This window comes from Listeria rocourtiae FSL F6-920 (assembly GCF_000525975.1).
Classification (GTDB): domain Bacteria; phylum Bacillota; class Bacilli; order Lactobacillales; family Listeriaceae; genus Listeria_A; species Listeria_A rocourtiae.
In genome coordinates this window covers 1-57,671 of the sequence record NZ_AODK01000004.1, presented here as the reverse complement: position 1 = coordinate 57,671, position 57,671 = coordinate 1, and the positions used below count along the sequence as shown (strand labels likewise).

Here is a 57,671-nt window from a genome sequence, read left to right as displayed (position 1 = left end):
GGGCATTTACGATTGCCACTCGCACCGTTAACAGACACAGAAATTGTAAAAATTGAAGCAGCATACAAAAATTATTTAAAATAAGAGGAAGGAGGAATAACTTTGACAATAAAAAAAAGCACAACATATTAAGATTATCCCACTTGGCGGTGTGGATGAAAGTGGAAAGAATTTATACGTAGCTGAAGTGGATGAATCTATTTATATTCTGGATACAGGCTTGATGTTCCCAGAAGACGAATTGTTGGGAATCGATGTCGTTATTCCAGACATTAAATACTTAGAGGATAATCAAGACCGGATCGAGGCTATTTTTCTAACGCACGGTCACGAAGATGCAATCGGAGCTTTACCATACGTTTTGGCCAAAATTAAGGCGCCAGTTTATGGAACAGAGTTGACGATTGCACTTGCCAAAGCAGCATTAAAAGAACATAAAAAAGTTCGCTTCAACGACTTCCATATTGTTGATGGAAAAACGAAATTATCATTCCCAAATATCGATGTAGAATTCTTCCGTACAACGCATTCCATTCCTGATTCTGTCGGTATTATTTTAAATACAAGTGAAGGCGCGATTGTTTATACAGGCGATTTCAAATTTGATCAATCCGCAAAACCAGGATATGAGACTAGCCTAGGTCGTATCGCTGAAATTGGTGAAAAAGGTGTGCTTGCATTACTTTCTGATAGCTCTGAAGCAGAACATGCCGGTGCTACATCAAGTGATAGCCTCATAGATGAAGAAATTCGCCACGCTTTTCATTCTGCGCCAGGACGCGTTATTGTAGCATGTGTGGCTTCTAATCTCGTTCGTTTACAACAAGTTCTGGATGCATCATTTGCGACAAATCGTAAAGTTGCAATCGTAGGGAAAGAATTAGAACGCGTTTTTGATATTTCGGTAAAATTGAACAAGATTCAGTTGCAGAGCGAAGAACTTGTTGTGCCATTAAAAGAAGCGAAAAAGCTACCAAAAGACAAGCTTGTCATCATTGAAACAGGTAATCTTGGCGAACCAATTCAATCATTACAACTGATGACAAAAGGTAAGCATCCAAAAATAAATGTCGAAAAAGGTGATACAATCTACATTACATCGACGCCATCCCCTTCATCGGAAACTATTTTAGCGAAAACGATTGATATGCTATATAAAGCAGATGCAACTGTATTAACGATGAACCGAGATTTATTTGTATCCGGTCATGGCAGTCAAGACGATTTAAAATTAATGTTAAACTTAATGAAACCAAAATACTTCATCCCAGTTCACGGTGAGTATCGGATGTTGATTGCACACGCTAAACTAGCGTATCAAGTTGGAATCCCGAAATCAAACGTATTCGTAGCTGGAAAAGGTGAAGTTATCGAGTATAAGAATGGCCGCATGAGCGCTGGAAACCGAGTATTTGCAGGGAATACATTGATTGATGGACTCGGTGTGGGGGATGTTGGGAATATTGTATTGCGCGATCGTAAATTATTATCAGAAGATGGTATTTTTATCGTTGTTGTTACGTTGAATCGTAAATCTAAAGCGATTATCTCTGGACCGGAAATCATTTCAAGAGGTTTCATCTACGTTCGTGAATCTGAGCATCTACTGGATAAATCATCCGAAGTCGTGACAAAGATTGTCGAGAAGAACTTACAAGATAAAGAATTTGAGTGGGCGAAACTAAAACAAGACATCCGCGACCAATTAAACCGATATTTGTTCGAACAAACGAAACGTAGGCCAATGATACTTCCGATAATTATGGAAGTTTAAAAGGGGAAACAGCCCATTAGAGCCAAAAAAGGTATAAAATCCAAAATCGGATTTTATACCTTTTTCTTTACTCATTTTCCAAATAATGCTCCATTTAGCTTACCTAGTTTTGCGAAAAATTAAGCTGGAACAGATTAATGAGACTTTTTTAAATTTTCATGATATTAGTGCGGTTAGTGTAGAAGAACGGTTATTTAATTTGTTTAAAAATAATGTGATTAATGCAAGAATGTTTTAGCCTTTTTTGTCTTATTTGAGGGAGATACTTTATAAGAGCTCCTGAAGGATTACATGCTCATAATATTTGCATGCATATTGAATCTCTAATTTAGCAAAAGATGCTTTATAAGAGCTTCAACATATGTTATAGTACAATAATAACAATCAAGCAAGCAAGGAGAGTTAAAACATGGCCATTTGGTTAACATTAATGGGCGTTTCATTTCTAGGGTTTATCGTTGGACTTATCATGCTATTCGCCCAATCACAGCGTAAAATCGGAATTTTTATCGTAACAGGGGCTAGTATTCTCATCATCATCTCTATTGTTGGTGTATTTATTTCATTTGCTAATTACAACAAGCTCCAAGAACAAGTTGCAAGTTATTCCTCTGATAGTAAGACCGGTAAAACGAAATCAGAAGGAATAGAAATATATAATGTGAATTGGCATAATAATGCAGATGGAATGGATAAGAAAATTTCAACGGTTGCTGTCGAGAAGAAGGTTGTACACGCTACAATGGAAGATAAAGATATGCCGGGGACACTCACGATTGCAATCGAAATCAAAAATAACACAAAAGATGAACTACTTACCTACCCGTTACAAGGTGAGCTAACAACAATCAATGGACAACAATTAGCTGCGGATATTATTTTATCAGATATTATCGATGGCAAAATGAAGCCGGGTGCTACAATCAAAGGGCGTATTGTGTTTCCGCTTGACAAACTAGATAAGGTCTCAGATATTCAGTGGTTTCAATTTTCATGGTCGACATACAATAAAGACAAGCTGATTAAAAGCGATACAGGGCGACTTCATTTGAAAAAATGATAAATAGCGCTTTCTTAACTGGGAAACTAGTAGAAAGTGCTATTTTTGATTTAAAAAAGAAGTTTATGTATACAATGCGTGCTCCATGAAGATCGAGCGAGCTGTGTCCGAATTCTAAAAAATACGAAGGACGGCCTATTCGTAATACTTATAGGCGTATTGGAGCTGTAACTATTGCATTTCGAACAGCCCCAACAAATGCAATAGAAAAAGCAGTAGACGTGCCAAATACGGTATTTCTACTGCTTTTTACTTACTCTGTCACATTTAGTGCTTCAGCAAGATACTCATCATATGAAATTTCTTTATTATAGAAGGAATCTTTGGATAGATTGATAATACGAGTTGCGACACTTTGCAAGAACTGGTGGTCATGTGATGCGAAAATCATCGCCCCTTTAAATTGAATCATACCGTTATTTAGCGCAGTAATTGATTCCAAATCTAAATGGTTGGTAGGTTCGTCCATCAATAGCACGTTGGCGCCAGAAAGCATGTTTTTCGATAGCATACAACGAACTTTTTCACCACCGGAAAGAACGCGAACTTTTTTCAATACTTCATCGCCACTAAACAGCATGCGACCTAGGAAACCGCGAAGGAAAGCCTCGCTATCATCTTGTGGTGAATATTGGCGTAACCATTCTACAAGATTTAAATCATTATCCTCGAAGAACTCTGAGTTATCTTTAGGGAAGTAGCTTTGCGTTGTTGTTACACCCCATTTATATTCGCCTTCATCAGGTTCCATTTCACCAGCAAGAATTTGGAAAAATACTGTTTTTGCAACTTCATCGTCACCAACAAGCGCAACTTTGTCATTACGATTGATGATAAAGCTCACGTTATCAAGCACTTTCACCCCATCAATTGTTTTTGAAAGGTTCGTCACAGTAAGGAGATCATTCCCAACTTCGCGGTCAGGATTGAATTGTACGAACGGATAGCGACGACTTGAAGGCTGAATATCCTCAAGTGTAATTTTATCAAGCATTTTCTTACGGCTAGTTGCTTGCTTTGATTTCGAAGCATTGGCCGAGAAACGTGCAATAAAAGCTTCCAATTCTTTAATCTTTTCCTCTTTCTTCTTGTTGCGATCGCCCATCATTGTTTGTGCTAATTGACTAGATTCATACCAGAAATCATAGTTACCGACGTACAGCTTAATTTTGCTGAAATCAAGATCAGCAATATGCGTACATACTTTATTAAGGAAATGACGGTCATGGGAAACCACGATAACCGTATTTTCAAAGTTGATTAAAAATTCTTCTAACCAATGAATCGCTTTAATGTCTAAATGGTTGGTAGGCTCATCCAGAAGTAAAATATCAGGCTTGCCGAATAGTGCTTGTGCTAGCAAAACCTTGACTTTTTCACTACCTGTAAGGTCTTTCATTAATTTATCGTGTAAGTCAGTAGTGATTCCAAGTCCGTTAAGCAAAACAGCAGCGTCAGGTTCTGCATCCCAACCATCAAGCTCCGCGAATTCACCTTCTAGCTCTGCAGCACGAATACCGTCTTCATCGCTGAAATCTTCTTTTGAATAAATCGCATCTTTTTCTGCCATGATTTTGAAAAGTTGCTCATGTCCGCGAATAACAGTTTTCAAAACAACTTCTTCATCATATTGGAAATGATCTTGTTTCAAAACAGTTAAACGTTCACCAGCTGGAATATGCACGTTACCACTTTGTGAATCAAGCTCACCAGAAAGCACCTTTAAGAAAGTAGATTTCCCCGCACCGTTTGCACCGATTAAGCCGTAACAATTTCCAGGTGTGAATTTAATGGAAACATCTTCAAACAATTTTTTATCGCCAAAACGTAAAGATACATTATTTACAGTTAACATTTTCGTCCTCCCAAATTCGCGCGTTCTCAACTGAAATTTTCATATTGAATGCCAAAAACGCAATTACTCCTATTCTATCACGAATACTCATGCAATGAAAGAGCAGGGAACTGGACTTTCTAAAATATACTGCTATAATGAGAACCAGATAGCCAAATAAGGCACCAATTTTACAAATTTTGGTGGATTGTTTGGGCATCCATGATTTGAGACTCAAAAAGAATCCATTTCATGAATAGACGTTACCACAGGGGGGGCCTTGGCTGAGATTGATTTCTGATTTTTAGGAATCTGACCCTTTGAACCTGTTCGTTAATACGAGCGTAGGGATTGTGGCGAATGAAGTTATATCTGATTACATAAGTTTGATGATTTGACTCCTTTCTTCTGCGGTACGTTTTTTTACCAAAAAAAGAAAGGGGTTTTTTTATGCGCAATACGCGATTGTTGGCAATGTTAGAATGTGCTATTTTTGCTTCATTAGCAATGGTTCTCAGCTTTATTCCAGTTGATTTCGGGTCGTCATTTTCGGTATCTTTAGGCATGATTCCGATGTATATCATTGCGATTAGGCGTGGCTTTTGGGCTGCTGGTTTTTCAGGATTATTGTGGGGGTTGCTTCATTTTGTGACTGGAAAAGCTTATATTTTGAGCCCGTTACAAGGATTTATTGAGTATATTGTTGCCTTTGCATTTATTGCTTTTGCTGGCTTGTTTGCGGTGCAAGTTCGTGGCTATTTGAAAGAGGAGAAGTTAGGCAAAGCGATTGGCTGGGCTTGGGGAACGATGGTTATTGGTGGCGTGGCACGGTATTTCTGGCATTATCTTGCGGGTGTCTTGTTTTGGGGAGCTTATGCTTTCAAAGGTTGGTCCGCGCAATTGTTTTCGATTGTGATGAATGGCGCGAGTTGCATTGCAACGATTATAGTCGCAGGAATTATTGTTAGCATCTTGATGAAAATCTCACCGAAGCTTTTTTTGCCTAAATAATTATGGTGCTAAAAAAATGGCTTTATACGGCGATGCTTATGGCAATTTCTTTTGTAGGAAGTAGTTTTATCTCTGTGCCAATTGGCTTTGCAAAAATTGCTCCTGTGCAACATTTGGTAAACTTGGTTAGTGCTGTGATGCTCGGGCCAGGATATGCTGTGGCGCAAGCATTTGGAACTTCTGCTTTACGGAATATCTTTGGAACAGGCACGGTTTTTGCATTTCCTGGGAGTATGATTGGCGCATTGTGCGCAGGGGTGATCTACAACTATACGAAAAAGCTCTGGTTAGCAACTGTCGGCGAAATGGTTGGGACGGGGATTCTCGGTGCTCTAATATGCTATCCTATTGCTCGACTATTTTTTACACAACAAATGACAATGTGGGTGTTTATTCCGTCGTTCTTCTTGAGTTCTCTCATTGGAGCGTTGATTGGCTATATTATCTTGAGAAAAATAGAAACCAGATTAACACTTACGAATCGATTTTTGTAAATAGCTACTATGATTTCTTTACGTACTACAATGTGGATAGAAAGGTTGTTATAGCACACTGAAGCACCTATCTCCTGGCCAGAGATAGGTGCTTCTTTTATTAGATGTTGCAGACGGATTATTTATTATGCTATATATAACAGTCTTTCTGAGTCTATTTATAGAGGATTAAGTGTCACTTTCCAATTTAGTAATTCAAATCTATATCTGCATCCAAATAAAAAGTCCCTCATTTCTCCATGTAAATCTTGTTTTTTATAAGAAATTTCAAAAGTTCCCTAAATGCCTATGAGTAGTGCATTTGGTGGAGCTTTTTTCTATAGTAATAGGCTTATATGAGGCGTGCTCATTCGCTTTTTAATTTTGGTTACGTTATAATGTGGATTAGAAAGGGCTGTGTTATTTGGAATAGAATCAACTTTTTGATTTCTTACTCGCTATAACTGTGTTCTAATTTATACAACCAGTTAAAAGTTGAGAGGCGTTTATTCCCAACTTTTATTTCTTTTTATCGGTAAGTTTTTCCTTTTTTTATGATAACAGAATGGAAATACATATATCGCGAGTCAAGGGGTTATTTGATTCACAGCTTTCACCTAGCATTGTGCTAGTCAATTAAACTCGGAGGTGTCTGGATTGCTAAGATTTGAGCATGTTTCAAAAATTTACAAAGGCGGTAAAACAGCGGTCAATGATCTAAACTTAGATATTGAACGTGGCGAGTTTATTTGTTTTATCGGGCCAAGTGGTTGCGGGAAGACAACAACGATGAAAATGATTAACCGCTTGATTGAACCAACGAATGGCCAAATTTTTATTAACGACAAGGATATTATGAAGGAAGATCCGGTGAAATTGCGTCGTTCGATTGGGTATGTTATTCAGCAGATTGGGCTGATGCCACATATGACAATTCGCGAAAATATTGTACTTGTTCCGAAACTTTTGAAATGGTCGGAAGAGAAGAAAAATGAACGAGCGGTAGAGCTGATTAAACTGGTCGATTTGCCGGAAGAATATTTAGATCGTTACCCATATGAGCTAAGTGGTGGACAGCAACAGCGGATTGGTGTGCTTCGGGCCCTTGCTGCGGAACAAAATTTGATTTTGATGGATGAGCCTTTTGGTGCGCTTGATCCAATTACGCGTGATTCGTTGCAAGAGGAATTTAAGAATTTGCAGAGAGAACTTGGAAAGACGATTATTTTTGTCACGCATGACATGGATGAGGCTATCAAACTTGCGGATCGAATTGTGATTATGCGAGGTGGCGAGATTGTACAATTTGACACGCCGGATGAGATTTTGCGTAATCCTGCTGATAAATTTGTGGAAGATTTCATTGGGAAAGATCGCTTGATTGAGGCACGACCTAACGTGACGAATGTAGAGCAAATCATGAATAAGGCACCTGTTTCGATTACGGCAGATAAATCGCTCCAAACGGCTATCCAATTAATGAAAGAGCGCCGTGTTGATACACTTCTTGTGACGGATGATCAAAATGTGTTGAAAGGGATTATTGATGTCGAGGCAATCGAGCATAACCGCCGGACTGCCACATCAGTCGTTGATATTTTAGATAAAAATGTTTTCTATGTACGAAAGGATGCCTTGCTACGCGATACAATGCAACGGATTTTAAAACGAGGCTTCAAGTATGTGCCAGTTGTCGACGAGAAAAATCGCTTAGTAGGAATTGTAACACGCGCGAGCCTTGTTGATATTGTTTATGATTCGATTTGGGGCGATTTAGAAGAAGCTGCGCAAGCGCTTGAAAAAGAAGAAGTACACGAGTAAAATAGGAGGTTATTTTTAATGGACGCGATAACACAATTTTTTCAAGACAACGGCCATGACCTGCTAGTAAAAACGTGGGAGCATCTCTATATTTCGCTTTCTGCGGTTATATTGGGGATTGTCGTGGCTGTACCGGTGGGCATTCTTTTAACACGTTCGCCAAAAATCGCTAATTTTGTAATCGGTATAGTTAGTGTGTTACAAACAGTACCATCACTTGCCATATTAGCTTTTATTATTCCAATTCTGGGTGTTGGTAAAATACCGGCGATTGTAGCATTGTTTATTTACTCTGTGTTACCAATTATGCGTAACACGTTTATCGGCGTTCGTGGTGTGGATAAAAATCTCATTGAATCGGGACGCGGCATGGGGATGACTTCTTGGCAACTCATCAAAAATGTCGAACTACCTAACTCGATTTCGGTCATTATGGCAGGTATTCGTTTATCTGCCGTTTACATCATCGCATGGGCAACGCTTGCCTCATATATTGGTGCAGGCGGGCTCGGTGACTTTATTTTTAACGGCTTGAATCTTTATCGCCCAGATTTAATTCTTGGAGGGGCGATTCCAGTTACAATTTTGGCGCTTTTAGTTGAATTTTTCCTAGGCAAATTAGAAGTTCGAATTACGCCCAAAGCAATTCGTGCAGCAAAAGAGAATATGTAAGGAGGGACAGTAAAATGATGAAAAAAACCGCTCAAACTTGCCGCTGTCATCCTGCTTGGCGTATCACTCTTATCGGCTTGTGCCCTGCCAGGACTTGGCGGAAGCACAGATGGCACGATTAAAGTTGGGACGATGTCAACGACGGAATCACAGATTGTAGGCAATATTGTGAAGCAATTGATTGAACATGAGACGGACTTAAAAGTAGAAATGGTGAACAATCTTGGTTCGTCTGTTGTGCAACACCAAGCGATGGTGAATGGTGATATTGATATCTCAGCTACGCGTTACACAGGAACCGATTTAGTTGGACCGCTTGGTGAAGAACCTATAAAAGACCCTGAAAAAGCAATGGAAGCCGTGCAAAAAGGCTTTTCGGAGCGTTTTGACCAATATTGGTTTGACTCCTACGGTTTTGCGAACACCTATGCTTTTATGGTACGACAAGATACCGCAAAAAAATACAATTTGAAGACAATTAGTGATATGCGTCCAGTGGAAGATCAACTTGTTGCAGGAGTTGATAATTCATGGATGGAGCGAGCTGGAGATGGATATAAGGCGTTTTCCACAGAATATGATATCACATTCAAGAAAATTTTCCCGATGCAAATCGGCTTAATTTACACGGCGCTTAAGAACAATCAGATGGATGTGGCGCTTGGTTACTCAACAGATGGTCGGATTCCAACGTATAATCTTGTTGTCCTAAAAGACGATAAGCAATTTTTCCCGCCATATGACGCATCCCCAATGGCTACCAATGCTATTTTAAAAGAACATCCAGAACTAAAAACAACGATTAATAAACTAGTTGGCACGATTTCAACGGAAGAAATGCAAAAATTAAACTACCAAGCAGATGGCGAACTGAAAGAACCGTCTATCGTTGCCAAGGAGTTTTTGAAGAAACATAATTACTTTGAAGATAAATAAGGAGGTGTCGACAAAATGGAAACTTTTTCACAACTCATTGACTATTATCAAAACAATGCAACCTATGTCATGGAGGCATTCTGGCGGCATTTCTTAATGAGTGCTTACGGCGTTATTTTTGCGGCAATTGTGGCGATTCCATTAGGTATTTACATTGCACGTAGGAAGAAACTAGCTGGCTGGGTTATTCAAACGGCGAACGTAATTCAAACAATTCCGGCCTTAGCATTGCTCGCCATGTTGATGCTCGTAATGGGACTAGGAACAAATACAGTGGTACTTTCCCTATTCCTTTATTCCATTTTACCAATCCTAAAAAATACGTACACAGGCATTCAAAATGTAGATGGTGCGCTACTAGAGTCAGGAAAAGCGATGGGGATGACGAAATGGCAAGTGCTTCGAATGATTGAAATCCCACTAGCACTTTCCGTTATCATGGCGGGGATTAGAAATGCCTTAGTTATCGCAATCGGTGTTGCAGCAATCGGTACTTTTGTTGGAGCTGGCGGACTTGGTGATATTATTGTCCGTGGAACGAATGCAACAAATGGAACGGCAATTATTCTAGCTGGGGCAATTCCAACGGCGCTGATGGCTGTTATGGCCGATGTGTTACTTGGTTGGGTCGAACGCAAATTAAATCCAGTAAAGAACAAAAAGAAAAAATTTATAGAAGCATTATAAATAAAAACGAACTATTATGACCTAAACGGGTTAATAGTTCGTTTTTTTTTTGTTTGATTAAAAAAGTTGTGTTTACAAAGTTAATTATCATTTGTGGAAACTCTGGAAGTTGTAAGAGCAGCATCTTCATTTTACACTTTTGTTAAAAATAATCCGAAATGTTCACAAAATTGTTGAATTCAAGCATTATTATCGAATTATTCTTTGCAATCTTTTAATACGAAATAGTCTGACTGATGATATGATAATTACTAAGAAGTAGTTTAATCTTACTTTGAGTAACAAGATAGGGATAACAATTTTAGAAAAGAGGAGATGGCAAATGATGAATACTAAGATTAAAGGAGCTTTTGCATTTATTTTGTTACTTACTGTAGTGGTGACTATCACTATGATGCAGCCCAAAGTAAATGCGGCAACATTGGAGAAAAAACTGTACACTTTAGAGGAGCCAACATGGCTAAAAAATCAAGGGTTTAGCAAAGGAATTAATCATGACAAACAAGATTTAGGCATTGTACTCCCTAAGGCTGGGGTTATAGAGATTAGACAAAAAAAATACGAACTTCAAAGGAAACGTCACTCTAGAATTATTAAATGATGATAACAAAACGGAGAGTTCTCAACCTATCGGAAGTTCGTGGGTAACTGTAACAGCTATCAATGACGCTGTACCTTTCGTTAGGACAGTCTACACGGCAGATAGGAATGCTCCTGTAGTGGAATATAAAGTAAGTGATAATATTATGGATTTACCAGTCTTTAAACAGGGAGATAGCGAGGCTAATTTTTTTAAAAAATGGGATACAACGAATGCTAGCTTCGGACTAATCGGTAATAAATACATCCAGATTTTAGTTCCAAAAGGAGATAAAGCTTACCTGAAAAAAATGAATGATTTCTCTTCTATCAATGCTTTACTAGCTTATTACGACAACGTATTTGAAACATACAATGAGCTTGCAGGTCTATCCTTCACACCACAAAAAGCGACAGATAAAAACATCCCAAATCGTTATTTTGCAAAAGCAGATAAAAATGGTGTTGGTGCAGGTTACTATGGAGATACTCATACCGCCGAAACAAGTTCATCTGTCATTGCTTTTTGGCTAAAACCAGGTTGGGGTGGACTTCATGAGATTGGACATGGCTACCAAGGAACGTTCATGGCGGATAATAATTTTTCTACAGGAGAGGTCTGGAATAATATTTACGCCAACTCCATGCAGAAAAAGAGTGGTTACTACAACGGTTGGCTCTATGAGGGAAATGTGGCGACACAAGAAACGGATTTTTATAAAAATGTTTATACGTCAAAAACACCAACAAATGATTGGAATTTTAGAAATAAACTGTATATGTTGACGCTTATGAAGGATAAAGCAGGAGATCAGGCTTTTACACATTTTAACCAATCGCATCGTGCTGAGGTAAATGAAAAGACAATTGGGGAAAACCCGCTAGTTCTAGATTTGTTGAGCAAGTATTTTGGAGAAGTGAGTAACTATAATTTCACCCCGTATCTAGAACTGGTTCAAGGATCTATGTCTAGAAACCAAAAAATGGAAAATCTCTATTCTGGGAATAAGGCTGTGTATCCTTTAGCATCACTTCTCTCCGGGGATAATTTGCAAAAAGCGAGAAAAGATATTGCTTTGGATACTAAATGGGGCTTAGTAAGTAACAATCAGCTTGAAAAATATAAAGTCGCGAATACTATGAATATCCAATTTACAATCAATGATTTCACACAAATCAAAGGTAGGACATTAAAAATTAAGGATGGAGAAGATGTAGTACGAGAAGTTAAGGTGACGGCACCGACAGTGACGATTAAAAATATGCCAATTGGAATCTATACGCTAGATATCCCTACAGGAGTCGATCGTTTTTATGAGCCATCAACAAACTATTTGGCTGTCTCAGACTTTAGCAACAATGTGACTATACAGATGGATGAACTGCGAACGTCAGATATTGCGACACAAGAACTGATTTTTAAAGGAATAAGTGATGCTATTTTTGCAAAAGCATCAGTGGATCCTGAGAAAGGGAATCTAGAGTTTGCTATTACAAAAAGTGACCCACATGTTTATTTTAAAGACGATTATGCCTCTATCCAAGTATTCAATGAGAATGGGCAGTCTGTTTTCAAGAGTGCTATGAATGGAGTTAAGACCGAGAAGGGTAAGTCCCAACTCGCGATTAAACCGGGTTTTACAATTAAAGTAATGCACCGAGAACCAACACGTTTCAGCATTACTGGAACAGCCACTAAACTTACGAACACCTCGGTCAATCAAGTATTCAAAGTAACAAAATACGGCTTAATCAGCGATTTGACAGGAGTAACGGCTCAAGATGCACTGATGAACTATAAACAAAAACTAGCGATATTTGCTTCCATAATCAGTGGTAACAGCAAATTCAAAAACGAAGATAATATTATCCTAAAATCAATGCTTAGAAAGGGGATTACCTATCTACCAGATACTGATCAAGCTAATTATCAAAAAAACTATACCGATCTAATTGCAGTAAAAAAAGAAAGCTCACAAACTATTTTGAGTGGGGAACAATTTCAGTTCCACCTGAAAGGCTATAGTGATTGGGAGTTTGCCAATGTGCGTATTAATTTGAGCACCATGAAAGCAACCATCACCCAAAATTTTGGTGAACCTCATTCTTATTTCACAGATGCATATGCCACAGTTAAGATTAATAACACTAGAGGTAAAGAAACTTTCAAGAAAGACTTCATTGGACGAGGCCGAGCTTTGGCAACGCAAAATAATGTGTCAATCGCTATTGGTGATTTTATTACGGTAGCTCACCAAGAATCTGATATACGCCTCTTTTTAAATAATGAAAAAACGGGAGAAAACTACGAAACATATAAAGCAGCAACATATCTTGTGACCATAGATGGACTTGAAAAGATAGATGCATCAGACATCCCAACACCGCCAGCAGAAGATCCATATATAACAATACCATTTTGATTTACGTTATACCTAGCAAGATAGAATCGGTATCTGCGAATCAAACGAGACATTTGGTAACATGCCGATTATTCTTATAAAAGCTTCTCTATGATTGATTTTCTTCTACGATAAAGGAGCCATAGCCTCCATAAAAATTTGTGTCTTTTTTATACATGTTATGTTTTTCTTTTGGGAAGTTTTCACCTGAATGACATGCTGTTCATGCAATGGTCACAAAATAAAAGAAAATCATGTTCACCTCAAAGTATACTTGTCAAGAAAAATTGACATAAAGATAAGCGAACTCAAGAATATCTTCTTTCAAATTTGACTGGAAAGAAGCTATAAAAGAAGAGTGCACTCGCTTTGTGTTGTAGCAGGTCTCAATATATCTGAATATTTCTAGCTGGGCTTTTTCAGGATTGTCAAAATTGACATCATGGATAAGCTCTTTTTTTAGTATTTTATAGAAAGATTCCATGAACGTATTATCATAGGGGCTTCCTTTTCGACTCACGTTAGAAATAATTTTATGTTTTCTTAATCTAGCTTGGAAATTACCGCTAGTATATTGTGAAAATCCCTAAAAATATAGCTAAATAAAGCCCCCTTTTTTCGTTGATATATGCGTAATATCTCCCAGATTTCAGAAATAATAGAGAGCGCATGGATTTGCCATTCAGAAACTCAAACAATGGTGGTTAGAAGAAGATTCTTCAGGTGTCGAAAACGAAATAACGCTCTTAGAAAAATTATCGAAAAGCGAAATAATAAGTCTAATTCTTAGAAATTGCCAAATAAAAAGTTGACACGTCACCTTTTGGTGTCGTATAATAAACATGACAATAAAAGGTGTCCTATTTTTATGAATGAACATTAGAGAAGAAAAGGTGGTGTGTATGCTTAGTGAAAAAGGCCAAGTAAGGGATGTCTATGACGCTGTTGCCGATCTAACGAGGCGGAAGATACTTCAAATACTGAACGAAGTAGAAGAATTACCCCTATACGAAATAACGGTTCATTTTAATATGGGTCGCACAGCCGTCTCCAAGCATTTGGCTATTTTGAAAGAAGCCAATCTCGTGGTGGCACGAAAAGTGGGACGTGAAACCAGATACCGGTTAAACGCCCAGCCACTACAGGAAATTCAAGACTGGGTATCGTATTACGAAGGATTTTGGAAAGAACGAATGTTAAAATTAAATCAATTATTGGAGGAACAAAATATGAAACCAGATGTATCATTAGATTTTAAGTTCACAAGCTCAGTAGAAAAAGTATGGTACGCACTAACAGACTCAGATATGCTCGCGAAATGGATTTGGAATAACGACTTCAAAGCAGTTGTAGGGCACAAATTCCAATTCCGCGCAGAACCTTCTGAATGGTGGGATGGCATTGTCAATTGCGAAGTCTTGAATATCGATGAGCCAAATTCAATCACATATACGTGGGCAAGTGCTGGTGAAATGACTACAGTCACTTGGACAGTCACTAAAAATGCGGACGGCACCGTACAGTTACGTTTAGACCAAAGTGGCTTCAGTGAGGAAACAAAATCGCGTCCAGGTGCTATCGAGGGTGCGACCTACGCATGGACAGAGATGGGTAACAAGCTTGGGACTGTCTTGTCATAAGTGAATGAATAGAGCGTGATTCTAAAAAATGGAATTACGCTCTTTCTTTGTGAGGAGCTATTCGAAGTTGAACTTACATAACGAGTTATGCGATAATTATGTTTAAGCGTCATAACTAGATTGAAGAATGGAGAAGATACGCTAATGAAAATAAATCAATTAATTGCTAACAATATCGATCACCTGGATACGGAATTACCAACAGAAAAATCGTTGGGAATCGCCGGATTATCTGGGTCAGGAAAAACGACTTTTTGCCAGACAATTGGTGAAGAATCTAAGAAACGTCTTGTATCGCTATTACCGAAAGCAGAATATCAATATCTATTTCCTGAAATTATGGATACGAATTTTAGCGCTATCAAAATGGAAGAGATGCCACTCGTCCTTTTTTTAGGAAAGTCATCTATTTCATCTAATCCGCGTTCTACGATTGGAACGCATACAGGTGTGTTTAAAGAAATTCGTGTCACAATGGCAGAGAAATTTGATTTATCACCAGAGCTTTTTTCGTTTAATAATGTGCTAGGTTGGTGTACTGGTTGTAAAGGGCGCGGAAGTAATAGTAATGTGACTTGTAAAAAGTGTGAAGGAAAACGTTTTAATCCAGAAGTTGAGACGTATAAAATTGAATTATTAGGAAGCGAACATAGTATTTCTGATGTGAATAATTTAAGTATGGAAACGTTACTTTCACTTAAAGAAGAATTAAATCTGAGCGAAGGAAAACAACATATTCTGCAAAATATTATTAACATGAATATTGGTTATTTAACGCTAAACCGCATTATGGGAACACTATCTGGTGGCGAATTAACGCGTCTTTATTTGGCTGAATTTATGGCAACAAGCGAAAATACGGTTATTATTATCGATGAAATCTCGGTTGGTTTAGATCACCAAACTTTGTTGAAAATTCTAGAACAAATTAAACAGTTGGGCTATAAAAATCAAATTTGGCTAATTGATCATTCCGATACAGTACTTGATGCAACGGATGAGCAACTATTTTTCGGACCTGGAAGTGGGAAGTATGGTGGGAAATTAGTAGAAGAGTCGCCGCGACCAGCACCAGTTCATGTCGGGAGAAATCAGGAAACACCTGTGGAATACTATCAATTTAAAGACCTTCATTGCCGTAATATTCAAATGGAAGAGATACAAATTCCGAAAAACAGACTTGTAACGTTTACCGGCGAATCCGGATGTGGGAAATCGACGCTGGTGAACGAATGCATCGCAAAAGATTTCTTAAAACGCTATCCGAAAGATAAATTAGTTATGGTTGGGCAAAATCGCAATCAATCGATTACAAGCCGTTCCACCGTTGCAACATTCCTTGATATTAAGAAAAAACTGACGAAATACACTGATGACATCGACGCAATTTTTGAACGTTCGATTGAGGATATTATTGATGAGTTGCCAAAACAAGATCTTGCGCACAAACGTTTGAGTTTACTGATAAAATTAGGTTTGGGGTATTTGACGCTAGAGAGAAAAACACAGACACTGTCCACGGGAGAATTCCAATGTGTGCACTTAGTTTCAGAACTATTTTCGGGCTCTAAAAATCCACATACACTATTCATTTTTGACGAACCATCTAAGGGGCTGTCGCAAAATATTCTAAACCAGTTTATTGATAGTATTCGAGTGATTTTGCACGATAAATCAGTTTCTATGGTAATGATTGAGCATAATGATTATATGCTAGACGCCTCCGATTTCATTGTGGATTTTGGAAAAAGGCAAATCGAGCCTGTCAAAAAATTGGATATTGTAACACATGAAGAATTTTATCGGCAGAAAGATAGAGAGGCTAATATACAGCCCGCTCCTATTACATCTATGTTAAAAGAACAAACAGGTATTCACTATCTGGAAAAAGATCATATTGCCTACTTCAAAAACGCAGAAAACATTTACAAAGGCGGAATTCTAAAAAGTCTATCATCCATGGCCCGCTTAATTTACGGCGAGTTTGAATCAGAAAAAATCGCGCCTGTAGTCGCAATTGATTTGGAACGGCATTTGTATAGTCAATACAGTTTTCTTTTTGAGATGGGTGGGCTAATTAATCATATTGTGGCAGCGCATCCGACCAATAAGGATACGAGAAGCTTTGATTTTTATTCAGCAGATAACCATTGCCCTTACTGCTCTGGCCGACGTGTCATTGAAAAATTTGATTTTGAGGTCGTGATTCAAGACGGTAATGCACCATTTTGGGAAGGTATGTTGCATCCAGAAGTTATGAAAGTCTTAGAATTTTTCCAATTCCAGAAGATTGAATTTTTGTTTGCAGAAATAAAAAACGAACTTGGTCATGATTTAAGCAAGCCGTATAATCAACTGACAGAAGCAGAAAAACACACATTCTTATACGGTTACTGGGAGAAATCGTTTTATGATAAAGCTGGTAAGGCAACGAGAACGTGGCAAGGATTTAATCAAATTATCGGTCGCTACATCGTGATTTCCAAATCAATTATTAAAGAACAAATGAAGGAAACACGTGAGATGGTAACTTGCCCGATTTGCGAAGGAAGCGTTCTAGGACATCATAAACAATTAATGTTTGGCGAGACAGACATTCGTGAATTAATTCAGCAGCCAGTTGACCAAGTAATCGCAACAGTTGGCGCGCTCCCAGAACTAGAGCGGGTAAAGGAAATCGTTGGTGGAAATATGCCACTAACAGAAGACGTCTCTTTACTTCCACGCGAACAACAAGTGGCTTTAAAGATGCTAGAACTAGAGCAAGCTAGCTTTGTTGGTTATGAAATGGTATTACAAAACGTGATTCCATTTTGGGATAAAATAGAGCGTAATCTTGTAGCTATAAGCAAGAAAAACCAGGTGACTATTTGTGATTTTGCCAATATAAACGAGACACGAGAAATGATTATCGATTCCTATTTCGTCAATGGTAAATACAAAAAATTAACCTATGTTTATGAAGCATTTGGCTATAAAAAAATCGTCACGCAAATAAATAAGGTGAAAAAAGCCCAACCATGCCCGTTCTGCAAAGGAAAGAAAATTATTTCCGAAGATGGACTGCATGACGGCGTTCAAAAGTTATCCATACCGTGCGTGACGTGCTCTGCTACAGGCATTAACGATGAGGGGCTAAAAGAAGTTGTGGAAGGCATCAAAGTCGGAACGTGGCTGACAGGAACAGTGCGTGATGTGGTGGCAGAAGAGTCATTCACAGATGCAGTTGCTGACATTCTAATTTTCAATCGCATCCGTGAGTTAAATAAACAAGAAATGATGGCCGTTTACGAATGTCTAGAACAAAATAATTAAGAAAAGCCCCATGTCACCGACTTTGATCAGTCAGACACGGGGCTATATAACTTTTTTAGAAGAGCGTCAAGAAATAAATAATGATATAGATAACACCAATAATTGCTGGAATAATGGAAGCCATCATCAGGAAAATCTGATACATCGGTTTGCGCTTCATCTGCATTCCCTTAATGCTCAAATAAAATCCAAGGCAGCCACAACTGCCCATTAGAATTGCGACGATAAATAACAGGCTTTCAGGCCATGCCACATTATACATAAAATATAAACAAATATAGCCAAACAAGATAAATAAAATATTAATATCAACAAGCGCTCTCCATTTTTCATTTTTAGGCATATCCGCGACAACTCCTTACACAAGCAAGTATAGCTAAAATAAAGGGCTTATGCAAATCGATATATATAGATGACAATAATTTTATTATGTAAACAAAGGCTTTTGAAAACTTTTCCCTGACATTTTAGTCATTTTCATTTATAATGAAAGGATAGGAACAGAATTGCTGATTGAAGGTGATATCGATGGTAAATAAAAATCCAAAAGTATATAAAAAAAATGTTAGAGAACAATCATACATTGCCGTATAAAGTCCGTGTAGGTGGGCAGTTGTATGAAGTGATTGTCTATTCCATGCTCGGAAAAATTGCGGGCATTATTGTTGCTAATCTAGATGGTTTGACCGTCAATCGGGATACAGCCGAAAGAGTAATTATAGAGGTGCAAAAATATAGTTTTTACTTCGACTACTTAAAAAAGCGCGCGCAAATCATGAAAGAGCGGGATAGCATTACAGCAGAGCGTATTGAAGGCGTGCAACGGATTTTGAATGAAAAAGGGCTCTTTGGTAAGAAATTGCAGTCAGAAATAGATGAATTGAATTTAGCGCTTGAGGTTTACAAGCAACAACAACGCAAATTAGATATTTATCAAGAGGACATTGCCCTTTTGAATGAAAAGGTGGAAGCGCAGCAGGAAATTTTGGAAGAGGATTGGAATCATGCAGAGGACTTGTCGCTCGCTTATGCTATGGCAGCGTATGGTCAAAGCCTTTACTTAGAGAAAACACGTGATACTCGTAAAAAAATGTTGAAGTGGACACAATTGCACGGTAAGATGCTACCCGCTGATCAGCGCCGTGCTTTATCGAAATTAGCATTTGTTCTTAGTGAAGCCCAAGCAGGCCATATTTTTGAGCAAATTATTTCTTTAATACCCATGCTTGAAAATGATTTGAAGTTGAATCGCAATCAGGATATCCCAGCTCGTGTAAAGGATTATGGTAAGGCATATGAAGCTCATTGCCGTGTATACGAACCACCAATGGATAAGATTAGACCTTTAATTCGAAATAAGAAAGCCTAGAAATGGCGTAAGAAAGGTAAGGCTCATGTATATAACTCAAATAGTAGAACAATTAAAACAAGAAATTCCAACACTTATCGTAAAGGTAGAAGAGGATTTGGCACCGTACACGTTTACAAAAACAGGTGGGAAAGCGGATCTTTTTGTGATGCCTACGAGTCATAATCTAGCCGCAAAAACTCTTGCTTTTGCTTATGCCAATCAGATTCCGTTAACGATTCTTGGCAACGGCTCGAACCTGATTATTAAGGACGGAGGTATTCGTGGTATTGTCATGTACTTGGATGCACTCCATGCTATCAAAAGAGAAGGCACGAAAGTAATTGCTGGTTGTGGCGCAAAGATTATTGATGTATCTCGCTTTGCGCTGGCTGAATCACTCAGCGGTTTAGAATTCGCTTGTGGGATTCCGGGTTCCGTTGGTGGCGCGTTGTATATGAATGCAGGTGCGTACGGTGGTGAAATATCGGACGTTCTTATTGAAGCGACTGTCCTTACAGTGAGTGGTGAACTCCTCCATCTAAAAAAAAGATCAACTAGAGGCAAAATATCGTAGAAGCTCTATCGCAGATCAGCATTACATTGTGCTAGAGGCTGTTTTTGAACTAGCATTAGCTGACAAACAAGCCATCCGCCTAAAAATGGACGAACTAACAGAAATGCGTGAATCAAAACAACCATTAGAATATCCTTCATGCGGTAGCGTTTTTAAACGTCCACCAGGTCATTTTGCTGGAAAACTAATTCAAGAAGCTGGTTTGCAAGGCTACCAAATCGGTGGCGCACAAGTCTCAATGAAGCATGCCGGCTTTATTGTAAATATTGACCACGCAACAGCAACGGACTACATGGAATTGATTGCATACGTCCAAAAGATCGTGTTAGAACAATCAGGTATCTTGTTAGAAACAGAAGTTAAGATTATTGGAGAAGATAAGTAAGCTGAAATCTCTTTAGCCATGGGCTAGAGAGATTTTTTTTATTTGTAGGTTGAGGCATGCACGGAGAATCATTTTTTGTTACAATAGAAGGAGTTAAAACAAGAGGAGGATAACATTTTGGACGCTTTAACCAAATTATTTTACAATCGCAGCTTTCGGCGTGTGCTCGTATTTGTCATTATCGCCGTTATCCTGTATCTACTTAGAAGCATGATTGATATTATCTTGCTGACGTTCATTTTTTCTTTCCTCATCAATAGGTTAGAGAATTTTATTCTGAAACGTATTTCTATCTATCGAAAAATTATTGTTATTATCCTGTATGCGTTTATAGCAATGGGTATTGCGTTGCTGATAGTGAAATATATTCCGATGTTAATTGAGCAACTGGATCAACTTATTCGTTCTATCAATCATTTTTACACGAAACCAAGTAATAATGAGACGGTAAACTATATTATGGGACTTGCGAAAGAATTTGAAATAACGAAATATGCGAACGATGGTATTCAGTTCTTATTCACGTACTTAGCGAATATCGGTGTTGTTGCGATGAATACGTTTATTGCACTCATTTTAAGCTTGTTTTTTTCGCTTGGAAAAGAGCAACTGATCTTGTTCACTAGCAAGTTTGGCCAAAGTAAAGTTGCTTTCATCTATGACGAGGTAAAATATTTCGGATCGAAATTCAATGAGACGTTTGGTAAAGTTATCGAAGCGCAGTTCATGATTGCCTTAGTAAACTGTGTTTTAACAACGATTGCGCTTTGGATTATGGGATTCCCACAACTATTTTCACTTGCCATTATGGTTTTCCTATTAGGGCTCATTCCCGTAGCTGGGGTTATTATCTCTATGATACCACTAACGATTATTGCCTACACAATCGGTGGCGTGAACTATATTTTGATTATCTTGGTGTTGGTCGTTGTAATTCATGCATTAGAGTCATATGTATTGAATCCGAAACTTATGTCAGCTAAAACAGACTTACCAGTTTTCTATACATTCATCGTGTTGATTTTCTCTGAGCATTTCTTCGGGATTTGGGGGTTAATCGTTGGTATCCCGGTATTCATGTTCTTTCTAGATGTGCTAGGAGTTATTAGCAAAGATGAAGTGATGGTGCATCCAGATCATAAAATAATAGACAAGTAAGCTAGAACTGGGAATGTTGATCAAGCAATCTTCCCAGTTTTTTTAATGGAGGTAAGAAGAGTATGAGTCGTTATTTAGTAGTAGTTTCGTTAGATGCATTGGGGGCAGAAGACTTAGAGAATGTAACGGATTTACCGACGCTTGCTTTCTTAAAGGATAACGGGGTCCATGTGGCGGAAGTGGAAACGATTTATCCTTCGCTAACATATCCAGCACACACGACGCTTGTGACGGGACATTACCCAAGAAAGCACGGAATTGTAAATAATACCAAAATACAGCCTGGAACAGCATCTCCAGACTGGTTTTGGTATCGAGATGCAATTAAAGTTCCGACATTATACGATGTTGCGAAACAAGCAGGGCTTACAACAGCGGCTTTCTTATGGCCTGTGGCAGCGCGGAGTTCGATTGATTATAATATTGCAGAGATTTTTCCAAACCGGTTTTGGTTGAGTCAAGTGATGGTATCATTGTGGGGAAGTTCGCCAGGATTTTTGATGGACATGAATCGTCGTTTCGGAAAATTACGACGAGGAATTGCTCAGCCGGAATTAGATGATTTTTTGATTGCTGCAGTGGAGGATACGATTTTGCGAAAGAAACCGAATTTGTTGTTAGCACATTTTGTAGATATGGATAGTATGCGGCATGCGCACGGTGTAAAGTCGCAAGAAGCTCGAGATGCACTGAAACGCCATGATACGCGTTTGGCTAGAATAATCGAAGCTAGCAAACGAAATGGTACATATGAAGAGACTGTGTTTATCGTGTTGGGAGATCATTATCAAATAGATGTGCACTCAGTGATTCAACTTAATGTTTTGTTTGCGGAACAAGGCTGGCTCACTTTGCAGCAAGATAAAATTATTGCATGGGAAGTTTATGCTAAAAGTTGTGATGGCTCATGCTATATTTATACAAAGGGAACGGTGGACCTTGCAGAAATTCAGTCACTTCTTGAAAGCCAGGAAGGTATCGAAAAAACTTTTGATCAGGAAGAGGCCGTAGCATTTGGCGCAGATAAAACGTGCACTCTGATGATTGAAGCAAAGGCTGGATATTATTTTAAAGATAATACTGTTGGTGAAGTGATACAGCAAGTAATGTCTGGTGATATCGGAAATATTGACTTTTATCGAGCCGTTCATGGTTATTCCCCGCAGAAGCCGAATTATGCGACGACAATGATTGCATTTGGTAAGGGGATAAAGAATGGAACTGTGATTCCAAGAGCACGGCTCATTGATGAAGCACCAACATTTGCAGCGATTTTGAATCTTGATTTACCTAATACAGAAGGAGCGGTTATAGAAGCTATTTTTGACTAAGCAAAGGGGATACGTCTAGATGAAGTTGACAAAACAGGAGAAAAGCTGGGTTTTTCAGGATTGGGGAAATTCTGTTTATTCGATTATGATTACGACAGCAATTTTACCAATCTATTTTAAAGGAGTTGCGAGTAATGCAGGAATTGCGGATCATGTGTCGACTGCTTATTGGGGTTATGCAAACTCGCTTGGAACACTATTTATTTCGTTATTAGCGCCTATTCTTGGAACAATTGCCGACTATCAATTTTTCAAAAAAACGCTTTTTTAGTCTATTCACGTGGCTAGGTATTGCTTTTACTGTGGCTTTCGTTTTTGTGCCAAGTGATCAATGGATGCTGTTGCTCATTTTTTATATGCTATCGCTCATTGGCTTTTCGGGTGCAAACATATTTTATGACTCATTTCTAGTCGATATCACTAGTAATGATCGAATGGACAAAGTCTCATCGTATGGTTATGCGTTCGGTTATTTAGGAAGTTGTATTCCATTCATCGCGTTTATCGTTTTTCAAGCTACCGGGATTTTGCCTATTAGCCAAACGATGTTACTAAATGGTGCATTCGTGATGACTGCCGTTTGGTGGGCTGTTTTTACAATCCCGTTGTGGCGCAACGTTCACCAAATGTATTTTATTCCACATGATAAAAAACCTGTTCGCAGTAGCTTTGTCAGACTTGGAAATACACTTAAAAATATTAAGCAGTATCGTAATATCGTACTATTTCTTGTTGCGTATTTCTTTTATATCGATGGTGTGGATACGATTTTTCGAATGGCATCTTCTTATGGTATTGATCTGGGGATTTCTGATACAACGCTTATCATCGTTTTACTAGTGACACAAATTATCGCGTTCCCGTGTACCATTATTTACGGGCAACTTGCGAAACGCTTTGGCGGGAAGCCCCTGATATTGACTGCGATATTCATCTATATTCTCATTTGCATTTATGCCATTTTCATGAAGACAGCAACAGACTTTTGGATATTGGCGATGCTAGTTGGTACATCACAAGGCGGAATTCAAGCGCTTAGCCGTTCTTATTTCGGTAAAATCATTCCCAAAGAGCGCTCCAATGAATTTTATGGATTCTACAACATATTTGGCAAATTTTCAGCAATTATGGGTCCAGCATTAATGGGAGTCATTGCTCAAGTCACTGGCCACACACAATATGGTGTAGCGAGCCTTGTTGTTTTGTTTGCAATTGGAGGTGTGTTATTGTTATTGGTGAAAGCCGAATAGTGGAACTAGTCTATGTAGCTTCGTGGTGGGGTTAGATTTAAGAGCATCAAATTGGATGCAATAAAAGGCTTACAAATCATTACTAGGAGGAAAAAAACAATGCAAAAAAAATATCAAAAAATATCGGCAACATCAGGTATTATGACATTTGATTTAGAGCTAAACAGTGAAATTTCTAAAGTATGGGATCTCATCGCCACAACAAAAGGGTTTGCCCAATGGTTTCCAGAGCTAAGCATTGGCGAACCGGGTGTAGACGGATTAATCTTATTTGATTTTGGGAACGGTGAATATGAAGAAATGACAATCACTGTGTATGAGCCCCAGTCTATTTTGGAGTACACATGGGATAAAAATATGGTCCGTTTTGAATTAGTAGGACAAGATAATAAAATAAAGCTCCGTTTTACAGAGGAAATAAACGAAAAAACAACCCATACGCCGCGTGATATTTCTGGTTGGCATATGTGTTTGGAGAAAATTCAAGGTATTTTAGAAGGAAAGGAAGTTTCATTCACAGAAGACGAATTTTTAGCTCTATTTGATGAATACCAAGCATTGATGAACTAACGAGAGGAGTTATTTTCATGCCTATTATTTTTGACGGTACTTGTATTAATCTGTTTTTGGTGTAAGCTATGTATTTATTGACTATTAGATTAGCAAGGAGGAGGAATCCGAATGAATATTAAGTTAGTGAGTGAAGAGACCAATATTTCCGCGGACACAATTAGATATTACGAAAGAATTGGTCTCATTCCTCCAGTGCCTCGTAACGAAAACGGTATCCGTAAATTTGATGAGGAAGATGTAAGGTGGATTCTATTTAGTCGTCAAATGCGAAATGCTGGGCTTTCGATTGAGGCGTTAATTGAATATTTGAACCTTTTTCGAGAAGGAGACACGACAATCCCTGCACGTGTAGCGCTTTTGAAGTCACAGCGCAATGATTTGCAAAAGCGAATCGATACTATGCAAAGCGCGCTGAATCGTTTGGATTTCAAGATTGAAAATTATAGTAGTCATGTTGTACCAAATGAGAGGAAGCTAAAAAGTTTTTGAAAAAGAGGATAAAAAAATAAGCATTCTAGCTTTTTGCTAGAGTGCTTATTTTTGCGGTTCATCATGCTGATAGGCTAAAATATCGCCAGGCTGACAATCTAACGCCAAACAAATTGCTTCCAGAGTGGAGAATCGAATCGCCTTCGCTTTTCCATTTTTCAGTATTGAAATATTAGCCATCGTAATTCCGACTTTTTCCGACAGCTCGGTGACGCTCATTTTCTTTTTGGCAAGTTGCACATCAATATTAATTATAATCGCCATATATCAATCACCTCAGACCGTCAAGTCATTTTCAGATTTAATAGCTACTGCTTCTTGTAAAAGTTTCTGTAAAACCGCTGCAAAAGTAGCCACAACGATGGAGCCAAATGTAAGAACAAGTCCTATAACCACAAGTCCAGGTGCATCGTCATGCTGTGCTAGAAGATAGAAAAAAGGTAAACTAAAGAAATAAAGCGTACTAATAATAAGCGCACAGTACTTTACATGCTTCAAAGCCCTTACAGAAAGCTCAGAAAATGCCGTCTTTTTATCAATATATGCTAAGACTTTCAACCCTTGATACAAGCCGATGAAAAATGGCACAGCTGCAATCCACATCGTAATTAGAATCGGATAAAGCCGCCGAGTAAATTCTGGATTACTTTTATCCATAGCAAGCGAAGGTAATCCTAGGACACATAAAACAAGTATGACAAGTCCGATAAATAGAATAATAAGCCTTAGCAAAAAGGTCGATCCATGTTTCATAAAAAACACCTCATTATTTAATATTATTATATTGATTATAGCTAAAAAATTATCGTTTTGCAATAAAAAATATTGTTAATTCGATATATCTAACTATCAACCAACGTTTCTTATGTGAGTTTATCTATAATACTGGTGTTAACTAATATTGATTTTGTGACTAGAAGTATTGTAGTGTTAGCAAATAATGGAGAGTGGCATTATGTTTTATAGCAAAAGTATGGAATTTTTGCTACTGAATCATTTAGAATTGCGTCAAGAAACGTTGGAAAATAAGAGCTTATATCATTCTTATTTTTTTATTGGATGGAAAACAGGTTTTATGGTTAATAAAAATACTATTTATCGGGAAATTGTAAGCATCGGCAATGAACTTGATTGTAGATTAACTCTAACAATCCTACGACATTCTTTTGCGATTGCACTGGTAGAAAACGGCTGTGATGTAAGGATATTCAAGCGATCTTGGGACATGCATCTGTATTGACAACCCAAATGTAGGAAAAAGTAGCTATTAGGTCCAAGCTACAGGCCGTTCAGAAATGTCATCCACGTGGTGGGTAAAAACTTTAGAAAAGCGTGAAAATAATGGTTTATGAAAATGATGCTGTAAGGAAGCAAAAAATCGTTGGCGACTTGAATATATATTATGTCACATAAAAATGGCTCGATTAATCTATCTACTTGATCATAATAGATCTAGAAAATGGGTGTTATTTTATAGCATTTTTGCAGAACAGAGATATGCATAAATAATTAGACGTAACAATGTTATCTAATTTGTTGCGAAAACTAGAAAAGATGAGGATTAAAAAGTAATAGAGGAGAACAGTTAACTTACTTTTTTATCGTCATTTTTTCTAGTTTACATAATATATATTATAGGAAGTAATGAGTAGATAATAAAAACAATAAAAAGCATCACTTATCTCTTTTTCAAAAGAAAAATGATGCTTTTTATTTATAAATTAGGATCTTTTTTGAAATTTTGATGAAGTGTTTCGTTTTCATGATAAGCTTGGAACACGTAACCTTTATCGCGCAACATCTTAATCACTTTTGGTAAGGCGTCTAATGTATTTTTATGTTCATGGAACAAAATGACTAATGGTTCATTGCTGCCTTCATAAGCATTTACTTGTGATAGAACATTTTGGTATATCCGTTCGGTGTTTCCAGAACCATATCTCCAATCATTGCTATCAATATTCCAATCAACTAAGCGGAAACCATTTTGCTTCGTTTCTTTTATTTGTTTATCAGTAAGATATGTGCTGCCATATGGTGCACGAATTAAGTTGGTACGAATGCCACTAAGTTTTTCGAAATCATCACGTTCGCGACTCATTTCATGAATAAATGTAGGATCTTTTTTGCGATATAACTTTTTTGCATTGTGTGTGTAGCTATGTAAACCAATAACAAAACCACTATTAATCATGCGTTGATACGTTTCTTTATCTGCGTTTTTCAACTCATTCCCAATGAAGAAAAAAGATGCAGGAGCTTTCTCTTTTTCAAGGACTTCTAAAAATTGTTTTAAGTGTGTGCTAGGTCCATCATCAAACGTTAAATAGACAACCTTTTTTCCCGGATGCTGGTCCTGGTGGTTTTTCGGGAGCAGAACTGATACTTTGCTGTTTGGGTGGAACTTTCCAATGCTGTATAGAAACGGCTTCTGCTTTTAGCACGAGCAACTCTTTAGATGAGGCGTTGTTTGTGAATAAATTACTTGTTAAAGCTAAGCCTCCGACTGTTAATACAAGGGTCGCCAAAACAATCGCAATAAGCCATTTAAATTTTGACGACTTAATATTTTTTGCTGTCTGTGCTTTTCTGCTTTTTCTCATTATTATTAGGTCCTCCTTTTCTTTATTAGTATAATTTAAACATAGTTTTCTACATAATTCAAGAATTTTATGCATCAAAATGATTTTTTTGACACATAAAAAGTTTTTTTTGTAACATAAAAGCAATAAAAAAAGCGCAAAATGTTATTTGCGCTCAACATACTAATTAATATTTTTGTGTTTCTAAAATAGTGTTGGCCATTTTTACAACCTCATCTTCTGGTGCCTTGATACCTTCTAGTGGATATCGAATACCAAGATTCTCCCACTTGTATACACCCATCGTATGATAAGGTAATACTTCCACGCGTTGAACATTTGATAGTGTTGTAATAAATTCGTGCAACTTAGTCAAATCATCAGGATCATCCGTTTTTGTAGGGATGAGTACATGACGAATCCAAATTGGCTGTCCCTTATCAGCAAGATACTGTGCGAAATCAAGAATTGGTGCATTTGAACGTGTGGTTAATTTTAAGTGTTTCTCTGGATTAATTTGTTTAATATCGAGTAAAATTAAATCTGTTACTTCCATTAAGCGACCTAGTTTTTCAATGAATTCAGGATCTCTTGTAAAGCAACCACCACAAGAATCAATCGTTGTATGGATTCCAGCTTTTTTACAAAGGGTGAATAGTTCAATCAGAAAATCTACTTGTAGCAAGGGTTCTCCTCCGCTAACTGTAATCCCACCATCTGAAGCATCCATGAAAGCTTTGTATTTATAAGCTTCCTCAAAAACATCCTGAGCAGTTCTTTCCTCCCCGATTCCAATCTTCCATGTATCCGGATTATGGCAAAATTGGCAACGCAATAAGCAGCCTTGCATAAAAACAATAAAACGAATACCAGGACCATCCACAGTCCCCATTGTTTCTACGGAATGAACACGACCAATAACTTCAGACATCTGACTCTCTTCCTTTCAGGTGATAAATTTACAACAGATAGGGATTGCTTATCACAATCCCTAAAGTCTCATGCTTTTTCTTTCTCAGTTTGAGAAATGATTACATAGATTCGTGCATTGTACGGTGTATAACATCCAACTGCTGCTCGCGTGTTAATTTGATAAAGTTAACGGCATAACCAGATACGCGAATGGTTAGTTGTGGATATTCTTCCGGGTGATCCATCGCATCAAGTAATGTGTCGCGGTTGAAGACGTTAATATTTAAATGGTGCCCCATTTTTGTGGAATAACCATCGAGCATTGCTACAAGGTTATTAATTTGTGAATCATCTTCACGTCCTAGCGCTTTTGGAACGATGGAGAATGTATTTGATATACCGTCTTGTCCATATTCGTATGGAAGTTTTGCAACGGATGATAGAGATGCTAGCGCGCCTTTTGTATCACGACCATGCATTGGATTTGCCCCTGGTGCAAACGGTTCGCCAGCACGACGTCCGTCTGGTGTGTTACCAGTTTTCTTACCGTAAACTACATTAGATGTGATAGTAAGAACAGATGTTGTATGAACAGAATCGCGATATGTTTTATGTTTCCTTACTTTTGTCATAAATGATTTCAAAAGATCTACTGCGATTTCATCTACACGGTCATCGTTGTTTCCATATTTAGGATAGTCGCCGATAATTTCGAAATCAACAGCGATTCCATTTTCGTCACGGATTGGTTTAACTTGGGCATGTTTGATAGCGCTTAGCGAGTCGGTCGCAACAGAAAGTCCAGCAATACCAGTTGCCATAGTACGTAATACGTGTGTGTCATGAAGTGCCATTTCTAAGCGTTCATATGAATATTTATCGTGCATGTAGTGGATAACGTTTAAAGTATTTAGATACAATTCTGCAATCCATTCCATCATTTCATCAAATTTAACCATTACTTCTTCGTAATCTAATACTTCGGAAGTAATTGGTTGGAAAGCTGGACCAACTTGTACTTTTGATTTTTCATCCACCCCACCATTAATTGCATAAAGTAATGTTTTAGCAAGGTTGGCACGTGCGCCGAAAAATTGCATTTGTTTACCGATACGCATTGCGGAGACACAGCACGCAATCCCATAGTCATCTCCCCATTTAGGGCGCATTACATCATCATTTTCATATTGAATAGCACTTGTTTTGATAGACATTTTAGCGCAGAATTTCTTGAATCCTGCTGGTAGTTGTGTTGACCAGAGCACGGTTAGATTTGGTTCAGGAGCTGGTCCAAGATTATTTAATGTATGCAAGAAACGGAAGGAATTCTTTGTTACTAGTGGCAAACCATCTTCTGAAATTCCACCGATTGATTCTGTAACCCAAGTTGGGTCTCCAGAGAACAATTCGTTGTAATCAGGTGTACGAGCAAATTTTACAAGGCGTAGTTTCATAATAAAATGATCCACGATTTCTTGTGCTTCGGCTTCTGTGATTGTGCCGTTGCGAAGGTCGCGTTCTACAAAAATATCAAGGAATGTAGATGTACGGCCTAAACTCATCGCTGCACCATTCTGCTCTTTGATTGCTGCAAGGTAACCAAAGTATAGCCATTGGAAAGCTTCTTGCGCTGTTGTAGCTGGTTGTGAAATATCAAAACCATGTGAGGCACCTAGTTGTTTTAATTCAGCAAGCGCACGTATCTGTTCGTTCAATTCTTCACGCAAACGGATAATATCATCGCTCATTGTGCGGAGGCCTGTGTTTTTTAAATCAGCTTTTTTGTCTTCAATTAAGCGATCCACACCGTATAAAGCAACACGACGATAATCACCAATGATGCGACCGCGTCCGTATGCATCTGGAAGACCTGTAATAACACCTGATTTACGTGCGGCACGCATTTCATCATTATAAGCGTCAAAAACGCCTTGGTTATGTGTTTTGCGCCAATCTCTGAAAATGCTCGAAATTTCTTTGTCTACTTCATAACCATAAGCTTCACATGCAAGCTCTGCCATGCGTATTCCACCAAATGGTTGTAATGCGCGCTTGAAGGGTATGTCCGTTTGTACCCCTACCACTGTTTCTAAATCTTTGTTTAAGTATCCAGGATTATGTGATGTGATAGTCGATACGATTTTTGTATCCATATCCAGCACGCCACCATTTTCCCGCTCTTGCTTCGTTAAATCCATTACTTGATCCCATAATTGTGATGTTGCAGCTGTAGGACCTACTAGGAAAGTGTCATCCCCTTCATACAATCTGTAGTTCTTCATAATAAAGTCTCTTACGTCAATTTCATTTTCCCAATTACCACCAGTAAATTCAAACCATTGTTCCTTCATCACGGAAACCTCCTACGTTTCATTGTTCATTTATGAGCGTTAAAAATTGAGCAAAGTTACCACGAGTAACTTCTATACTGTTATCATACCATAAAATAAAAATAATGCTACAGTTTTCACATATAAATTTTGTTACTATCCACTTGACTTAAAGTGTTTTCATCGTCTTAATAGCCATAAGTGATTGATATCACATAATTTATTGAACTGCTATGCCTGGCGAATAAGTATAAAATAATTTAGTTGAAACATTTTAATATTCCTGTACTACTCAAAAACAGTATTACTGTTATGGTACAGATTTTTTCTTGTTTTACTGTATTAAAATTAAAAGCGTTGCTACATCTAGTTTTATATATATCTGTTTCAAATAAAAAACTAACCTCTATTTTTCGAGATCAGCTTCTATATCTTCTAAATGAGGCATTCCAGTTTGAGCGCCAATTTTTGTAGTACTTTGTGCAGCAGCTTGGTTTGCAAAATGGACAGCTTCATGTAATAGCACCCCTTTTGATAGAGCAAAAGCAAAGGCGCCGTTAAATGTGTCTCCGGCTCCGGTAGAATCTTTAACATCTACATCGATTGCAGGTATATCCTTGGATTCGTTATACTCATAAATACGAACCCCCTCCTTCCCTCGAGTCATAAGAACGGCTTTCGTATGTCCACCTAAAATATCGTTTGGGAGCTGTTTAAACTCCGTCTCATTTGGTGTCAAATACGTAATCTTTCGCAAAAAGGAAACCGGAAAATAATCTACAGGAGCAGGATCAAATACAGTTGGTATACCAAATCTTAGCGCAATATCTACAGCCTTTTCAATAATCGAAAATGGAATCTCATTTTGTAACAACACAATCGCTGCATCAGTAATAATCTTCTCTAACTGCAAATCATCCGGCCATTCGTTATTCGCACCTGGAGCAACAATAATCCGATTGTCCCCATGTTCCCGTAAAATCACCGCCAAGCCCGTCGTTAAATCTACACTCCGAATGTGCGTCACGTCAATGCAGAATGAATTGAGATTAGCTAAAGCATCTGCGCCAAATGCATCATTTCCAATCATACCAACCATCACGACATCACCACCAAGTTTCGCAGCAGCCACTGCTTGATTAGCCCCCTTGCCACCAGGCGAAATCAATGCGTCCTGCCCTTTCACTGTCTCGCCAATATTTGGCATCTCGGCTAATTCTGTCGTAATATCCATATTAATACTTCCAATAACAACAATCTTTCCCATCTTGCGAATCCCTCATTTCCAAAGTGATTTTTGAGATGTCGTGATAGCCGTTGCTTTTGCTGTTAGAATTTCATCGACTTGCTTTTGCGTCGTAATCAAACCACCCGCGATGACCGGGATATGAAGTAGTTCCGTCATCTGTTCTACCATCGTAGGCAAAATTCCGGGTAATAATTCAATATAATCCGGTTTTATTTTTTGAACAAGCGCCGTTCCTTTCGTAAATGCACTCGAATCTAACATAAACAACCGCTGAATCGCTAGTACTTTTTGCTGTTTCGCTTTTAAAATAACGTTCCCTCTTGTCGAAATAATACCAGCTGGGCGAACATCTTGACATAAGAAGTCCACCGCATATTCATCATTTTTTAAACCGTGGATTAAATCAGCATGTAAAAGTACTTTTTTACCACCAGAAGCAGCCAAATTTACGAGTGATTTTAGTTGCCCCACCTGTGTTTCCAACATCACCATGTATTCCGCATCTAAGCTGAGAATTTTCTCAACATCCCGATGATTATGCGCGGCAGGTATGACAGTTTGACCATTAAACGACATTTCATTCTCTCCCTTAAAATTTTACATAATACGTTTAAACATTTTTTCGAGTTCATAGGTTGAATATGAAATGATTACGGGGCGACCGTGCGGGCATGTGAAAGGATCGCTTGCATCGCGTAACGTATCGAGTAATTGTTCCATATCAGCTTGCGTCAAATAGTGATTCGCTTTAATCGATTTCTTACAACTCATCATGATTGCCGCATCTTCACGCAATTTATGAATACTCACTTGTGGTTTCGTGAGCGCTTCATCTAAAATGTCGCGCAATGTGCTCTCTTCTTCACCTTTAGGAAGCCATGTCGGATGTTCTCGAATAATAAAGCTATTTTGCCCAAAGTTCTCAAGAAAAACACCTACCTCTTCTAATTTTGCTTTCTGATCGCGTAGTTTAATAAATTCATCCGTTGAAAAATCTAGGACAATCGGAACGAGTAACTGTTGCAACTCTCGATCGACTTCCCCAATTTTTTCTCGATAAAACTCGTATTTAATCCGTTCTTGCGCTGCGTGTTGATCAATCAAATACATCCCAGTCTCATTTTGCGCAACGATATAAGTTGCATGAACTTGACCAACAGGATACATTTTTGGCATCCGTTCTTTTGGCTCGATTTCTTCTGTAGTTTGAGATGTATCATATTCCACTAAATCTTCATTAATAAAAAGTGGTGGTTCATTCGGTAATGCATCACTCGTTGGCAACTCAGTAGGTGCTTTTGGTGCTGTGGATTGGCTAGGTTGATACGTATAGGTAGGAGGTGTAAGCGGCTTTGGCGTATCCGCTTTTTCTTCTTCCTTATCAAAATTTATTGCCAACTGTTCTGACGCTATTTTCTGCTTTTTGGAAGGCGTAGCATCAGGGATTAGTTGCTCTTTATGAAAAGCTGCTTTAAGCGTGTTAGCAATGAACTGTCCCAACTCAGCTTCCTTGCTAAGCCGAACTTCCAATTTGGCAGGATGCACGTTCACATCAACAATAAGTGGATCCATCTCAATTTGCAAAACTAAAATTGGAAAGCGTCCAATTGGAAGTAGCGTATGGTAACCATCTTGAATTGCACGAACAAGTGCATAATTTTTAATGAACCGCCCATTCACGATTGTTGAAATATAGTTGCGATTAGAGCGATTAACCTCAGGTAGTGCAGCATAACCAGATAGTTTGAAATCTAGGGACTCTGCTTGGATTGGAATCATTTTTTTTGCGACTGCCAATCCATAAATCGAAGCCATCACCTGTTGTAAATCGCCATTCCCATTCGTTTTTAGTAGACTTTTCCCGTTATGAGAGAAACGAAAGCTAATCTCTGGATGTGATAAAGCTAAGCGGTTCATAATATCTGTAATATTACCAAGCTCTGTATGCAAACTTTTTAAATATTTTAGGCGTGCTGGTGTATTGAAAAATAGATTGGAAACTTGAATTTCCGTTCCTTTTCTAGCCTGAGCACTATGTTTTTCGACCTCATTTCCACCCTCTACAACAATCTTTGTACCTGCACCATCACCGGTTGCCGTTGTCATCTCCAAAAATGAGACCGAAGCAATACTCGGTAAAGCCTCCCCGCGGAAACCTAGCGTATGCACACGAAATAAGTCGTGTTCATTCTTAATTTTACTCGTAGCATGGCGTTTAAAAGCGACCGAAACTTCTTCTGCGCGAATTCCGACCCCATTATCAATAATTGTAATCTTATTCAATCCACCTTCTTCCACAAGTACATCAATCACTGTACTTTTAGCGTCAATGGCGTTTTCAACAAGCTCTTTCACAACCGAAGCAGGGCGTTCTACCACTTCACCAGCCGCGATTTTATTCGATAAAGCATCGGTCAATTCGATAATGTGAGCCATTTTATGTTCACCTTTCTTTCCTTATAGTTTCGCTTTTTTCTGTAATTCATAGAGTGTTGCCATCGCGTCCATCGGCGTCATATGCATCAAATCGATATTTTTAATTAGTTTAATCAAGGACTGCTCTTGCTTTGTGCGCACTGTTTTTTCCTCAATTGGAAACATTGATAACTGGACTTCTTCATGCGTCTCAGGCACATCGACAGCCACAGCTTCTTCAGGTACGATAATTTTATCTTCCGAACTCTCCAACTGCTCTAAAATATGACGCGCTCGTCCAATCAATTTTTGCGGAAGGTTGGCAAGCTCTGCGACGTGAATCCCGTAGCTTTTATCCGCGGGGCCATCCTCAATTTTATGAAGAAACACGACTTTTCCATCCTCTTCCACCGCACTAACATGAATATTATGCATATGTGGCAACGTCTCGTCTAAAATCGTTAATTCGTGATAATGCGTTGAAAACAAGGTTTTGGCGTGAACTTCCTCGTGAATGTATTCAATGATTGCTTGAGCTAATGCCATGCCGTCATATGTTGCTGTTCCACGCCCAATCTCGTCAAAAAGAATGAGACTATCTGCGGTTGCATTCACAATCGCATTGCGCGCCTCCAGCATTTCCACCATAAATGTGCTCTGCCCAGCAATTAAATCATCTGCTGCACCAATCCTCGTAAAAAATTTGATCGAAAACGGGCAATGTCGCCTGCTCTGCCGGAATATAACACCCAATCTGTGCCATAATCGCAGTAAGCGCAATTTGGCGCATATACGTGCTTTTACCAGACATATTTGGTCCAGTTATCAATAATATGCCACGTGATTCATTCATCACACAATCGTTCGCTACGTAGCTCTGGGCACCCATCACTTTTTCCACTACAGGATGGCGTCCTTGAATAATCTCTAAATGTCCAGTCTTATTCATTATCGGTTTCACAAAATGATTGTTCTCACTAATATTCGCAAAGCTTTGTAAGCAATCAATCTCACTAATAACCTTCGCTAAATGTTGTAATCGCTCAATGTATTCCTTTACTGTTTCACGTACCGCAATGAAAAGTGAGTATTCTAGTTCAATGCTTTTTTCTTCTGCATCCAAAATTAGGCGTTCTTTTTCCTTTAAATCAGGTGTGATATAACGTTCTGCGTTCGTTAATGTCTGTTTTCGCTCGTATCGATTTTCAGGCAACGCTGCGATGTTCGCTTTCGTGACTTCGATATAATAACCAAATACGCGGTTAAAGCCGACTTTTAATGATTTAATACCAGTGAGTTCGCGTTCTTGGCGTTCCAATTCTGCAATCCAGGTTTTTCCGTTGCGACTGGCATCACGATATGTATCCAACTCTGCGTTGTAGCCATCCTTAATAATTCCGCCTTCACGAATTGAAATCGGTGGTGACTCGTTAATCGCACGCTCTAGCACATCAGCAAGTGTATCACATGGATCAACTTCCTCGATAATCCGCGTCAAGTTCGGCTGATTCATCGCTTTTAGTGTTTCCTTCACAAGTGGTACCTGGTACAATGAGTTTTTCAACTGAATCAAATCTCGTGCATTCACGTTTCCGTAGGCTACACGTCCAGCCAAACGCTCCAAATCATACACCTGTTTCAGCAACTCCATCAGTTCCATACGCTCAAAGTAATGATTAATAAAGCTAGTAACATCTTGCTGCCGCGCCTCAATTTGATTCAAGTGAATGAGCGGTCTGTCAATCCATTGCTTCAACAAACGGCCACCCATCGCAGTTTTCGTCTGATCCAGCAACCATAATAAAGTGCCTTGCTTGCCTTTTCCGCGAATGGATTCTGACAACTCTAAATTCCGCTTTGAATAATAATCCATTTTCATATACTGACTTGTCTCATAATGTACCGTTTTTTGCAAATGCGATAAATCTCTTTTTTGCGTGTCAATAAAGTAATTTAATAACTTTGCAATTGCTTTTTTCTCAATCGGGTGAATCGTATTCGTCACTAAGCTCTCATATCCATCTGGTAGCTCATTGTTATTTTCATACGAAATAAAAAGTCCTAGCTGTTCACGAACAGCCTCTGGAAACGCTTCGCTGAACTCAATTCCCACAACCATTTCCTTTGCGGATAACGTGGTCAACTCATTAATCAGACGATCCTCGCCCATCGCAAGTACGGTTGATTTTAGCTCGCCTGTTGAAAGATCACAATAAGCAAAGCCATACTCTTTCTCCTCATGTTGAAAAACCGCCACAATAAAATTGTTCTCTTTCTCTTTTAAACCCTTCGCTTCCATCATCGTTCCAGGGGAAATCAGCTGCACGACTTCACGTTTTACCATCCCTTTTGCCAATTTGGCGTCCTCGACCTGTTCACAAATTGCCACTTTATAACCTTTGTCAATCAACGTATCAATATAACCTGCTGCCGAATGGTAAGGTACACCACACATTGGAATTGGATTATCCGAATTACTCGCCCGAGCGGTCAGTGTTATTTCTAAAATTTGTGACGCTTGAATCGCATCTTCAAAAAACATCTCATAGAAATCTCCTAATCGGAAAAACAGAAATGCGTCTTTATAATTTTCCTTAATTGCTAAATACTGCTTCATCATCGGCGTCGCTTCTACTGCCATTCCAATCAACCCTTTTTCTCTTTGTTTAAAAGTTATTTTGTCTCATTATTATATCATAAGGAAGTCAAATCATGAAGAAAAGCCCAATTTTGCACGAAAAAACGATGCAGCTATTGAAGCATATGCATCGTCCAAATCTTATTTCCGTATTTCCGAAGTCACCTTGTAGCTTATCTGCCGTGTAATACTTTGCAATAAATCATTTGCTTCTGCCTGAGAGCGTCTGAATTCCTGCACAATCGGCAAATGATCTATTTCAGCTGTTAACGCATCGATGTTGTCTTCGGTTTGCTTCACCGCGCCAAACTTTTGATAATGCTCTAAATTGACTGCTTCTTTCTGTAACTTTTTGATATCACGCACTTTCGTGGTAACTTTTTGGTTCGTATTGATTTTCGCTTCAGCTGCACGATAAAATGTAACAGCTTCCGTTGCTTGAAGAGCTACTTTCAATTCATGCGCTTTGGCGATTATTGCTTCTTTTTGATAAGTCAATGTGTGACACCTCCTTCATTAAGACGTGAATGGATGATCCTCATTAATCAAAATCCGCTCAATTTTGCTAGCGCGTCCAGTCGTATCGTTAATACTGATCAGGCAACCTGATAAAACAGAGCGACCATTTTTAGGCACCTCGAAGCGAGAAGGCATAGCAGTCAAGAAACGTCGTAAACTCGCCTCTTTATCCATGCCAAGAATACCATCATAAGGCCCAGTCATTCCAACATCTGTTAAATAAGCGGTTCCTTGTGGCAAAATCCGATTATCTGACGTTTGTACATGCGTATGTGTCCCAACAATCGCTGTCACACGGCCATCTACATACCAGCCCATCGCTTGCTTCTCACTCGTTGTCTCTGCGTGAAAATCGACAAAAATAATATTTGTCCGTTTCGAAGCTACCTCAATTAATTCGTCCATTTTGCGGAACGGATCATCTAAGTCGGACATGAACACACGACCTTGCATGTTAATAACCGCAACTTCCAACATGTTGCTCTTAATAAATACGAGTCCAGTCCCTGGTGTCGTTTCTTCCGGGAAATTCGCAGGTCGTACCAAATATTTCGCATCATCGATAAATTCAAAAATATCTCGATTATCCCAAGCATGGTTACCAAGTGTCACCGCATTGGCTCCTTGCTCTAAAAACTGTTTATAAATTTTCTCTGTAATCCCGCGTCCAGCCGCTGCATTTTCACCATTAATAATGGTAACTGTGGGCCGGTAAGCCTTCTTTAGCTGTGGCAAATACTCGGTAATCATATCGCGACCGATAGACCCCACAACATCCCCGATAAATAATAATTCCATAACCTAATTCCTCACTCTCTATATGTACACTATTATAGCGTGAAACGAGCCAAAAAGCCCGTCCTATTTTCCAACAATAGCACTGCGTCTTTCTAAAAGAGCCACATCTCGAAAAATGCCGTCCATTTCCCCTAGTTTTTCATGAACACAAAGCGTTTTAAATCCGAATTTATTGTGTAATGCAATACTTGCCACATTTTCAGGAAAAATTAGTGATTGCAATGTCCAAAAACCAGCTTTCTCACTTTCTTCCACAATATGGGCCATAAGCGCTGTCCCAATTCCTTTTCCAGTAGCCTCTGGATCAATATAAATACTGAGTTCTGCGACCCCACGATAAGAAGGCATTTTTGAAAAGGCTAATAATGCGGCCCAGCCGATTGTCACACCATCTTCAACGACGACAAAACGACAGTCATGTAAATATTTCTGATTCCACTCTTCAAATGTTGGTACAATTTTTTGAAACGTCGCATTACGCCCATCAATTCCCGTTTGATAAATACGAGCAACATCAGCATAATTCTCTTTTTTAAAATTTCTGATTTCCCAGTTTTGCATGTCTCCAACTCCCATACTAGATTACAGCATATTATAGCTCTGTTTTTCGGGATTACGCAAGGAAATTGCTTTTTTATAGGAAACAAAAACGCAGCTCCAAATCGGAACTGCGTTTTTGTTGTGTGATTACTTCGCATACTCAACAGCACGCGTCTCACGGATAACAGTCACTTTGATGTGACCAGGGTACTCAAGTTCTTCTTCAATCCGCTTTCTAATGTCTCGAGCCAGGCGGTAGGAAGCTAAGTCATCGATAGAATCAGGTTCTACAATAATACGAACTTCGCGTCCGGCTTGAATAGCATAAGATTTTTCTACACCATCATAAGACTCGGAAATCTCTTCTAATTTTTCTAAACGACGAATGTAATTCTCTAATGTTTCACTACGAGCGCCAGGTCTAGCGGCTGATAGTGCATCTGCTGCTGCGACTAGAACAGCAATAACAGATGTTGCCTCTGTGTCCCCATGGTGGGACGCGATGCTGTTAATAACGATATCATTTTCCTTGTATTTCGTGGCAAGCTCGACGCCAATCTCGACATGGCTTCCTTCAATCTCATGATCGATTGCTTTACCGATATCATGAAGGAGTCCAGCGCGCTTGGCCATTGTTACATCTTCTCCAAGCTCACTAGCCAAAATTCCAGCTAATTTCGCAACTTCCAGAGAATGATTCAAGACGTTCTGTCCATAGCTTGTACGGTAGCGCAAACGACCAAGAATCTTGATTAAATCCGGGTGTATTGAGTGAATGCCAACTTCGAATGTTGCTTGTTCTCCGACCTCACGAATATGTTCGTCAACCTCTTTGCGAGCTTTATCGACCATTTCTTCAATCCGTGCTGGGTGAATCCGTCCATCTTGTACGAGTTTTTCTAAAGCGATTCGCGCGATTTCGCGACGAACAGGATCGAATCCGGAAAGGATAACTGCTTCTGGCGTATCATCAATAATTAAATCAATACCAGTGAGTGTTTCTAGAGTTCGAATATTGCGACCTTCACGACCAATAATTCGACCTTTCATCTCATCATTCGGTAAAGTTACAACGCTTACTGTCGTTTCAGCAACATGATCTGCGGCTGAACGCTGTATAGCTAGAGAAAGAATATTTTTAGCTTTCTTATCTGCTTCTTCCTTCGCACGAGTTTCAGATTCTTTTACCATCACTGCTGTGTCGTGTGACAGTTCCTCTTCTACTTGGCTTAAAATAACATTCTTAGCCTCATCTTTGGTAAGGGCAGATATTCTTTCTAACTCTACTTGTTGTTTCTGTGTCATCTCTTCAACTTTGCTTTCTTTTTCTTCAATTTGTTGTTGACGTTTACTGATACTCTCCTCTTTTCTTTCAAGAGTTGCTTCCCTTTTACTTAAAGAAGTATCTTTTCTGTCGAGGTTTTCCTCCCTTTGTAATAAGCGATTTTCTGACTTTTGTAATTCCCCTCTTCGCCCACGAAGTTCATTTTCGATTTCAGTACGTAACTTATGATTCTCTTCTTTTCCTTCAAGTAATGCTTCTTTCTTCAAGGTTTCTGCTTCTTTTTTAGCATCTTCCGTGATTAATTCAGCGGTTCCTCTAACAGCGGCAAGCTTCCGCTCAGAGCTTGATTTATAAATCAGAGAACCAACAACCAGACCGACGATCAAGAAAAGCAAGCTGGAGATGATTGTGATTACGAGTTCCATCCTTACACCTCCTTTGCTATTCAATTCTTTTTAATGGTTATGTCGGTTGTCAGAAGTGTTCCTGACACGCGTGTATTTTTTCATTTTGAAATGTAAAATATACACTCTAATTCTATCTGTCAATCTACGTATTGTCAAGAAAAGCGAAAGATGTAAGCGGGAACAGATTGTTGGAGTTGTCCGCAATGAATCGAGATACAATCTCAATATCGCAAAATTACCGAAAAAGATAAGCCGCCCATTTGGACGGCCTATAACATTAATCTTCATCAAGTAAATTGATTTCTTCCGGTAATGTATCCTCTGTTATATTTGGATTCACATCGATTTCATATTCTTGGCGAACTCGTTTTGAGATTTCATCACGAATTTCTGGGTGTTCTTTCAGATATTGCTTCGCGTTCTCACGACCTTGACCAATGCGCTCCTCGTTATAGGAATACCATGAGCCGCTCTTATTGATTACATCAATCTCGGATGCCATATCGACAAGTTCGCCTTCACGTGAGATACCTTGGCCGTACATCACATCGACCTCAGCTACACGGAATGGAGGAGCTACCTTGTTTTTGACGACTTTAATTTTCGTTTTGTTACCAATAACATCCGTACCTTGTTTTAGCTGCTCTGCACGTCTTACTTCTAAACGAACGGTAGAGTAAAACTTAAGTGCGCGCCCACCAGGTGTTATTTCAGGATTACCGAACATGACACCAACTTTTTCACGGATTTGGTTAATGAAAATCGCGATTGTTTTTGATTTATTAATGGCACCTGATAGTTTACGTAATGCTTGGGACATCAGACGTGCTTGTAAACCGACATGAGAGTCTCCCATTTCACCTTCAATTTCAGCACGTGGTACAAGCGCTGCTACGGAGTCGACAACTAAAATATCAACAGCGCCACTTCGAACTAACGCTTCTGCGATTTCTAATGCTTGCTCTCCAGTATCTGGTTGTGATAGTAGCAATTCATCAATATTTACACCAAGGTTTTTGGCATATGCTGGATCTAGTGCGTGCTCGGCATCGATAAATGCTGCTGTGCCACCTTGTGCCTGTACTTCTGCAATGGCATGTAGAGCAACGGTTGTTTTACCAGAGCTTTCTGGTCCGTAAACTTCGATGATTCTACCGCGTGGATACCCACCAACTCCAAGTGCAATATCGAGGGCTAATGAGCCACTTGATATTGTGGAAATATTATGGTCGGATTGCTCTCCTAACTTCATAATGGAACCCTTACCGAATTGTTTCTCAATTTGTTTTAACGCCTGATCTAAGGCCGCTTGACGATCACTCACATTATTGCCTCCTAGTCTTTGTATACTATCTAATTTTTCATGTAAAAACAGTATTTACCGTACATCTATTTCCCGGCTGTTTTTACTGCCTATAGATACTATACCTTATTTTTTTTTAGATATACAAGCAAAAAGCGAATATTTGTTCGCGTTTTTTTTTTAGTGTGTGCTATTATGGTCTGCCATCGCTACTATCCATTCTTAACTATGCCTTTATTATAGCCGTTTCACAGGTATTCGTCTAACCTTTTTTTAGTATTAGATTTCTTATTTTTAAATCCCTTATTTTACTTTTTTGTCGCTTTTCTCATCTAAAAAAGCTTTAATTAATGCAAAACCTTCTTTTACCGCTCGGCGACGATTATAATTACGGTCACGGCTGAAGGTATAGCGATAGGCAAGTGTAGGACTACCAACAACACTGAGTCCAATCCAAACAGTCCCAACTGGATTTCCTTCGAGTTCACCTGGACCCGCAGCGCCAGTGAAACTAATACCCATATCTGTTTTACATAATTTGCGAATATTATCAGCCATTTCAATCGCGCAAGCTTGGCTAACAACACCTTCTTGTTCGATTGTTTCTTTGGAGACGTGTAACAATTCGTGCTTCATTTCTGAACTGTAAGTTACCATACCACCTTTAAAAATTTTAGAGATGCCGGTTGTCCCACCTAATTCTGCTTGAAATAAACCAGCTGTGAGGCTTTCTGCGGCTGATATAGTCATATTAGCATCCATGAGCTGCTGGATTACTAAATCGACAAGTGTGACGTCTCCTGAGCCATATATGTAAGCTCCATCTCGCTTGATAATCTCTTCTTCCGTACTGGCAATTAGGCGCAATGCTTCTTCTCGCGTTTTGGCAGATGCTGTAAGTCGGATGGTAACTTCATTTTCTCCTGCATACGTTGCGATGGTTGGATTCACTTGAGCTGCAATCAAATCTCTTAAATCGTCTGCTAATTTCGATTCACCAATACCAAAAAAAACGTATTATTTTGGATTCTAGTATAATTTCGTGGTCACTATTTTTTAGTAGAAGTGGCTTGGCATATTTTGTGAACATTGGTTGCATTTCGGATGGTGGACCCGGAAGTAAAAGGTACGTGTGTTTCTTAGATTCAAGTAACATTCCTGCTGCAAAGCCAAAATCATTGGATAGAACATGAGAACCTTCAATAATTTCTGCTTGCCGCTTGTTATTTTCAGACATTTTATCTTTTCTTACTGCAAAAAATTGTTCTATTTTTGCTAGATGATTGTTATCGTAAAGAATGCCTTTTTCCAAGTGGCCAGCGAGAATTTGTTTCGTTATATCATCTTCTGTTGGGCCTAAACCGCCCGTGAAAATCAAGATGTTACTCCGATTCTCAGCGATTTCAATAACTTTCTTCAAGCGTTCGGGATTGTCGCCGACGACGGTATGATGGTATACATAGATACCACATTCGGCCAGTTCTTTGGATATAAAAGCAGCATTGGAATTCACGATTTGCCCAAGTAATAGCTCGGTTCCAACTGCAATAACTTCTGCACTACGCATAAGAAACACGCCCTTTCTATATTCTATATATTACAACAATTCATTCCAAAAACAAGAAAAAACGACCTGTCACATAATGTGAGAAGTCGTTTTTAATATTACATGGAACCTTTAAAAATATTTCTGTTTTTGTAGAAATAATCCCAGCCAGACCAAACCGTGAAAAAGGCGCAAACGTATAGGAATACAAGATCCACACGAATACCGGTCCATTCAAACGGCCAATTGTGAAGGAGTAACAAAGGAATTGCAATCATTTGAGTGAAGGTCTTAATTTTTCCTAATTGCCCGGCTGCCATGACTTCACCGCCTTCTACAAGGAGTAAACGTAAGCCAGTTACAGCAAATTCACGGCTAATGATGATGATAATCACCCAAGATGGCGCAATATGCTGTTCAACTAATATGATAAAAGCTGCAGCAACTAATAATTTGTCAGCCAGTGGATCGGCAAATTTGCCAAAGTTGGTAATCAGATTATATTTTCGGGCTAAATGACCATCAAACCAGTCTGTTAATGCGGCTACAATGAAAATAATTGCAGCGATGATATTGGCAACTGGAATATTAGAATCGAGCCATGTAACCGTTCCAAGCCCTAATGGAGCCACACATAATATCACGAAAATTGGTATCAAAATAACGCGCGCCACTGTTATTTTATTAGGTAAATTCATCTCTTCATCCCCTTTTCATTTAAAAATATGTAATAAGTCAGCGTGGCAATGAATGCTTGATGCACAATAAGCATTTATCGTCACGCTGTCATTAAAAAATTAGTTATTCGGCATTACTGTCTGCACTTGTGTCAGAATCTGAGGTTGTTCCAGCATCTGTACTGTTAGCAAGATTAATCGTTAATTTCTGTGTAATAGAATCTTTAGCTAATTCCGCCGCTTGATTATTGATTTTCATCGTTACTGGCGCTGCATTCCCGACAGTTATATTAGCGGACTTACTGCTTGCCAGGTCAAATGTTTTTGTTTCACCATCTGCAATAATCCCACCAAAGAGACTTGAACCAGCATCATCAGTTACTTGAATCCAACTTTCGCCACCAGATAAAGTGAATGTGACAGAAAGTTTATCTGCGTTGGAAACAGTATATGTTGTTGCATTTCCAGATGTTTCAGATTTGATTTCTGTTTTCTTTGGTTCGTCTTTTTTTCTCTGGTTTTTTTTTCTTCTTTGGGCTTTTCTTTATCAGTTGTAGTGTCTTTCTTGGTGTCAGAATCACTCTTTGTTCCGTCATCTACTTTGATTGTGGAATCGCCATTGCTTGTCGTATTTACTTCATTGCCAGATCCACCAGCATTGTAGAAAGCGAAATACCAAATAACGAAGCCAATCACAACGATAAATAGTGCGATTAGAATTTTCGGAACGAGACCAAATACGGAATGTGTTGTGTGTGGATTGTCGTTCCCTGGTTGACTTGCGGCCAGTGGAGCACGACGTTGCTGCGCACGCGTTATTTGTTCATTTACAACGGCTTCTTGATTTGTAGCAGGCACTTCATTTTCAAATTCTTGAAAGAGTTCCTCACTGTTCAAATCAACTGCCTCTGCGTATTGTTTAATAAAAGCACGCGCATAGAATTTACCAGGCATTACAGCATAGTTGCCTTCTTCAATTGCAACAAGATAGCGTTTTTGAATCTTTGTTATTTGTTGTAGATCGTCAAGACTGAGACCTTTCGTTCGCCTTGCATTTTTGAGTTTCTCACCTAGTTCGGTCAATTTTAAACACCTACCATTACATAAAATCTTTTTCTTACCTCATAAACCAGCCACCGTCAAGACGTATCGTTTGTCCAGTTATATAACTTGCGCAATCACTTGCTAAAAAAGTGACCACTTCTCCAACTTCTGCCGGCTTTGCGAATCGGTGCATTGGAATTTCCGTTAATAATGCTGTCCTCTCATCCTCGTCAAAAAGGTGATTCATTTTTGTATCTACCATTCCTGGAGATACTACATTGACAGTTGCGCCTGACGCAGCTATTTCTTGAGCCAGCGCCTTGCAAAAAGAAATCTGTGCTCCCTTTACAGCTGAATAGGCCACTTCCATCGCAGCCCCAACTTCTCCCCAGATAGAACTAATAAAAATAATTCGTCCAGCATCGCTTCGTTGCAACTTTGGAATCCATTTCTGCAATAATTGCATCGGAAAATGAACATGGATATCCCATAAATTCTTTATTTCCAAGTCCGGCATGTCTTGAAATAAGCCATAATAGCTATTTCCAGCAGCGTGGACAAATACGTCTAATTGAAAAATGGAGTCTTGCAATCGTGATATAGCATCAGAATTAGTAAAATCAGCTTGAATCGGAATAACATCTACATCGAAAAAAACTAGTTCTTCTAGCAGTTGCGCAATCGCCTTCTCGTTACGATAATAGTGTAAATATAGGTGAAATCCTTGTTTTGCAAGTGCAATCGCGATTTCTTTGCCTATGTCTCCACTTGCCCCAGTAATTACCGCGTATTTCGTATTATTTCCCAAAGCCGATTATTCCCTTCTATCCATTTCTTTCATCATAGCACGACTCGCGTCTAATTGCCATTTTTTTTATTAAGTTAAAGAAATCTTAAAGATTCCCAGCGCGCTGAGGCGTGGATGAAAGCAGTCTATCAAAGCTCCTTCTGTAGTATTACTCTGGGACAATTTGAAACGTCGTAATTCGATCTTCCAAATAAATTCGTTTTAGGAATGCTTCTACGTCAGCTACTGTGACAGCTTCAATGGCTGGTAAAATATCAAATAAGGAAGCTTCTTCAAAAATATACTGCGAAAACTGGTTTGCGATAAATTCAGGTGAATTCAACGAGCGTAAAAATTGCCCCATCTTTTTCCGTTTTAAAAGCTCTAAATCATCTTCGTTAAAACCATTTTTTAGCGCTTTTTCGAATGTTTCTTTAATTTTCTTTTCTTGTAAATCTGGGTCTTTCGCGTCACCACCAACGAGAGCAAAAGAGAAGCTGTCTTGTAAACTATAATCAAATCCAAACGTATCGTCAATGATACCTTGGTCGTACAATTCAAGATAAGCATCAGATGTAGTACCAAACATTAGTTCCAATAGAATGTCTGCTGTCATTTCATGTTGTACGGCTTCTTTGCCGCGCAATGTGCCGATGTCTTCTTTAATAGCTACTAGGTTTTTGGCGATTTGAACGGGAAATTTCAATTTTTTCTTAGAAACGGCAACCGATTTAGGTTCATCCGGAAAGTGTCGCTTCACTGGTTTTGGAGGGGTGAATGTCTTTTTCGCTTGGTTGTTGCGTACTTGCTCAATAGCTTGTTCAGGATCTATGTTTCCAACGATAAAGAGAATCATGTTACTCGGATGGTAAAATGTATTATAGCAAAGATACAAAAGGTCTTTGTCGATATCAGCAATAGATTCAATAGTACCTGCGATGTCAATTTTCACAGGGTGGTGGTGATACATATTTTCGATTGCGCCAAAATAAACGCGGAAATCAGCATCGTCATCGTACATCTGAATTTCTTGCCCGATAATCCCTTTTTCTTTTTCAACAGTTTCTTCTGTAAAGTAAGGTTCCTGCACAAAATCAACTAATGTTTCGAGGTTTTCTTCGACATTTGATGTGCTTGAGAATAGGTAAGCCGTACGTGTAAAAGATGTAAAAGCGTTAGTAAAGGCTCCTTTTTCACCAAATTTGAAGAATACATCGCCATCTTCTTTTTCGAATAGTTTATGCTCTAGGAAATGTGCGATACCATCTGGAACGCGCGTAAATGCTTCTTGACCAAGTGGTACGAATGCATTATCAATCGAGCCATAATTGGTTGTGAAAATCGCGAAAGTTTTGCTAAAACCGTGTTTTGGCAAGACATATACTTGTAGGCCATTATCCAATGTTTCGTAGTAAACGGCTTCTTTTAACTGATCATAACTTTTTTTTATTCATTAGAATCGGCTCCTTTGCTCAGGAAGTAGATTGTGTCGAGCTCAAACGATTTTGCGGCGGTAACTACTTCTTCTTTTGTAACCTCGGAAATGCGTTTTAACCAGTTTGATAAATCCAGATTTGCTTTTTTCAACGTGTTGTTGTAAGCAAGTTCAATAAGACCCTGTGCTTGATCATTGGCTTCTAGGAGCTGGTTTGATAGCATCGCCTTCGTTTGGGCTAGTTCTTCCTCTGTGAAATCACCAGTTTGCATAGAGGCGACTTGTTCTTTAATAATTGTAAGCGCCTGTTCATAATTTTTCTCATCAATACCTGCTGAAATAAGCATGAAACCATGGAATGAATCAATTCGGCTACTCGCATAATACGCTAAACTCGCTTTTTCGCGGACATTAATAAAAATCTTTGAATTTGCAAAGCCGCCAAGTAAACCATTAGCAAGCTGTAGCGGAACATAGGCATCTTCACCGAATAAAATATTCGTGCGGTAACCAAGAACGAGTTTTCCTTGGTTAATTGGTTGGTTTTCTTTGACTGTATGGACTTCTTTAGGATGGATAGGCGCGATAACGTCTAATTCACGATATTTACGATCTGCAAATGGTAATTTTTTTTAGAAGTGGAATAACATCCTCTTTTTTCACATCACCGCAAATGAATAAATCGACAGTATCTTCAGCTAAAAACTGTTGGTAATAATCATATAAATCGGTACCAGTAATATTTGGGATATCTTCTAATACACCAGCTGCTCCATATTTATAGTTCTCATTAGCAAACATAATCTCTGTCAAACGCTTGTTGGCATAGCGAATTTTATCATCGTATACACTCTCTAAACGTTGCACCAAATTCTCTTTTTCACGAGCAACCGTTGCCTCATGGAAACTACCGTCTATTACATTTGGATTAAAAATAATCTCTTGAATGAGCGTGAAAGCTTTTTCGAGCAATGTATCACCATTCGGTACAAACTGGCCATCTACCATATCAAGAATAGCGGTAATAACATGCTCGTTCCCTTTCTTGTCCACTGATGCATAAAAACTAGCCCCATATAAGCTTGCTAATTCTTTACGAAAAGCAGTTTGTGTCGGATATTTTTTCGTATTAGTTTCCATTAATGTGGCAATTAAGGCACGTTTTGTCGTCGTTTTACGATCGAGTGGTGCTCTGAATTTAAATACAATTTTATTTGATTTATATTTGTCAGAAGGAATAAGTGTTAATTGAATCGCGCCAATTTGTTCTTTATATTCCTGTTTGTGAGTTGTCATTAAAAATCCCTCCTTATTTGGCTAAGCACTGTTTATTGTACCTTATTATCCCTCGCTAAACAAATGCTACAGACTGAAAAACACCCAATTTCGCAAATCTAGACGAAATTGGGTGTTGCTTGTTATTTTCCTTTAATATAATTTACACCATCTGCTTTAGGAGCTTCGGATTTTCCGATTAGACCAACAAGAGCAAGAATGGTTAATACGTAAGGTGCAACTTGGAGGTAAACATCTGGAATACCACTAAAGAATGGTAATTGGCCACTGATAATACTCAGACACTGCGCAAATCCGAAGAAAATTGCCGCTCCCATCGCACCAAGTGGATTCCACTTACCAAAGATCATCGCAGCTAAGGCCATATAACCTTGCCCAGAAATTGTCGCGTGACCGAAATCAAGTGTAAAGGATTGGGCATAAACTGCACCACCTAAACCGCCGAGAATACCAGAAATGATAACGCCTTGATATCTCATCCAACGAACTTTGATTCCCATTGTGTCCGCTGCTAGTGGATGTTCCCCAACAGAGCGAAGACGCAAGCCAAATCTTGTTTTATAGATGATAAACCAAGAAAGAATCGCTACTAGAATGGCGACGTAACTCATGACTGGAACATTTTTGAAGAAAATATCGCCAATCACGGGAATATCTTTTAAAAGCGGAATATCTGGTTTTCCGAAATAGTGTTTAATTTGATCGGTTTGTCCTTTGTCATAAATAACTTTGACAAGGAATAAGGAAATACCGAGTGCTAAAAAGTTAATTGCTACACCACTAATAACGTGATCGGCGCGGAAATTAATCGTCGCAACCGCATGTACGAGTGAGAATACCCCACCGACAAACATACCAGCTAAAAGCGCAACCCAAGGTGTCCAGTTGCCGAAAACATCCGCGAAAGTTAAATTAAAAACAATCGATGAGAAAGCACCCATAATCATCATACCTTCAAGCCCGATGTTAACAACGCCGCCTCGTTCTGAGAAAACGCCTCCGAGCGCTGTGAAAATGAGTGGTCCAGCCATTAATAATGTACTAGAGACAATAATCGCTAAAGTCGAAATCATTTTGTTTTCGCCCCCTTCGCAAATTTATCCATTGCCCAGCGGATAATATAACTGGATGCAACGAAGAAGATAATAAGCGCGATAACCACGTTTACTAGCTCGTTTGGAACGCCAGCGACAGCAGGCATGTTTAGCGATCCTACTTTTAATGCTCCGAATAGGATGGCGGAGAAGATGATACCGATTGGTGAATTACCACCAAGTAAAGCAACGGCAATACCGTCAAAACCAGTACCAGGAGATGTTGGAAGTACATAAGCTGTGCCGTAGTTTCCAAGACCTTCCATTGCGCCTGCCAGCCCAGCAAGGCCACCTGCGATAATCATCGAAATGACAATCGTTTTCGCGACACTCATACCAGCGTACTTGGAAGCATTTTGGTTAAAACCGACTGATTTCAACTCATAACCAAATGTCGTTTTATTGATAACAAGCCACATAATAAGTGCGCAACCGACAGCTATCAAGATTCCCCAGTGAAGCGATGAATATTGCGTCATTTCTTGCAGGAATGGTGATTGCAGCGATGCAGATGCAGGAACTTCTTTTGTTTTGTCCAATTGTTTTGTTAGGACGTTTTGCACGATATAGTTGAAAATGTAAAGCGCTGTATAGTTTAACATAATTGTTACAATAACTTCATTGACTTTTAGTGTGGCTTTCAGAATCCCTGGAATGAAGGCCCAGAAAGCACCACAGAGGATACCCGCCAAGAGTGCAAGTGGTAAGTGTATCCATTTATCTAATCCGTCAAAGGTCAGACCAACTGCTACAGCTCCAATCCATCCCATAAGAAGTTGTCCTTCTGCACCAATGTTGAAAAGCCCGGCTTTAAAAGCAATTGCAATCGATAGGCCGACTAAAATATAAGGTGTTGCTTGGCGAATTGTTTCTCCAAGATAGAAGGAATCGCCGAATGCGCCTTGGAAAAGTGCAATGTATGCGTCTATCGGATTATATCCAAATAGCAGCATAATCAAAGCTCCAAATAGTAAACCGAGAATAACCGCTGTAACTGGGATAACAAGGGCTTGAACTTTTTTAGACATGTGTTTTTTCCCCCGTTTCCACTTTTGCTGATCCAGCCATGAGAAGACCTAGTTCTTGTTCTGTTGTTTCCTCAGGTTTTACAATGGCTACGATTTTACCTTCATAAATGACAGCAATGCGATCACTCACATTCATGATTTCATCAAGTTCAAAAGACATCAATAAGACGGCTTTTCCTTCATCGCGTTGTTCGATAAGACGTTTATGAATGAATTCAATAGCGCCAACATCAAGTCCACGTGTTGGTTGAGCTGCAATGAGAAAATCAGGATCTCGGCTAATTTCACGGGCAATAATGGCTTTTTGCTGATTCCCACCAGAAAGAGCTTTCGCCGCTACGTATTCACTACTTGTACGAACATCATATTCTTCAATGAGTCTTCGCGCAAAGTCATACATTTCTTTATGGTTTAGAAACCCTTTATTGGAAATGGGCTTTTTGTAATAGGTTTGTAAGGCGATATTCTCACCTAATGACATTTCAAGAACAAGTCCGTGTTTATGGCGATCTTCTGGAATATGACCGAGGCCTGATTCCGTGATACGACGAGGTTTCTTGTTTTCGATATGTTCTCCTTTTAGTAAAATTGAACCGCTAGTCGTTTTTGTTAGCCCTGAAATTGCTTGAATGAGCTCGCTTTGACCGTTTCCATCAACACCAGCGATACCAACAATTTCGCCAGCACGAACGGTAAGATTAAGACCGCGAACGCTTTCGACACCACGACTTTCTTTGACGACTAAATCTTTGACTTCAAGCACATCTTGACCTGGATTTGCAGGTGTTTTTTCGGTCGTAAAGACCACTTCACGACCAACCATGAGATTTGCCAAGGCTTGTGGGCTAGTTTCCGGAACATTGACAGTTCCCATGCCCTTTCCGCGACGAATAACGGTTACTCGATCACAAACGTCCATGATTTCTTTTAATTTATGCGTGATTAGAATAATCGATTTGCCTTCTTTAATGAGTGTACGCATTATCGAGATAAGTTCTTTAATTTCTTGTGGTGTCAGAACAGCAGTAGGTTCATCAAAAATAAGAATATCAGCGCCACGATACAATGTTTTGAGGATTTCTACTCGTTGCTGCATACCGATTGAAATATCGCTTATTTTGGCATGTGGATCCACTTTTAGACCGTAGCGGTCGGAAATAGTCTTAATTTCTTCAATGGCTTTCTTTTTTTCAATGACGCCAAATTTACTAGGCTCTTTTCCTAATATAATATTTTCGGCTACTGTAAATTTATCGACAAGCATAAAATGTTGATGCACCATACCGATTCCGAGGTCATTGGCTTTGTTGGGGCTATTAATCGCTTCTACATTGCCGTTGACACGAATTTCGCCACCATCTGGTTCATAAAGTCCGAACAAAACATTCATTAGTGTTGATTTCCCAGCACCATTCTCACCTAGCAGCGCGTGAATTTCGCCACGCTTAAGCTGTAAGGTAATGTTATCGTTTGCTACAAACCCAGAAAACTCTTTTCTGATCCCTAACATTTCAATAACATAATCCACTGTCTCACTCCCCTTATAATAGCTAATATCCACCTTTTGTGAATGAATTCGATTTCCTTTTTGATGTAAACCGTTTTACAAGATTTAAAATCACATGTCAATAAGTTCTTTTTTATTTGTGCATAAAACGAGAATATGTAGTATTCCAAAAAAGTCATCACCTTATTCTATTTCTAAATGAGTTACATTGCAATTCCTTTTTTGAAAAAAAGCGTAAAAATAGACGATATTTTTAAAAAATATGCATTTTGACCTAGGATTAGAGAATATAATCCAACACTTTATAGGTTGAAACGCTTACAATACGAACGAAAAATAAAAACTAGATTAGAACATTAATAAAAGCCGGTTCAACAAACCGGCTTTTATCCATCAAGCAATCATCAAGGTTTTTCTGGAACTTTAATGTCACCGTCAATGATTTTTTGTTTGTATTCGTCTACTTTGGCTAGAACTTCTTTAGATAAGTTATCTTGACTTGGAGAAAGACCTACAGCATTTTTATCAAGACCGTATTCAATCTTCTCCCCACCTGGGAAGTCCCCTGCTTTTGTGCGTGTTGCTAAATCATCAACCGCGATATCTACACGTTTGATTTCAGATGTTAGCGTTACGTTATATTCCTTACCATCGTTAGCCGTTACAGCACCTTCATCCCATTGGTCACGGTCAACACCAATTACCCATACAGCACGGGCTGGGTCTTTTTTCTTCAGGTTTTTAGCTTCCGCAAATACACCGTTACCAGTTGCACCAGCTGCGTGGAAAATAATATCTACGCCACCATTATACATACCAGCAGCAATTTGTTGCCCTTTATCTGCTTTCGCGAAATCATTCGCATATTGTACTTTTACTTCTGCTTTCGGATTCACAGCTTTAACGCCTTCCGTGAATCCAGCTTCAAAGCGATCGATAACTGCGCCTTTAACGCCACCAACAAATCCAACTTTGTTTGTTTTCGTTGTTAAACCAGCAACAACGCCGACAAGGAATGAACCATCTTGGTCTGCAAAGCCGATACTTACAACATTATCGCGATCTGTAATTGTATCATCCACAAGCGCGAATTTGTTTTTTGGTTTTTGTTTGGAAACATCTTCAATGGCATCTTTTAATTTGTAACCGATGCCGTAGATAAGGCTGTAATTACTACGGACTGCCGTGTTTAAGTTTGTTTTGAAATCTGCTTCTGATGCAGATTGTAAATAGTTAAAGCCGTCCGTTCCTTTTTCAAGACCGTTAGCCTTACCGAATTTTTGTAAACCTTCCCACGCTGATTGGTTAAATGAACGGTCATCTACCCCACCAGTATCTGTTACCATTGCTACTGTAAAGTTGTCCTTGTCGTCGCCACTCTTCTTGCTGTCATCTGATGATCCACATGCACCAAGCACAACGCCTGTTGCCATAATCATGGATAGTGCTAAAGCAAATGTACGCTTTTTCACCTTGAAACCCCTCCCGAGAGATAAAATTGTAGTTATTAGTATCACAAATACGAACGATTAGAAATTATGTATGGTTTAAGTTCCCCTTTTGCTATATCTAATAGCGTTCCTTGAAAACGGATACTCTAACTCTTTTTAATATACCATGGAATTTCAAATAAATAAATATCGAAGCTCAAAGTAAATATTTCAAATATATTCGGAAAATTAACTCTTTTCAATGAGTAAATGGCTTGCATGTAGCGCTGAAGATTTGCATAATAGAGATATGTGCTGGAAGAATAGCATAATTTTTATTAGAGACGAGATGATTAGCATGAAAGTTGGTTTTATTGGTTACGGAAGTATGGCGGATTTATTGACACGACAGTTTTTAGCGCATGCAGATGTGGCGCCTAAAGATTTTATTATCTATACACGTTCGGAAAATGAAAAATTACAGGAAATTCATGAATTATTCCCTGAAATTACAATTGCCAGGACGAGTTTAGAAGTTTTTGAGCAGGCAGAGCATACCTTTGTTTGTGTTTTACCCCTTGGTGTCTTGCCTGTTTTGCTAGAAAATAAGGTAGCATTTTCTAGTGAAAAACACATTATTTCGATTGCAGCAGGTGTTTCTGTTAATGATTTGAAAAAAGTGGCAACAAATGTGCAGTTTAGTAAGCTAATTCCTTCACTAACAACATCTGTTGGTATTGGGACGAGCTTAGTGAATCACGATACGGCTGTTTCTGCTCCGAATCAAGTTTGGTTAAGCACGGCACTTGGAACGTTCAGCTCAGTTCAAGAAGTCGCTGAGGAAAACATTGATTTGGCAAGTGACTTGACGAGTTCTTCTCCAGGATTTATTGCGGCGATTTTTGAACAGTTTGTACAAGCAGCTGTTCGCAAATCAAATTTAACAGAAGCAGAAGTTTTTCAAATGATTAGTAATTCTTTAGCTGGGACATCTAAGTTGCTGGCAGAGAAAGGTTACACGTTTGAGTCACTGATTAAACGCGTGGCGACAAAAGGTGGAATTACAGCGGAAGGCGTTGCGCTTAGTGAAGCCAAATTACCTGCCTTTTTTGATGAGTTATTACAGCGAACAGAAGCGAAATACGATGACCACCATGCAGAAATAAAGGAGCAAATAGAGGAACTTTTATAGAAAAAAGAGACGCAGGATGCGAAAAATTATCCTGCGTCTCCTTATAGGAATCTTAATCTTCGTATTCTGGCATATCACCAATGTTTACACGTCGCGGCTTACTCCCCTCATGCGGGCCAACAACGCCTCGTTGCTCCATCTCATCAATAATACGAGCTGCACGGTTGTAACCTATTCTGAACTTCCTTTGTAACATGGAAACCGAAGCTGTCTGCATTTCACGGACTAGCTCAACTGCTTCATTATAAAGTTCATCCTCAGCTTCTACTGCAATATCTGGTACTTCATCGGGAATCATATCTTCGTTGTATTGCGCTTTTTGTTGGGCAACGACGAACGACACGATGTCCTCTACTTCTTGATCGGAAAGAAATGCACCTTGAATACGCACAGGTTTGCTGGCTCCTACTGGAAGGAATAACATATCGCCCCGCCCAAGCAATTTCTCAGCACCTCCCATGTCTAAAATCGTGCGGGAATCAATGGAACTCGATACAGCAAACGCGATTCGAGATGGGATATTAGCTTTAATAACGCCGGTAATAACATCAACAGAAGGACGTTGTGTCGCGATAATTAGGTGAATACCAGCTGCACGTGCCATTTGCGCTAAACGTGTAATAGCATCTTCCACGTCATTGGAAGCGACCATCATAAGGTCGGCTAGCTCATCGACAATAACGACAATAAAAGGCAGTTCGGCTTGCTTTGCTTCGTTTTGCTCGTTATGTTGACGAACATGCGCATTATATCCAGCCATGTTTCGTGTTCCAGTATGAGAAAATAAATCGTAACGTCGCTCCATTTCCGAAACTACTTTTTGCAACGCTTGTGCAGCTTTTTTCGGGTTGGTTACTACTGGGGCAAGCAAATGGGGTATTCCGTTATACACATTAAGTTCAACCATTTTTGGGTCAATCATCATCATTTTGACTTCATGTGGTTTTGCACGTAGCAAAATACTTGTAATAATCCCGTTAATGCAAACCGACTTCCCGCTTCCTGTTGCTCCTGCGACAAGCAAATGTGGCATTTTATCAAGATTTGCAACGATGGCATCTCCTGAAATATCCCGGCCTAAAGCAATCTGTAGTTTCTCGTCTGGGCGGTCACCAGGATTATTTTCTAAAACTTCACGAAGCGCAACCATCGCAACATTTTGATTGGCCACTTCAATTCCAATTGCTGATTTCCCAGGAATTGGTGCCTCAATTCGGATATCTTTAGCGGCGAGAGCAAGGGCAATATCATCGCTTAGTCCTACAATTTTACTTACTTTTACACCTACAGATGGCTGGACTTCATACTTTGTAACTGCAGGTCCTAAGTGAACTTGTGTTATTTTTGCTTTCACGCCAAAGCTCTCGAAGGTGGACTCTAATTTCTGTGCATTAGCTTTAATTTGATCATATTCTGCACTTTGATCAGTCGGTTCTGCTGGCGTCAGTATATCTATTGGTGGTAGTTGATAAATTTCGTTTTCAAATGATTCCTGCTGAAAAGTAATTGGTGGCGCTTCTTCATCTTGCTCCGGTTGCATTTCGGACGCATTATTGATTATCTCTTGTTTTTTCTGGAAATTGGAGATAATTGGTGGTAGCTTTGGTTCCGTATTATCCTCCACAACCTCAAGAACCGGTTTTTCTTCTATTACTGGTTTAGGTTTCGTCACCTTTTTAGGTTTTGGCTTACGGTTTTTATGTTGCTCAAAAAACTGATTTAACCAGTCGAATATGCTACGAAGCACATTTACGATTTTTGTGAAGGCGGTTTTTAATGGGATTCCAGTTAGTAAAGACAAGCCGTACAAGAATAGAATCGTAGCAAAAATGTTTGTACCGACTCGGTCTATTAAAAAATATGTAACAGCGACAATGCTTGAGCCGACAATTCCACCACCAACTTGGTCAATTTGACTTGGATGCCAGATGTTTTGGCTGAGTAGTTTCAACATAGAACTAAAGATAGCTGCACCATCTGAGAGCACATGCGTGACGTACCACATTTCAAAAGACGTTAACAATCCAATAAAAATCAAATATATACCATTCAAACGTTTTGTAAATAGATTCGGAACGTTTCCTTTAAAAATGAAATAAATGCCTAGTATAGTTAAACCAGTAAGCAATACAATCGCTAATTCACCAGCAATAAATTCGCCTAGCGCGTAAATGAATCGTCCCATGAAACCCAACTGAAATAGGCCGATTAGACTGAGTCCGGCTAGTATAACTCCGCTGATTTCAAAGGAGTAAGATTTTGCTGTTTGTTTCTTCTTACGTGTCGTTTTTTTTTTGCACGAGACGTTTTTTTTTTTCTTTGTTTGATTTGTCAAATTTCCC

At 38.9% G+C, this 57,671-nt stretch carries 45 protein-coding genes, 8 pseudogenes and 1 riboswitch (1 of these 54 running past the window's edge); of the genes and pseudogenes, 22 read left to right on the top strand and 31 right to left on the bottom strand.

All coding sequences use genetic code 11. The annotated features are described in order from the left end of the window. The 3 genes from dapA to PROCOU_RS01100 all read left to right on the top strand — a co-directional run. Positions 1-84, top strand: the 3' portion of a protein-coding gene (gene dapA, locus PROCOU_RS01110; RefSeq protein ID WP_036069125.1) for a 4-hydroxy-tetrahydrodipicolinate synthase. 798 nt of this gene lie to the left of the window's left edge; only the last 84 of its 882 coding nucleotides appear in the window; the start codon falls outside the window, past its left edge; the stop codon is at positions 82-84. Between the two features lie 43 nt (positions 85-127). After that, entirely contained in the window at positions 128-1,774 is a 1,647-nt protein-coding gene (locus PROCOU_RS01105; RefSeq protein ID WP_036069123.1) for a ribonuclease J, read from the top strand. Positions 1,775-2,183: 409 nt separating this feature from the next. After that, positions 2,184-2,834 (top strand): DUF4352 domain-containing protein, encoded by a 651-nt coding sequence (locus PROCOU_RS01100; protein ID WP_036069122.1) that lies wholly within the window; start codon positions 2,184-2,186, stop codon positions 2,832-2,834. A 253-nt stretch (positions 2,835-3,087) separates the two neighbouring features. On the opposite strand, the gene PROCOU_RS01095 is transcribed toward PROCOU_RS01100, so the two are convergent. Beyond that, a complete protein-coding gene (locus PROCOU_RS01095; RefSeq protein ID WP_036069120.1) occupies positions 3,088-4,689 on the bottom strand; it encodes an ABC-F family ATP-binding cassette domain-containing protein in 1,602 nt (533 codons plus the stop codon). 240 nt (positions 4,690-4,929) lie between these two features. Continuing rightward, positions 4,930-5,037: riboswitch (TPP riboswitch) on the top strand. 81 nt (positions 5,038-5,118) lie between these two features. Here PROCOU_RS01095 and thiT point away from each other — a divergent pair. The 8 genes from thiT (at position 5,119) to PROCOU_RS16210 (ending at position 13,270) form a co-directional block, all read left to right on the top strand. Continuing rightward, positions 5,119-5,679 (top strand): energy-coupled thiamine transporter ThiT, encoded by a 561-nt coding sequence (gene thiT, locus PROCOU_RS01090; RefSeq protein ID WP_036069119.1) that lies wholly within the window; start codon positions 5,119-5,121, stop codon positions 5,677-5,679. 2 nt (positions 5,680-5,681) lie between these two features. After that, entirely contained in the window at positions 5,682-6,173 is a 492-nt protein-coding gene (gene thiW / locus PROCOU_RS01085) for an energy coupling factor transporter S component ThiW (RefSeq protein WP_036069118.1), read from the top strand. Positions 6,174-6,809: 636 nt separating this feature from the next. Then, positions 6,810-7,973, top strand: coding sequence for a betaine/proline/choline family ABC transporter ATP-binding protein (locus PROCOU_RS01080; RefSeq protein ID WP_036069117.1), 1,164 nt, complete (start codon positions 6,810-6,812; stop codon positions 7,971-7,973). A gap of 18 nt (positions 7,974-7,991) precedes the next feature. Beyond that, on the top strand, positions 7,992-8,645 hold the full coding sequence (locus PROCOU_RS01075) for an ABC transporter permease (RefSeq protein WP_036069116.1): 654 nt from the start codon (positions 7,992-7,994) through the stop codon (positions 8,643-8,645). Between the two features lie 48 nt (positions 8,646-8,693). After that, on the top strand, positions 8,694-9,581 hold the full coding sequence (locus PROCOU_RS01070; protein WP_036069115.1) for an osmoprotectant ABC transporter substrate-binding protein: 888 nt from the start codon (positions 8,694-8,696) through the stop codon (positions 9,579-9,581). 15 nt (positions 9,582-9,596) lie between these two features. Then, the gene (locus PROCOU_RS01065) at positions 9,597-10,268 is read left to right on the top strand and encodes an ABC transporter permease (protein ID WP_036069114.1); all 672 of its coding nucleotides are present in this window, start codon (positions 9,597-9,599) and stop codon (positions 10,266-10,268) included. A gap of 322 nt (positions 10,269-10,590) precedes the next feature. Continuing rightward, positions 10,591-10,869 (top strand): hypothetical protein, encoded by a 279-nt coding sequence (locus PROCOU_RS16215; protein WP_051994040.1) that lies wholly within the window; start codon positions 10,591-10,593, stop codon positions 10,867-10,869. Between the two features lie 118 nt (positions 10,870-10,987). Beyond that, positions 10,988-13,270: a putative mucin/carbohydrate-binding domain-containing protein gene (locus PROCOU_RS16210; RefSeq protein WP_051994037.1), complete on the top strand. Its 2,283-nt coding sequence runs from the start codon at positions 10,988-10,990 to the stop codon at positions 13,268-13,270. A gap of 256 nt (positions 13,271-13,526) precedes the next feature. On the opposite strand, the pseudogene PROCOU_RS01055 reads toward PROCOU_RS16210, so the two are convergent. Next, positions 13,527-13,829 (bottom strand): annotated as a pseudogene (locus tag PROCOU_RS01055) (IS3 family transposase); the annotation flags it as partial. A gap of 292 nt (positions 13,830-14,121) precedes the next feature. On the opposite strand from PROCOU_RS01055, the pseudogene PROCOU_RS19000 reads away from it, so the two are divergent. From PROCOU_RS19000 to PROCOU_RS01045, 3 genes and pseudogenes are all read left to right on the top strand, one after another. Then, positions 14,122-14,340 (top strand): annotated as a pseudogene (locus PROCOU_RS19000) (ArsR family transcriptional regulator); the annotation flags it as partial. Positions 14,341-14,478: 138 nt separating this feature from the next. Beyond that, entirely contained in the window at positions 14,479-14,889 is a 411-nt protein-coding gene (locus PROCOU_RS18995; RefSeq protein WP_051994074.1) for an SRPBCC family protein, read from the top strand. 144 nt (positions 14,890-15,033) lie between these two features. Beyond that, entirely contained in the window at positions 15,034-18,204 is a 3,171-nt protein-coding gene (locus PROCOU_RS01045; RefSeq protein ID WP_036069109.1) for an ATP-binding cassette domain-containing protein, read from the top strand. 55 nt (positions 18,205-18,259) lie between these two features. On the opposite strand, the gene PROCOU_RS01040 is transcribed toward PROCOU_RS01045, so the two are convergent. After that, positions 18,260-18,547, bottom strand: coding sequence for a hypothetical protein (locus PROCOU_RS01040; protein WP_036069107.1), 288 nt, complete (start codon positions 18,545-18,547; stop codon positions 18,260-18,262). Between the two features lie 219 nt (positions 18,548-18,766). On the opposite strand from PROCOU_RS01040, the gene PROCOU_RS01035 reads away from it, so the two are divergent. The 7 genes and pseudogenes from PROCOU_RS01035 (at position 18,767) to PROCOU_RS01005 (ending at position 25,315) form a co-directional block, all read left to right on the top strand. After that, positions 18,767-19,573, top strand: coding sequence for a hypothetical protein (locus PROCOU_RS01035; RefSeq protein ID WP_036069105.1), 807 nt, complete (start codon positions 18,767-18,769; stop codon positions 19,571-19,573). 25 nt (positions 19,574-19,598) lie between these two features. Then, positions 19,599-20,514: pseudogene (murB, locus tag PROCOU_RS01030) on the top strand (UDP-N-acetylmuramate dehydrogenase). Between the two features lie 117 nt (positions 20,515-20,631). Beyond that, entirely contained in the window at positions 20,632-21,672 is a 1,041-nt protein-coding gene (locus PROCOU_RS01025; RefSeq protein ID WP_077913276.1) for an AI-2E family transporter, read from the top strand. Positions 21,673-21,734: 62 nt separating this feature from the next. Beyond that, positions 21,735-23,003, top strand: a complete 1,269-nt coding sequence (locus PROCOU_RS01020; protein ID WP_036069102.1) for an alkaline phosphatase family protein — start codon at positions 21,735-21,737, stop codon at positions 23,001-23,003. Positions 23,004-23,022: 19 nt separating this feature from the next. Beyond that, positions 23,023-24,253: pseudogene (locus PROCOU_RS01015) on the top strand (MFS transporter). A 99-nt stretch (positions 24,254-24,352) separates the two neighbouring features. After that, positions 24,353-24,823: an SRPBCC domain-containing protein gene (locus PROCOU_RS01010; protein WP_051994034.1), complete on the top strand. Its 471-nt coding sequence runs from the start codon at positions 24,353-24,355 to the stop codon at positions 24,821-24,823. Positions 24,824-24,934: 111 nt separating this feature from the next. Further along, entirely contained in the window at positions 24,935-25,315 is a 381-nt protein-coding gene (locus tag PROCOU_RS01005; RefSeq protein WP_036069100.1) for a MerR family transcriptional regulator, read from the top strand. A 45-nt stretch (positions 25,316-25,360) separates the two neighbouring features. Here PROCOU_RS01005 and PROCOU_RS01000 read toward each other — a convergent pair whose 3' ends face one another. From PROCOU_RS01000 to PROCOU_RS00875, 27 genes and pseudogenes are all read right to left on the bottom strand, one after another. After that, positions 25,361-25,579: a helix-turn-helix domain-containing protein gene (locus PROCOU_RS01000; RefSeq protein ID WP_036069098.1), complete on the bottom strand. Its 219-nt coding sequence runs from the start codon at positions 25,577-25,579 to the stop codon at positions 25,361-25,363. A 12-nt stretch (positions 25,580-25,591) separates the two neighbouring features. Continuing rightward, entirely contained in the window at positions 25,592-26,068 is a 477-nt protein-coding gene (locus PROCOU_RS00995; RefSeq protein ID WP_036069096.1) for a DUF2975 domain-containing protein, read from the bottom strand. 961 nt (positions 26,069-27,029) lie between these two features. Beyond that, positions 27,030-27,692, bottom strand: a complete 663-nt coding sequence (locus PROCOU_RS00985) for a polysaccharide deacetylase family protein (RefSeq protein WP_244266202.1) — start codon at positions 27,690-27,692, stop codon at positions 27,030-27,032. Then, on the bottom strand, positions 27,631-27,918 hold the full coding sequence (locus tag PROCOU_RS00980; RefSeq protein ID WP_036069094.1) for a hypothetical protein: 288 nt from the start codon (positions 27,916-27,918) through the stop codon (positions 27,631-27,633). The genes PROCOU_RS00985 and PROCOU_RS00980 overlap by 62 nt, the downstream gene beginning before the upstream one ends. 166 nt (positions 27,919-28,084) lie before the next feature. Beyond that, the gene (gene pflA / locus PROCOU_RS00975) at positions 28,085-28,828 is read right to left on the bottom strand and encodes a pyruvate formate-lyase-activating protein (RefSeq protein WP_036069093.1); all 744 of its coding nucleotides are present in this window, start codon (positions 28,826-28,828) and stop codon (positions 28,085-28,087) included. A gap of 100 nt (positions 28,829-28,928) precedes the next feature. Then, the gene (pflB, locus tag PROCOU_RS00970; protein WP_036069092.1) at positions 28,929-31,160 is read right to left on the bottom strand and encodes a formate C-acetyltransferase; all 2,232 of its coding nucleotides are present in this window, start codon (positions 31,158-31,160) and stop codon (positions 28,929-28,931) included. 385 nt (positions 31,161-31,545) lie between these two features. Continuing rightward, positions 31,546-32,406, bottom strand: coding sequence for a ribokinase (locus PROCOU_RS00965; RefSeq protein WP_036069090.1), 861 nt, complete (start codon positions 32,404-32,406; stop codon positions 31,546-31,548). Positions 32,407-32,418: 12 nt separating this feature from the next. Further along, positions 32,419-32,964 carry a glycerol-3-phosphate responsive antiterminator gene (locus PROCOU_RS00960; RefSeq protein WP_036069089.1) on the bottom strand — a complete coding sequence of 182 codons (546 nt, stop codon included), beginning with the start codon at positions 32,962-32,964 and terminating at the stop codon, positions 32,419-32,421. 21 nt (positions 32,965-32,985) lie between these two features. Further along, complete coding sequence (gene mutL / locus PROCOU_RS00955; RefSeq protein ID WP_036069088.1) at positions 32,986-34,824, bottom strand: DNA mismatch repair endonuclease MutL; 1,839 nt, start codon at positions 34,822-34,824, stop codon at positions 32,986-32,988. Between the two features lie 21 nt (positions 34,825-34,845). Continuing rightward, positions 34,846-37,444: pseudogene (mutS, locus tag PROCOU_RS00950) on the bottom strand (DNA mismatch repair protein MutS). 138 nt (positions 37,445-37,582) lie between these two features. Further along, the gene (locus tag PROCOU_RS00945) at positions 37,583-37,939 is read right to left on the bottom strand and encodes a YlbF/YmcA family competence regulator (protein WP_036069086.1); all 357 of its coding nucleotides are present in this window, start codon (positions 37,937-37,939) and stop codon (positions 37,583-37,585) included. Between the two features lie 18 nt (positions 37,940-37,957). Further along, positions 37,958-38,758, bottom strand: a complete 801-nt coding sequence (locus PROCOU_RS00940; protein WP_036069084.1) for a TIGR00282 family metallophosphoesterase — start codon at positions 38,756-38,758, stop codon at positions 37,958-37,960. A gap of 63 nt (positions 38,759-38,821) precedes the next feature. Further along, on the bottom strand, positions 38,822-39,319 hold the full coding sequence (locus tag PROCOU_RS00935) for a GNAT family N-acetyltransferase (RefSeq protein WP_036069083.1): 498 nt from the start codon (positions 39,317-39,319) through the stop codon (positions 38,822-38,824). Between the two features lie 126 nt (positions 39,320-39,445). Continuing rightward, a complete protein-coding gene (gene rny / locus PROCOU_RS00930) occupies positions 39,446-41,008 on the bottom strand; it encodes a ribonuclease Y (protein ID WP_036069082.1) in 1,563 nt (520 codons plus the stop codon). 259 nt (positions 41,009-41,267) lie between these two features. After that, positions 41,268-42,314 (bottom strand): recombinase RecA, encoded by a 1,047-nt coding sequence (recA, locus tag PROCOU_RS00925; protein ID WP_036069081.1) that lies wholly within the window; start codon positions 42,312-42,314, stop codon positions 41,268-41,270. A 282-nt stretch (positions 42,315-42,596) separates the two neighbouring features. Beyond that, positions 42,597-43,860 (bottom strand): annotated as a pseudogene (locus PROCOU_RS00920) (competence/damage-inducible protein A). 98 nt (positions 43,861-43,958) lie between these two features. Continuing rightward, positions 43,959-44,537: a CDP-diacylglycerol--glycerol-3-phosphate 3-phosphatidyltransferase gene (gene pgsA / locus PROCOU_RS00915; RefSeq protein WP_036069080.1), complete on the bottom strand. Its 579-nt coding sequence runs from the start codon at positions 44,535-44,537 to the stop codon at positions 43,959-43,961. Between the two features lie 103 nt (positions 44,538-44,640). Beyond that, positions 44,641-44,775: a hypothetical protein gene (locus tag PROCOU_RS19165; RefSeq protein WP_425268378.1), complete on the bottom strand. Its 135-nt coding sequence runs from the start codon at positions 44,773-44,775 to the stop codon at positions 44,641-44,643. Between the two features lie 21 nt (positions 44,776-44,796). Further along, positions 44,797-44,859: pseudogene (locus PROCOU_RS19160) on the bottom strand (hypothetical protein); the annotation flags it as partial. 35 nt (positions 44,860-44,894) lie between these two features. Continuing rightward, entirely contained in the window at positions 44,895-45,599 is a 705-nt protein-coding gene (locus PROCOU_RS00910) for a helix-turn-helix domain-containing protein (RefSeq protein WP_425268377.1), read from the bottom strand. Between the two features lie 34 nt (positions 45,600-45,633). After that, positions 45,634-46,368: an elongation factor P 5-aminopentanone reductase gene (gene ymfI, locus PROCOU_RS00905; RefSeq protein WP_036069078.1), complete on the bottom strand. Its 735-nt coding sequence runs from the start codon at positions 46,366-46,368 to the stop codon at positions 45,634-45,636. Between the two features lie 148 nt (positions 46,369-46,516). Beyond that, positions 46,517-47,797 carry an EF-P 5-aminopentanol modification-associated protein YfmH gene (yfmH, locus tag PROCOU_RS00900; RefSeq protein ID WP_036069076.1) on the bottom strand — a complete coding sequence of 427 codons (1,281 nt, stop codon included), beginning with the start codon at positions 47,795-47,797 and terminating at the stop codon, positions 46,517-46,519. Further along, positions 47,794-49,078: pseudogene (gene yfmF, locus PROCOU_RS18990) on the bottom strand (EF-P 5-aminopentanol modification-associated protein YfmF). Before yfmF ends, yfmH begins: the two are co-directional and overlap by 4 nt. 122 nt (positions 49,079-49,200) lie before the next feature. After that, complete coding sequence (locus tag PROCOU_RS00890; protein WP_036069074.1) at positions 49,201-50,151, bottom strand: ABC transporter permease; 951 nt, start codon at positions 50,149-50,151, stop codon at positions 49,201-49,203. Beyond that, positions 50,148-51,200 (bottom strand): ABC transporter permease, encoded by a 1,053-nt coding sequence (locus PROCOU_RS00885; RefSeq protein WP_036069072.1) that lies wholly within the window; start codon positions 51,198-51,200, stop codon positions 50,148-50,150. Before PROCOU_RS00885 ends, PROCOU_RS00890 begins: the two co-directional genes overlap by 4 nt. Further along, positions 51,193-52,728, bottom strand: a complete 1,536-nt coding sequence (locus PROCOU_RS00880) for an ABC transporter ATP-binding protein (protein ID WP_036069070.1) — start codon at positions 52,726-52,728, stop codon at positions 51,193-51,195. The genes PROCOU_RS00885 and PROCOU_RS00880 overlap by 8 nt, the downstream gene beginning before the upstream one ends. 383 nt (positions 52,729-53,111) lie before the next feature. After that, positions 53,112-54,179, bottom strand: coding sequence for a BMP family lipoprotein (locus PROCOU_RS00875; protein WP_036069069.1), 1,068 nt, complete (start codon positions 54,177-54,179; stop codon positions 53,112-53,114). Between the two features lie 316 nt (positions 54,180-54,495). On the opposite strand from PROCOU_RS00875, the gene proG reads away from it, so the two are divergent. Further along, the gene (proG, locus tag PROCOU_RS00870) at positions 54,496-55,329 is read left to right on the top strand and encodes a pyrroline-5-carboxylate reductase ProG (protein ID WP_036069185.1); all 834 of its coding nucleotides are present in this window, start codon (positions 54,496-54,498) and stop codon (positions 55,327-55,329) included. A 52-nt stretch (positions 55,330-55,381) separates the two neighbouring features. Here proG and PROCOU_RS00865 read toward each other — a convergent pair whose 3' ends face one another. Continuing rightward, positions 55,382-57,664, bottom strand: coding sequence for a DNA translocase FtsK (locus PROCOU_RS00865; protein WP_036069183.1), 2,283 nt, complete (start codon positions 57,662-57,664; stop codon positions 55,382-55,384). Positions 57,665-57,671: the final 7 nt, after the last annotated feature.

Bases quoted from the DNA above. Each gene is read 5' to 3' on its own strand.
- PROCOU_RS01100 (WP_036069122.1), top strand. From the start codon at position 2,184: ATGGCCATTTGGTTAACATTAATGGGCGTTTCATTTCTAGGGTTTATC.
- PROCOU_RS01095 (WP_036069120.1), bottom strand. From the start codon at position 4,689: ATGTTAACTGTAAATAATGTATCTTTACGTTTTGGCGATAAAAAATTG.
- thiT (WP_036069119.1), top strand. From the start codon at position 5,119: ATGCGCAATACGCGATTGTTGGCAATGTTAGAATGTGCTATTTTTGCT.
- thiW (WP_036069118.1), top strand. From the start codon at position 5,682: ATGGTGCTAAAAAAATGGCTTTATACGGCGATGCTTATGGCAATTTCT.
- PROCOU_RS01075 (WP_036069116.1), top strand. From the start codon at position 7,992: ATGGACGCGATAACACAATTTTTTCAAGACAACGGCCATGACCTGCTA.
- PROCOU_RS01065 (WP_036069114.1), top strand. From the start codon at position 9,597: ATGGAAACTTTTTCACAACTCATTGACTATTATCAAAACAATGCAACC.
- PROCOU_RS16215 (WP_051994040.1), top strand. From the start codon at position 10,591: ATGATGAATACTAAGATTAAAGGAGCTTTTGCATTTATTTTGTTACTT.
- PROCOU_RS18995 (WP_051994074.1), top strand. From the start codon at position 14,479: ATGAAACCAGATGTATCATTAGATTTTAAGTTCACAAGCTCAGTAGAA.
- PROCOU_RS01045 (WP_036069109.1), top strand. From the start codon at position 15,034: ATGAAAATAAATCAATTAATTGCTAACAATATCGATCACCTGGATACG.
- PROCOU_RS01040 (WP_036069107.1), bottom strand. From the start codon at position 18,547: ATGCCTAAAAATGAAAAATGGAGAGCGCTTGTTGATATTAATATTTTA.
- PROCOU_RS01035 (WP_036069105.1), top strand. From the start codon at position 18,767: ATGTTAGAGAACAATCATACATTGCCGTATAAAGTCCGTGTAGGTGGG.
- PROCOU_RS01020 (WP_036069102.1), top strand. From the start codon at position 21,735: ATGAGTCGTTATTTAGTAGTAGTTTCGTTAGATGCATTGGGGGCAGAA.
- PROCOU_RS01010 (WP_051994034.1), top strand. From the start codon at position 24,353: ATGCAAAAAAAATATCAAAAAATATCGGCAACATCAGGTATTATGACA.
- PROCOU_RS01005 (WP_036069100.1), top strand. From the start codon at position 24,935: ATGAATATTAAGTTAGTGAGTGAAGAGACCAATATTTCCGCGGACACA.
- PROCOU_RS01000 (WP_036069098.1), bottom strand. From the start codon at position 25,579: ATGGCGATTATAATTAATATTGATGTGCAACTTGCCAAAAAGAAAATG.
- PROCOU_RS00995 (WP_036069096.1), bottom strand. From the start codon at position 26,068: ATGAAACATGGATCGACCTTTTTGCTAAGGCTTATTATTCTATTTATC.
- PROCOU_RS00980 (WP_036069094.1), bottom strand. From the start codon at position 27,918: ATGAGAAAAAGCAGAAAAGCACAGACAGCAAAAAATATTAAGTCGTCA.
- pflA (WP_036069093.1), bottom strand. From the start codon at position 28,828: ATGTCTGAAGTTATTGGTCGTGTTCATTCCGTAGAAACAATGGGGACT.
- pflB (WP_036069092.1), bottom strand. From the start codon at position 31,160: ATGAAGGAACAATGGTTTGAATTTACTGGTGGTAATTGGGAAAATGAA.
- PROCOU_RS00965 (WP_036069090.1), bottom strand. From the start codon at position 32,406: ATGGGAAAGATTGTTGTTATTGGAAGTATTAATATGGATATTACGACA.
- PROCOU_RS00960 (WP_036069089.1), bottom strand. From the start codon at position 32,964: ATGTCGTTTAATGGTCAAACTGTCATACCTGCCGCGCATAATCATCGG.
- mutL (WP_036069088.1), bottom strand. From the start codon at position 34,824: ATGGCTCACATTATCGAATTGACCGATGCTTTATCGAATAAAATCGCG.
- PROCOU_RS00940 (WP_036069084.1), bottom strand. From the start codon at position 38,758: ATGGAATTATTATTTATCGGGGATGTTGTGGGGTCTATCGGTCGCGAT.
- PROCOU_RS00935 (WP_036069083.1), bottom strand. From the start codon at position 39,319: ATGCAAAACTGGGAAATCAGAAATTTTAAAAAAGAGAATTATGCTGAT.
- rny (WP_036069082.1), bottom strand. From the start codon at position 41,008: ATGGAACTCGTAATCACAATCATCTCCAGCTTGCTTTTCTTGATCGTC.
- pgsA (WP_036069080.1), bottom strand. From the start codon at position 44,537: ATGAATTTACCTAATAAAATAACAGTGGCGCGCGTTATTTTGATACCA.
- PROCOU_RS19165 (WP_425268378.1), bottom strand. From the start codon at position 44,775: ATGAAAATCAATAATCAAGCGGCGGAATTAGCTAAAGATTCTATTACA.
- PROCOU_RS00890 (WP_036069074.1), bottom strand. From the start codon at position 50,151: ATGATTTCGACTTTAGCGATTATTGTCTCTAGTACATTATTAATGGCT.
- PROCOU_RS00885 (WP_036069072.1), bottom strand. From the start codon at position 51,200: ATGTCTAAAAAAGTTCAAGCCCTTGTTATCCCAGTTACAGCGGTTATT.
- proG (WP_036069185.1), top strand. From the start codon at position 54,496: ATGAAAGTTGGTTTTATTGGTTACGGAAGTATGGCGGATTTATTGACA.